Below are 55,967 nucleotides of genomic sequence, written 5' to 3'. Positions count from 1 at the left end.
CCGCCGCGAAATCAACCTCAACGCCAACACCAACGTCATCGACGCGGCCGTGCGCGGCATTCCCGGCCTGAGCGCCGTCACCACCGGCCCCAACGTGTCGAAGCCCTTTATCCGGGGCCTGGGCTATAACCGCGTGCTGACTCTCTACAACGGCCTGCGCCAGGAAGGCCAGCAGTGGGGCGACGAGCACGGCGTGGAAGTGGACGGCTACGACATCGAGCGGGTGGAAGTGGTGAAGGGTCCCGCCAGCCTGCTCTACGGCTCCGACGCCGTGGCCGGGGTGGTGAACCTGCTGCCCGCCCTGCCCAGCGGCCCCGACGGCCAGTTGCGCGGCGAAGCCCTCACCGAGTACCAGTCCAACAACGGCCTCATTGGCAAGTCCCTGGGCCTGAACTACCAGAACAACGGCTTCCAGACCAGCTTCCGGGCCAGCCACCGCCTGGCCCGCGACTACCGCAATAGCGTGGACGGCGCGGTGTACAACACCGGTTTCCGGGAGCTGACGCTGACCGGCATGGCGGGCCTGGCCAAGGCCTGGGGCAGCTCGCACTGGTACCTCACGCTCTACGACAACCGGCAGGAAATCCCGGACGGCAGCCGCGACTCGCTCAGCCGCCGCTTCACCCGGCAGGTGTTCGAAGGCGGGGTTGACGACATCAAGAATCGGCCGTTGGTGACCGATAAGGAGCTGGATTCCTACGCAATTGGGTCGCTGCACCAGCGCATCCGGCACTACCGGGTGTTCACCAAAACGCAGCTGCACCTGGGCGGCGGCGAGCTGCACCTGCTGCTGGGCGCCCAGCAGAATAGCCGCGAGGAGTTCAACCACCCCACCGCCCCCGCCCAGCCCGGCCTGGCCCTGCGCCTGACCACCTACACCTACGACATGCGCTACCACCTGCCCGACTGGCAGGGCCTGCAAATCAGCCTGGGCAGCAACGGCATGGGCCAGCTCAACCGCCACCAAAACGCCACCGACTTCCCCATTCCCAACTACGACCTGCTGGACGCCGGCGGCTTCCTGCTGCTGAAAAAGCCCCTGGGCAAGCTGGAGCTGAGCGGCGGCCTGCGCTACGACACCCGCCTGGTGAACTGGAACGACTTCTACGTGGCCCCCAACCCGGCCACGAGCTTCGACGGCGTGGGCCGCCCCGGCTCCGTCGATGCAAACCTGCAGTTTCCGGCGTTTCGGCGGCGCTACCGGGGCGTGTCGGCCAGCGCGGGCGCGAGCTACGTGGCCACCGAGCAGCTCACGCTGCGCGCCAACCTGGCCCGCGGCTACCGGGCCCCCAACATCCCCGAAATCGGCTCCAACGGCCTCGACCCCGGCGCCCACATCGTGTACCTCGGCAACCGCGGTTTCCGGCCCGAGTTCAGCTGGCAGCAGGACGTGGGCCTGCTCTGGCACCAGCCCACGCTGGATGCGTCGGTGGAAGTGTTCCACAACTACGTGCAGAACTTCATCTACCAGGCCCGCCTGCTCGGCGCCGACGGCCAGCCCGTCGTCATCGTGCCGGGCAACACGACGTACCAATTCCAGCAGGCCGCCGCCCGCCTCTACGGCCTCGAAGCCAGCCTGAACCTGCGCCCCGCCGGCGCGGCCTGGCTGGCCTGGAACAGCAGCGTGGCCTTCGTGAACGGCGAAAACGCCGACGCCACCCTGCGGGAGCGCCAGGGCAGCGCCGCCCGCTACCTACCGCTCATCCCGCCCCTGCGCGCCCGCTCCGAAGTGCGCGCCACCCTGCCCGCCGGCGCCGGCCGCCTCACCGGCACCTACGTCCGGGCCACCGTGGACGGCAGCGCCCGCCAAAGCCGCTTCCTGGCCCTGGACAACAGCGAAACCGCCACCGCCGGCTACGCGCTGCTGGGCCTGGGCGTCGGCACCACCTTCACCAGTCGTGCCGGCCGTCCGCTGGCCCAGTTGTTTGTACAAGTCGATAACGTCTTCGACACCGCCTACCAGGCCCACCTCAACCGGCTGAAATACTTTGAGTACTACGGCGCCGCGCCCAACGGCCGCGCGGGCATCTACAACCCCGGCCGCAACGTGGGGGTGAAAGTGGTAGTGCCGTTTTAGGGCGGTTGCTCGTTCTGTAGTCACATCACTACAGTCTTGTCGTGCTGAGCGCAGCGCAGCATCTTCTCATCGTTGAACGAAATGTTCCGGCGTGAAAAGATGCTGCGCTGCGCTCAGCCTGACAAGACGTTTTTCTGGGGCCCCCACCAAGTTTCATCCGCCGCAATTCACGGCCGAAAGCTTAACCCGTGCGTAGACGGCCTCATGAAACACTTTTTCTGGTTGTTGTGGACGATGCCCGCGCTCGGTTTTGCGCAGGGCCTGGCCAAATCTTCTCCCTATGATTCAGCTCGTTATAGCTGGCGCAAGGCCGTGCCCCGCAACCGCCTGCGGGAGCTGCAGCCCTACCGACCCGGCGTGACCGAAAACCCGTTCACCGTTGACGCCGGCCACCTGCAAGTAGAGATGGACGCCCTGCGCCTGACCAACAGCGGGGCGGGGGCCGACGAGCGGCAGCGCTACTGGCAGCTGGGCTACAGTGTCATCAAGCTGGGCCTGAGCCGCCGCACGGCCGTGCAGATGGAACTACCCCTCTACAACGTGCAGAAGGAGCTGCCGCGCACCGAACCCCAGCCCGAGGAGCGCCGGGCGGGCTTTGGCGACGTGAGCCTGCGGGTGAAGCACAACTTTTTGGGCGACGCCCAGGACGGCTCCTTTGGCATGGCCGCCATCGGGTACGTGCGCCTGCCCACCGGCGGACTGGTTGGCAGCGGGGGCGCTGAGTACGGCCTCATCGTCCCCGTCGACATTGAGCTGAGCGACAACAGCAACCTCGAAGCCCAACTGGCCACCGGCCTCAACTACGACCGGGAGCAGGCCCGCCGCTACCTGCAGCTGGTGCCTTCGGTGGCCCTGGAGTACGACTTCACGGAGAAAACCGGCCTGATAGCGGAAACCGTAGCCCAGTGGGATGCCCAGCAGCGCCGCTGGCAGCCCTCGTTCAACCTTGCCCCGATTCTGAAGTTGACCGAGAACTTGCAGCTCGACGCCGGCATTAGCCTCGCGCTCAACCGTCTGACGGACCAGCAGTATTTCGCCGGCTTCACCCTGCGGCGGTAAAATCAATTAACAATTAACAATGGGCAATTAACAATGAGCATTGGACACGTCTCCTCTCTGTTGATTGTTCGCCGTTAGTCGCTCATTGTTAATTGTTAATTGATTTTACCGCCGCAGGGTGCCGGACCTCAAGTGCGGAGCGCGGCTGAAAAGGGAATCCGGCTCGATACTGGAGTTGTCCCCGCAACTGTGCGCTTCACATCGGGGTGGGCCCCATCGGGTTCGGGTTATGGCAGCCCCGGCTAGCCCGGGAAGGCGGGTGCCAACCAGGGCTCGGCCCGCCCGGCCCGTGGCCGGCTTCGGTTCGGGTGGGCCAATGCCCGCCCCTGGTGACCACGCCTGCTGCAAACAAGCAAAAGGCCCCCAACGGGAGGTGGGGGCCTTTTTGTGTGCGCTTAATCCTCTTGAGTTGGGGCGCCGGAGCACCGGGCTAGTCGGCGATGCCGTCGTGGTTGCGGTCCTTGGCCTCGCTGGAGGCTTTGTATAGCTCCTTGCCGGTGGGGCGGTGGGCGGTGGTGTCGCGGGCGAGGCCGGCGGTGACGGAATCGCCGTTGGCCACGCCGTCGGCGGTGGCGGCGGGGCCTTTTTTGTTGTAGCCGCGCTCCACGTTGACGTCGCCTTCTTTGGTGCCGGAACTGCAGGCGCTACAAGTGGCGGCCAGGGCGCAAGCCACGGCGAAGGGGCGGAGGAAATAGTGAAACAGCATGAAAAAGTAAAGGTGGGGAAGTTTACGGTGAGCAACGCCGCAAGGTAGAAAGATAACCCGCCGCGGCGCAACCCAAACCGCCGGGCGCGGGTACGGTTGTAGCGAGGAGCGCGCCGCGCGCCGCCCTGCGCCGTGCCGTCTGCCGCCCGCCTTCGCTGTAATTTCCGATGACCCCGATGACCGACCCCAACTCGTTGCCCGCGGCCGTGCCTGCCCCCGCTTACACGTACGCCGAGTTTCGGGCCCTGGTGGGCACCTTGGCCGCCGAAGGCCGCACCACCGGCCCCGACCAGTCGCCGGGCCTGGCCCGCTACACCAGCCAGAACCAGGCCCACCTCGACCGGGCCTCCGCCACCCAGCTGCTGCCCGCGCTGGTCAACCACCTGGCGCACCTGGCCCGGCCCGAGCAGTGGCTGGTGCTGGGCGAAGCCTGGTGCGGCGACACGGCGCACACGCTGCCCATTTTGGCGCGCCTGGCCGCCGAAAGCGCCGGCCACGTGGCGCTGCACGTGCTGCTCCGCTCCGACCACCCCGCCCTGATGGCCGCCCACCAGACCAACGGTGCCAACAGTATTCCCAAGCTCATTCGGCGCGACGCGGCCACCGGGGCCGACCTCGGCGACTGGGGCCCGCGCCCGGCCGCCGCCCAAGCGTTGAGCCACGCGCTGCACGCCGATAAATCTCTGCACATCAACCAGGTGATTAAAGGTATGAACGAATGGTACGCGGCGGATAACGGCCGGTCGGTGCAGCAGGAATTGCTGGCGTTGCTGGGCTAGGCTGGCGCTTCAACCGAAATTTCCCTTATTTTCACCTCCCCGATTTGTTGCTCTTATGCCGTTGCCGTTGCGCCGTCGCCTTCAGAAACATGCCGCTGCCTGGCCCTGGCGGCGGGCGGGCGGGCTGGCGGGCATCAGCCTGGCGCTGGCACTAATGCTGGTGGTTTATTTGTTTGGGGTAAGCGACCATTTTTTAGGCCGTCTTTTTCCCGCCTTTCTCGTATTGTTCTGGCTGCTGGCCGTTACGTTCCTGGCCGTGGTGCCGTTTGTGACCTGGGCCACCGGGCACTGGTTCGGGCGGGGCTGGGCCGAAGTCTCGACCCCGGCTCCGCGCCCGCGCCGGGCGGCAGCCAGCGCACCAGCGGCGCGCTCTTATTCTTCACCGGCCTCCTCGCGGCGGCCCGAAACCCGTTAAAGCCCTTGAAAACTAACCTTCTGCACATCAAAAACATGGTGTGCCCCCGGTGCGTCGAAGCCGTGCAAAGCCTGTTGGAACGGGCCGGCTACCACCCCACGGCCGTGACGCTGGGCGTGGCCGAGCTCGACGAAACCACCCCCGTCGACCCCGAAGCCCTGGCGCCGCTGCTGCACGCCGCCGGGTTCGAGCTGCTGCGCGGCCGGGCTGAGCAGCTCACCGAGCAAATCAAAACCGTGCTGGCCGACTACCTCGAACACCTGCGCACGGCCCGCTCGCCGCTCACCACCTCCGCCTTTCTCACCGACCGGTTCGCGGCCACGTACTCGCACCTGAGCAAGGTGTTTTCGCGCACCGCCCACCTCACCATCGAGAAGTACCTCATCCGCCTCAAAATTGAGCGCGTGAAGGAAATGCTCAGCTACGGCGAGCTGACCCTGAACCAGATAGCCGACCAGATGCGCTACAGCTCGGGCCAGCACCTGAGCAACCAGTTCCGGCAGGTGACGGGCTATTCCGTAAGCGAGTTCCGCCGCCTGATGCTGCCCGAGCGGCTCTCGCTCGACGCGCTGGCGTAGCTCTTAAACCGTTGTTTTATCCGAAGAAGGCGGCTACCTGAACCGGTAGCCGCCTTCTTCGCGAACTACTCCCGTGGCCTTAGCTGGCGTAGGCGCGGCAGGCTTCGAGGCAGGCTTTGCAGGCCTCGGCACACCGCTTACAATGGTCGTGGGAGTGCTGGGCGCACTCGTCGTGGCACTGCTGGCAAATTTCGATGCACTCGCGCAGCGCGTGCGCCGTATGGTCGGACCCGCGGGCGATGAAGGCGGCCGTGAGGCGGCAGATGTCAGCGCAGTCGTGGTCGAGGCGGATGCAGGGCACCAGCATTTTGAGGTCGGCCTCGTCGAGGCAGGCGTCGGCGCACAGCTCGCAAGCGGCGATGCAACGGCTGAGGGCGTCGAGGACGGTTCGGTTGTCCTGGCGGGTGCGGGCGGCGGGCATTTGCATGGCGAAAAGCGGGTTGGTGGGAATGAGCACCCGCCGGAGTTAGCGGGTTTTACGCTTACGCGGCCGCGGCACCGGGTGGACGTGTAGCATTCGTGCGCCAGAGCAACGGAATTCGGCTTCATTTGCGCGGGCGGTGCGCCGTGCGTGCGACCCGACAATGCCGAACATGGGCCGCGGGCAAGCAGTCCCGATGAACTTACCAGGCAAAGTATTCTTCGGGCATAACTAAAAATTCAATAGGTTTGCCGCGTCAACTTTTGTCCCATGCCCATGCTACTCGCCATTCTGCTGCCCGGTCTCTCGATGATGGTCAACGGCCACTTTCTCAAGGGTATCCTGTGCTTCATCCTCCAGATAACGCTGATTGGCTGGATTCCGGCGGCCATTTGGGGCGTGGCCTCGCGCAGCCAGGACCTGGCCGAAAAGCGCCACCGGGAAACGCTGGAAGTGCTGCAAGGGGCCCGGCGCTAAAGCAGGGCACTTGCTGCTCAGCGGGACAGGTAGGCTAGCGGGCCGCGGGGTGCCGGGCGTAGTAGCGGGCGGCCCGCCAGGCAATGGGCAGCCCGATGCACAGCATCAAAATGCCCAGGCCGAGGGCCGCGGCGCCCGGCTTAAACGGTAATTTAGGGGCCTGAGAATTTGGCAGCACCAGCCGGTTCATCACCAGCCACACCGCCGCCCCGTAGAGCAAGCCGACCAGCACGGGCGACTGCCGCAGCAGCGCCACGCGGGGGTACGACCAATAAAACGCCCCGGCCCAGCCAGTGGCTATGAGGTAGTGAAACCCCAGCCCGGCCAGCGCCATGCCCGGCCCGCCCGCAAAAGCCGCCGGCCCAAACACCCCGCTGGCCACGAAATTCAGCACGTTGACCGGGGACTTGTGGGTTGCCAGCCCGTACTGCGTGCACGCGGCCGCAATGTCCAGGGTGCCGGCCAGCAGGCCGGTGATGAGGGCGGCCGGCACCCACCCCCCAGGGTGCGTGGCCGGCGCGAGTAGCGGCGACGGCGAAGTTTCCATGCGGCAACCTACTCTTTTTTGACGAAACCAGCGGCGGCGCGCTGAGCCCCGGCGGCCGACCTTTGCCGGTAAGGAAATGAACCCCGGCCCCCCGCTCCGGGTTAGTTGCTGCCGTGCCGTCCGCCTCCCCCCGCATCCTGCTGCTCACCCCGCCGCTCACGCAGCTCAACACCCCGTACCCGGCCACGGCCTACATCAAGGGCTTCCTGGGCGGGCGCGGCTACGCCGTGACGCAGGCCGACATGGGCCTGCAGCTGGTGCTGCGCCTGTTTTCGGTGGCCGGCCTGCAACAGGTATTTGCCGAAATTGCAGCCGGTGACTTTGACCTCAGCGACAACGCCCAGCGGATGGTGCGGCTGCAAAACCGCTACCTGGCCACCATTGCCCCGGTCATCCGCTTCCTGCAAAACAAGGACCTGACCCTGGCCCCGCGCATCTGCCACGGCCGCTTCCTGCCCGAAGCCAGCCGTTTCGATAACGTGGCCGACCTGGAAACTGCCTTTGGCACCATGGGCCTCACCGACCAGGCCCGGCACCTGGCCACGCTCTACCTCGAAGACCTCGCCGACCTCATCAAGGAAACCGTGGGTCCGCACTTCGGCTTCTCCCGGTACGCGGAAAAGCTGGCGCTGTCCGCCACCAGCTTCGAGCCGTTGCACGAGGCCTTACTCGCCGCCCCCAACCTGCTCGACCGCCTGCTGCTGGAGGAACTGGATGCGCTGCTGGCGCGCGTGCAGCCCGACGTGGTGGGCTTCACGGTGCCCTTTCCCGGCAACCTGTACGGGGCCTTGCGGCTGGCCCAGCGCATCAAGCAAACCCGCCCGGCTACCGTCACCATCATGGGCGGCGGCTACCCCAACACCGAGCTGCGCACCATCCGGGAGCCCCGTTTTTTTGACTACATCGACTACCTGACGCTGGACGACGGCGAAGGCCCGTGGCTGCGGCTGCTGGACTACTTGGGCGGTTTGAATGAGGAAAAAGAACGTCATGCAGAGCGCAGCGAAGCATCTCGCGTGCTGTCACCAGCTCAGTCGTTGAATGACGCGGGCGAGATGCTTCGCTACGCTCTGCATGACGGGCTGGCGGAGCAACCCGACCGTACCAAACTCCAGCGCACTTTCCTGCGCAACGAGGCCGGCGAAATTGAGTACGTCAACCACCCGCACCCCGACGTGCCGCACCCCGAAGTGGGCACGCCCGATTACTCCGACCTGCCCCTGACCGAGTACCTCTCGGTGCTGGAAGTGCTCAACCCCATGCACCGCCTCTGGAGCGACGGCCGCTGGAACAAGCTGACCGTGGCCCACGGCTGCTACTGGAAGCGCTGCTCGTTTTGCGACGTGACCTTAGACTACATCAGCCGCTACGAAACGGCGCCCAGCACGCTGCTGGTCGACCGCATCGAGCAAATTATTCAGCAAACCGGCCAGACCGGTTTTCACTTCGTGGACGAGGCCGCCCCGCCGCTGGCCCTGCGCGAGCTGGCCGTGGAGCTGCTCAAGCGCCGCGTGCCCATCACCTGGTGGGGTAATATTCGGTTCGAAAAAACTTTCTCGCCCGACCTCTGCCGCCTGCTGGCTGCCTCGGGCTGCATAGCAGTGTCGGGCGGCCTGGAAGTGGCCTCCGAACGCCTGCTGGCCCTCATGGAAAAGGGCGTGACCATCGCCCAGGTGGCCCGGGTGGCCGACGGCTTCACCCGGGCCGGCATCATGGTGCACGCCTACCTGATGTACGGCTTCCCCACCCAAACCGCGCAGGAAACCGTGGACAGCCTGGAAGTGGTGCGCCAACTGTTTGCCGCCGGGGTGGTGCAGAGCGGCTACTGGCACCGCTTCTCGATGACGGCGCACTCGCCCGTGGGCAAGAACCCGGCGAAGTACCAGGTGGCCGCCATTGGCCCCGAGCCTGGCGGCTTTGCCTGGAACGACCTGTGGCACGACGACCCACTCGGTACCGACCACGAAGCCTTCGGCCCCGGCCTGGCCAAGTCGCTCTACAATTACCTGCACGGCGTGAACCTGGCCGAGCCGCTCGGTTTCTGGTTCGACTTCAACATTCCGAAAACCACCACCCCGCGCCACCTCGTGCAGCAAGCCCTGCAAGCGCCCTCAACCCCGGACTTCGCCCGGCAGAACCAGCGCCTGTTCTGGCTCGGCAACGCCCCCGACATCCGTATCGAGCCGGGCAAAAAAGCCCCGCGCGCCGTGCTCACCTGCTACGAGCAGGCCGAGGACTTTGAGGTAAAAACCACCGAAGCCGCCGGCTGCTGGCTGCACCAGCTCCTCACCCGGCTTAGCCACGACTACGACGCCAAAATGCTGCTCAAAGAAGCCACCGCCACCTTTCCGGCCGAGGAAGGAACCTTTGAAAATTTTCTGCAAAGCCCGGCATGGCAGTTGCTGCGCGAAAAGGGCCTGCTGCTGATTTGAGGATATACGAGGAGACGGCTACGGCAGAAGAGCAGTTTCGCCGCCGTCCGGCACGTGGCGCAAAACCAGGAGCTTCCGCGGAAATTTTCAGGAAGCAGTCGGTGACGGTGCTTACTGAGCGCGCAGCCACTCCACCACTTCCCCGGGCAGTTCGGGCCCAAGACCCGCGCTCAGTCCCCGCGACACCAGCAAGTCGGGCCCGGCCGTGCGGTAGGCGCGCACCGTGGCGCCGCGCCGTCCACCCAGGGCGTTGCGCCAAGCCGCCGCCCGCTGGTTGGCGGCCGGGCCCCCGTACAGGCCCAGCACCGGCAGCTTCCGCTTGGTTAATTCCCGCAGGGCGGCCCGGGTGGCCGGCTCAACGGCGACATTCTGGGTGATTAAAAACGCCGCGCGCGGGCTTTCCTGCGCCAGCACCTGCGCCGTGGCGGCCCCGCGCTGGCCGGCGGCCCACACGCCCACCTTGGCCGTGTCGGCCCCGGCGGTGCCGCGCAGCAAGCGCAGGGCGGCTTGCAGCCGGGGCGTTTCAGCGGGGGTCGTGGCCGAGTCGGCGGCGGGCAACACCAGCACGATGACGCCTTCGCGGGCCAGGGCATCGGCCCAGAGGGCGGCGGCGGGCGCGGTTTCGGCGTCGGGCAACAGGGCTAGGGCCGCGCCGGGCGTGCCGGTGTCGGAAGGTGCAAACAGCCAGGCCGAGCCGTTGGCCTGCGGTACTTCTTCCACGCGGTAGGTGCTGGGGGTGGGGGCGCCGCGCTTGAGCAGCAGGGCCGGGGCCGCGGCGGAGTCCAGGGCCAGGGTACCGCGCCAGAAGTCGCCGTCCAGCGTCAGGGTGAGCACCTGGCCGGGGCGCGCGGGGCGCGTGAGGCGCAGCTGGTTGTTGCTGAACAGAATGGTGTCGGCCACGAAGCTCAGCGTGCCGGCGGTGGGCACCGTGAGCTCGGCTTCGTAGTGGCCGGGGCTGGGGTGGCGGATGTCGAGGGCGGCGCGCGTTCCGGGTTGGCCGGGGGCCCCGATGCTGCCTTCGTAATGCCCCACGGGCGGGGTGGCAGCGGCCCCGTCCCCGTCGGCCTGGGGCTGGCAGGCGGTTGCCGCCAACCCCAGCAGCAAGGCAAGGCGCCCGCATCCCGGGCGGCCGGGGCCAAGCAATAAGCGCAGAAGGGCAGGCATAGGCATCGTCAAAAGTAGCCGGTTTAGCGCCCGGCCAAGCCCTTGCGCAGAATCAGGTCGGTTTGCACGTCCTGCCCCAGCCGGAAGGGGTGCTGCCCGATTTCGCGGAAGCCGAACCGCTGGTAGAAAGCGCGGGCCCGCTCGTTCCTTTCCCACACGCCCAGTACCACGGCGGGGCAGTGCAACTGCTCGGCCAGGGCCAGGATGCCGCGCATCAGGGCCGCGCCCAGGCCGGTGCCTTGCCAATCGTCGCGCACGTACAGCCGCTCAATTTCGAGGCGGCCGGCCGGGTCTTCGCCTTCCGGCAAGCCGAGAGCCGAGTTATCGCGCAGCTTGGCGTAGCCCACCAGCTCGGCTTGCATATGGGCCAGCAGGAAGGTATTTTCGCGGTCCTGCAGCTCGGCCAGTTGCTGGTCGGGGCCAAAGTTTTCGGCCAGGTAAGCGGCCATGTCCGCCGCCGTGTTGGTGGCCGCGAAGGTGTCCTGAAACGTTTGGCGGCCCAGGTCGGCCAGTTGGGCGGCAGTGGCGGGGTTGGCCTTGGCCAGGGAGATGCGCAGCGGGGATGACATGGGGCAAAGGTCGCGCAACGGCCGCCGATTTACAGGATTTCGTCGGCATTGGGGTTGCGCGCCGACCCGTGGCCGCGGCGCAGGCGCAGCCCCCAGCGCATGAGCAGCCCGCTGGCCAGCAGCCCCACCAGGTTGACGGACAGCAGCAGCGCCGACGGGCTCTGGGCGCCGGCCGTGTTCCAACTGTACACGCTCACGGCTACTTTCAAGAGCAGCCCCACCCCCAGAAGCCCGCCGCTAAACAGCAGCAACAGGCCCACCAAGCGGCGCGTAACGGGAGGAAGCGGGGGAGGAGCCATATGCCTGCATTCATACGGCGCCAGCAAATCCGGGGTTCAGGCCCCGCCCGTAGCCGGTTGGGAATCCAGTTCTTTGGCGTAATTTCGTGCCACCAAAAAACCCCCGCGAGAGTAGCTCAGTTGGTAGAGCATCAGCTTCCCAAGCTGAGGGTCGCGAGTTCGAACCTCGTTTCTCGCTCATTCAGGAACAGCCACTTAGATGCAAGTCTGGGTGGCTGTTTTGGCTTGGCCAGAACCCGGAACGCAGCAGTTGGAACCACTCGTTCGGCAAGACTTGCGTCACCCTAAAATTCTAGGCGGACAGCCTATCCCAACGCACCTTAAAGTAGCCGGGCCGGACGGGTTCGTTTAAAAACCTTTTCTTTGTGTTGCCGTTAAAGGCAATTCAAAAGCCGCGTCTTGTTGACGTCGGCCCATTTTTTCTCACCAACCCTTTGGTCCATTGAAAAAGCAGACCCTTATCCTCGCCGCAATGTTTGTCACGGCTGCCTACTCGGCTAGCGCGCAAACCAGCACCACCACGACTAATCAGACCACGGTTACGCCCGCCTCGCCGGCCGTTTTAACCCCCGCTCCCGCTCCCGCCACCACGACTACCGTAGAGTCGACCACCACCACCGCGAGCCCCTCCACCACCGCTGCCCCGGCCCCCGTCGTGCAAGCCGCGCCTGCCGATGCCAAGGTGAAGGACAAGCGCAAAAAGTCGAAAATCAAGCCCAAAGACTAAGCATAACCCACCGCGGGTTTTTACCCAAGGCCCGGCCGCAAGCACTTGCGGCCGGGCTTTTTGTTGGGAAGAAGTTCACCTGAGGGGCCCGGCCGCACGTGCAATCAGTGAGGCCGACCATCAGGTTTAAGCAACAGGGGCGCTTGTCAAGGGCGGCGCCCGAAGCCCGGGCTACCCCTCGTTGCGCACGGCGGCGAGCCCACGCCCCACGCGCCCCACCGTGATGAGCAACTGCGCGAACGGGGCCAGCACGGTGGTGCCCGCGCCGTGGCTGACCAAGTGCAGCTCCACGTCGTCGCCGAGCTGGTGCAGCAGGCTCAGGATGTAGCCGAGCACCAGGCGCCGGCCGTTTCGGTAGCCAGTCGGGCATTTCCCTTCATTTCCTGCCAGAGCGAGCGGCCGCCCACGCTGCGGGCCACGGGCTCAAGAAAATCGTCGAGCCGGGCGAGCACGAAATCGAGTGCGCCGTCCAAAAAGCCCTCCGGCCGGCGGCGCTGCCGGGCGTCGTTTTTGCCCACCAGTCCACCGTGGGCATAAATCAGCAGGCGCTTGCGCTTCCAGTTTTGGGTGCTGTAAAACAAACAGGGCAAAAATCCCTCGCTGCTCCCACGGCGCGTTAGTGCCTTGCCACAAGCATTCAAGCGAGTTGGCTTCCGAGGTGGAGGTTCTGCCCCATTCGTTTAGCAGCCCCCACCTTTTCGCAGCGGCACATGACCAAGTTGAGGGAATGGGCAGGGTTACGTTCTGGCAGCGGTGCCGGCGTAGGAAGTTGGAGGGGTTTTCGGGGGTTCGTTACAGGTAGTCCATCGCTGTTGGTTAAGCGGGAACGAGGCGCCGGCCCGGTTGCGGCTCGTGCATCTTGGCCGGGGCATTGCAAAAAAGCGCCCCAGCCCGCGCCAGACTCTGCCCGTCAGAATTTGCGGCGCCGTGCCGTGAGAGTCCGCAAGGGCCGGCGATGCCGCGTTGGCCCCGCCGAGCACGCGCCGCCAAGCAATCCGGCAATTCAGCGCGGGCAAAGTAGCTTCGTGCGGCTGCGCTCGGGCCGTCCGGCGGCTCACCCTTTTGCTATGAAGAACCCTTTCTCGCCAAATCTTGCCCAAGCGGGCCATTTTTACCGGTCCCAGCGCTTTGCTTGGCTGAGCACGGGTGTCCTGATGCTGCTTAGCTGCTGGCTGCCGGGGTTGGTGGCGCAGCCCGTTGCCCCGGCCGGTAGTCCGGCCGCCGTGCTGCTGCGCCCCGCCGCCGTGTTCGACGGCCAGGACCGGCACGCGGGCTGGGCGGTGCTGGTGGAGAACGGCCGGATAACGGCCGCGGGTCCGGCGGCTCAACTGGCCCTGCCAGCCGGCGCCCGTGCGCTCGACCTGCCGGACCTGACCCTGCTGCCGGGCCTGATTGAGGGCCACTCGCACCTGCTGCTGCACCCTTACGACGAAACGCCCTGGAACGACCAGGTGCTGCTGGAGGCGCAGGCGCTGCGGGTGGCGCGGGCCACGGTGCACGCCCAGCGCACGCTGCTGGCCGGCTTCACCACGGCCCGCGACCTGGGAACCGAAGGCGCCGGTTTTGCCGATGTGGGCCTGAAGCAAGCCATCGACCAGGGCATCATTCCCGGGCCGCGGCTGCTCGTGACCACCCGCGCCCTGGTGGCCACGGGCAGCTACGGCCCCAAGCTGTCGGCGGACACGGAGGTGCCCCAGGGCGCGCAGGAGGCCGACGGCGTGGACGGCATCGTGCGGGCCGTGCGGGAGCAAATCGGGAAAGGGGCTGACCTCATCAAGGTGTATGCCGACTACCGCTGGGGCGCCGACGGCTCGGCGCAGCCCACGTTTTCGCAGGACGAGCTGACCCTGATTGTGCAGACGGCGCGCTCGTCGGGCCGCGGGGTGGTGGCCCACGCCACTACGCCGGAGGGTATGCGCCGGGCGGTGCTGGCCGGGGTCGAAACCATCGAGCACGGCGACGGCGGTACCCTGGAAGTGTTTCAACTGATGAAGAAGCGCGGCGTGGCGCTCTGCCCCACCGTGGCCGCCAACGACGCCGTGGCCCGGTACCGGGGCTGGAAAAAGGGCCAGGACGCCGCGCCGCCGCGCATCGAGGAAAAACACCGCAGCATGGCGGCCGCCCTCAAAGCCGGCGTGGTTCTGGCCCTGGGCGGCGACGCGGGCGTGTTTGCCCACGGCGACAACGCCCGCGAAATGGAGCAGCTGGTGCGCGACTACGGCCTCACGCCGCTGCAAGTGCTGCGGCAGGCCACCAGCGGCAACGCCCAGATTTTCCACTTGGCTGACCGCGGCAGCATTCGCCCCGGCCTGCTGGCCGACCTGGTGGCCGTGGCCGGCGACCCCACCCAGGACGTGGGCGCCCTGCGCCAGGTGCGGCTGGTAATGAAGGGCGGCGTGGTATACAAGTAGTAGTTAGTTGTCAGTTGCTCGTTGTTAGTTGTTCGTTGTCAGTTGTTGGGCGCCAGCGCGGGCATTCCCACCTGACAACGGACAACGAGCAACTGACAACGAGCAACGGATAACTACCTGGCTTTGCGGAACAGGTAGCGCGTCAGGAAAATACCTTGTTGCGACTGCCCGCCCGCGCCCTGAATGGTCTGGGTGAGCGGGACGGTTTGGTACAGTTCCCAGCCGTCGGCCGTGATTTCGCCGAGGTAGCGGATAACCAGTTCCTCGTTGACGCGCACGTTGCTGATGTTGATGCCGAGCAGCGAAAACAGGTTTTCCATGTTTGACTCCTTCGTGCCCTTCCATTCGGGCGTGAACAGCACCCGCGAGCGGCCCAGCCCGCCCGGCACGATGCTTTCGATGGTCGTCATTTGCAGGAACTGGTAGCCGGTTTTGGCTTGGGCCCGGGCCGGCGGCGTCAGCGTGAGGCCGGCCAGCAGCAGGGTTGCGGCCAACGCCCAGCGGGTAATGAAAGAAGGCATAAAGCAGGAAAAAGGTTGATGAAGCGCTGCGAATATAGACCTGAGCAAGCCGCCTGCTTCCAGCAAACCGGTTGCCGCGTGCCTGTGCATTTGTCCGGGCTCACTTGCCCGGCTGGTTGCTACTCCACGCGGCGCACGCTGCCCCCGCCGCCGCTGTTGGCGCTGACCACGCGGGCGCTGCCCTTGTAGCGCACGTCGCTGCCGCCGGAGGCGCTGGACGCCAGCTCGCCGTCGACGGACACGTTCACGTCGGAGCCGCCGCTGGCCTGCACCCGGGCCGCGGTGCTGCGCAGGTCGAAGGCGTTGTAGTCGGAGCCGCCGCTCACGTCCACGGTCTGGCGCTCCACGCGGCCGGCCAGGCTCACGTCGCTGCCGCCCGAGGCTCCGATGGTGAGGGACTTGGCGTTCAAACTCAGCTTGACGTCGGAGCCGCCGCTGGCCTCAATCTTGAAGTCATCGGCCGAGAAATTGGATTGCCCCTTGGCGTCGGAGCCGCCGCTCAGGGCCAGGCCCGCCAGGCGGGGGCAGGTGACGTACACGTTGACCTGGCGCTTGCTGCCCAGCAAGCTGCGCCACGAATAGTCGCGTTCCCACCCAATGCTGAGGGTGCCGCCCCGCACTTCCGTCATTACGTGCGCTTGCGCTTCCGGCGCGGCTTCCACCACCACCGACGTGGTGGACCCTTGCGTGAGGTACACGTCGATGCCGCCGCTGGCGCTGATGGTTTGGAAATCAGCCAGCTGGCGCGGCTGCTTGACCTGGGCTTGCGCCGTGCAGGAAGCGAACAAAGCCGCGCCCGCTAATAAAATCATTGTTTTCATGGCAAAAGCAGAATAAAGGTGAGAACCGCTGGATGCTGAATTCCTGCTCGTGGTTGCTTGGCTTGCGCTAATTCACGAGGGCTTTGCGGAAAAGATACTGCGTTTGCGAAGAAGTAGTGATGGAGGTCGTCTTGTAAACGACCTGGTTAGGGTCGTTGGAATGCGAGTCCTTCCCGATTTTTTGCGATGCTCCCACCGATGTCGATACGGCGCGGATTTCCAGAAATTAGTTTGGTCGGCAGGACCACCGCGGCAGCCCCGAGGTTAGGACGTCAGAACAGCTCCAGTACGCCGCTTTCGGGCGAGCCGTCGAGTTGCCGGATGTCATCCAGGTGCCGCGTCAGCAACCCGGCCATGAACCGGGTCGATGTTGCCGGTGCGCAGCATCACCACCTTGGGCGGAAAGCCCAGGGCGCCGGCAAACCGATAAAAGCCTTCGTCGTTGGTGATGACGATGTGCTCATGGGCCTTGGCCCAGTCCCAAATGTGGCGGTCATCTGCCGGCACGGGCAGGCCCGTACGGCTCACGTACAGCGCTTCGACGGGCAAGGCGGCCAACTGCTTCACGAGCCGGTAGGATAGATTGGCATCCAGCAGCCACTTCATGCTAAGCCGCCAACTGGCGAGTGCGCTGCTCCAGATTGGCCGCAAAAGCCAACGCGGCCCGGATGTGCTCCTCGGTCAGCTCTGGAAAATCTTCCACAATTTCCGCGTTGCTCATGCCCGAAGCCAACCAGCCCAGGATGTCTTGCACGGCAATGCGCGTGCCCACGATGCAGGGCTTGCCAAAGCGTATGCCGGGGCAGGTGCTGATGAGGTGGTGGGCGGGTAGCATGGTCTTAAAAGTACACGGCAAGGGAGCAACCACAACAATCTGAAGGATTGGTATTACTCCCGCTTACCTTTCAGCAGTTGCCGGAGCGCGCCCAGCTCGTCGCGCAGCTTGGCGGCCTGCAGGAAGTCGAGTTCCTTGGCGGCGGCTTCCATCTGCTTTTCGGTGGTTTTGATGAGTTTTTCCAGCTCGGGGCGGGTCATCATCGCCACCACGGGCTCGGCGGCCATGGCCAGCGTGCCGTCGTCGGGGCCGGCGTAGGCCATCGGCTCGATGACGCGGTAGTCGGACAAAGCCGTTTGGCCCATGATTTCGGCGTGGCTCTTGCGCACCGTGCGCGGCGTGATGCCGTGCGCTTCGTTGTAAGCCGCCTGGGTGGCGCGGCGGCGGTTGGTTTCGTCGATGGCGCGCTGCATGGAGCCGGTCATGCGGTCGGCGTACATAATGACCTTGCCCCGGTCGTTGCGCGCGGCGCGGCCCATGGTCTGAATCAGGCTGCGCTGGTCGCGCAGGAAGCCTTCCTTGTCGGCGTCGAGAATGGCCACCAGGCTCACCTCGGGCAAGTCGAGGCCCTCGCGCAGCAGGTTCACGCCGATGAGCACGTCGATTTCGCCCAGCCGCAGCTTGCGCAGAATTTCCACGCGGTCCAGCGTCTTCACGTCGGAGTGCACGTACTCCACCTTGATGCCGAGGCGGTCCATGTACTTGCTCAACTCCTCGGCCATGCGCTTGGTGAGGGTGGTCACCAGCACCCGGTCGCCCATTTTCACGCGGTTGTCCACCTCGTCCAGCAGGTCGTCAATCTGGTTGATGCTGGGCCGCAGGTCGATTTCCGGGTCGAGCAGGCCGGTGGGGCGAATAATCTGCTCCACCACCACGCCGTCGGCCTGGGCCAATTCATAATCCGAGGGCGTGGCCGACACGTACACCGCCTGCCGGTACATGCTCTCGAACTCGTTGAAGGTCAGCGGGCGGTTGTCCAGGGCCGAGGGCAGGCGGAAGCCGTACTCGATGAGCGCCGTTTTGCGGCTGCGGTCGCCGCCCCACATGGCCCGAATCTGGGGCATGGTGGCGTGGCTCTCGTCCACCACCAGCAGGTAGTCGTCGGGGAAGTAGTCGAGCAGGCAGAACGGCCGCGAGCCCGGCGTGCGCCCGTCGAAGTAGCGCGAGTAGTTCTCGATGCCCGAGCAGTAGCCCAGCTCGCGTATCATCTCCAAATCAAACTCCGTGCGCTCCATAATGCGCTTGGCCTCGGAGTCGCGCCCTTCCTTTTCGAAGTAGGCGTGCTGCAGCACCATGTCGTCCTGAATCTGCTTGATGGCCGAGTTCAGGGTTTCCTTGCCGGTCACGAACAGGTTGGCCGGGTACAAGGCCACGCCGTTGGCTTCGTCGCTGAGCTTCTTGCCGCTCACGGGGTCAATCTTGTGCACCGACTCGATTTCATCGCCAAAAAAGTAGATGCGGAAGGCGTGGTCGGCGTAGGCCGGAAACACGTCCACGGTGTCGCCCTTCACCCGGAACGTGCCCCGCGAAAAATCCACCTCGGTGCGCGAGTACAGAATCTGCACGAACTGGTAGAGCAGGTTATTGCGCGTGTAGCGCATGCCCGGCTTCAGGAAAATGACGTTTTTGGCGAATTCCTCGGGGTTGCCGATGCCGTAAATGCACGAGACTGAAGCAATGACGATGATGTCGCGCCGGCCGCTGAGCAGGGTAGAGGTGGTGTGCAGCCGCAACTTCTCAATCTCGGCGTTGATGGCCAGGTCTTTCTCGATGAAGACGTCGGTGCTGGCGATGTAGGCCTCCGGCTGGTAGTAGTCGTAGTAGCTGATGTAGTACTCGACGGCGTTGTGCGGAAAAAACGCCTTGAACTCGCCGTAGAGCTGGGCGGCCAGGGTTTTGTTGTGGCAGAGCACCAGCGCGGGCTTGCCCGTCTGGGCAATGACGTTAGCCATGGTAAACGTCTTGCCCGTGCCGGTGGCCCCGAGCAGCACCTGGGCGTGCTCGCCGTTGTTCACGCCCTCCACGAGCTTGGCAATGGCCGTGGGCTGGTCGCCGGTAGGCTTGAATTCAGAGGTCAGTTGATACTCCATGCAGCGGGAAAGGTAGGCCGTAAAAGTCAGCCTACCTTAACCCACAACCGGGATTTTGGGTTTCGTGGGAAGTGAAATAGGGGATGGGTTCCTTTATCGCCTCATCACCTCATCACCCGAACGCAACTACCGCCCGAACTCCACCGCGGCTTCGACTCCGAAGGTGTACGGGCGGGACTGGGCCAGGTAGCTCTGGGCCGGGTGAGCATTCAGGGGCATGAGGCCCAATTCGGCCACCGGGCCCAGCGTGAGGGTCCAGTGGGCGGCGGCGGGGCGGAGCTGCGCGCCCGCTCCGCCCCGCACGCTGCCCAACACCCGGCGGTAGGGGCCGGCCGCCCCCGCAATGGAGTACGTCCGGGTCGACTCCGGGCTGCCTTCGACCTCGCTGCGCACGCCAAGCAAGGCGCTCACCGCGCCCCCGAGGCGGCCGTAGAGGCTCCAGCCGCGCTTCACGGGGTTGGCATACCGAATTTCCACCGGAATGCTGGCCAAGCGGTAGCGGAAGTTGGTGGTGCGCAAGGGGCCGGAGTTGGATTGGCCCAGGTCCAGCAGCTGCTCACCCAAAAAGGCGGAGGCCGACGCCGATTTGGCGGTGGCTTGGCTGAGCTCGGCGCCGGTGCTCAGCGACCAATGGCCGCCCAAGTGGCGCGTGGCCAGCAAGGCCAGGCGCTGGCTGAAGCCGGGGCGCAGGTTTTCGCGGTACTGAGCGGCGGCGGCTTCGGTCAGGGCCGGCGAGCCGGCGCCCAGCGCGGGATTGTAGTCGTACGCGGGTTCGATGCCGGCCCGCGAAAAATTGATGTTGGGGCTGAAAAGCCCGGTCGTGTAGCTGGCGCCGTAGTGCCAGCGGTGCGCGTCCGAAGCCATTGCGGGGTCGGGCTGGGGCGGCAGCGCCAGGGCGGCCAAGTCGAGTGGCAGGGCGGCGGGGCCGGTCAGGCTCAGCGCCGCCGGGCGGACGGCCAGCAGGCCTGCGGGCTCCGCGGCCGCAACCGTGGCAGCGGGCGCAGCACTGGCCACGGCGGCCGTTGCGCCCAGAACGGCGCCGGTCGTGGCCGCGGAGGTGGGCAGCACAAGCCCAGCGTCGGGGGTGGCAGTCCGGCGGGCGGCCCGGGCGGCGACGGCCTGGCGGGCCGCGTCGTCGCTGGCCGCGCCCGGAGTGGCGCGTGCCGCATAGGTCGGGGCACTGGCACTGGTCGGGGCTGCGGTACCGGCGCCCGGGGAAAGCCGAGCCGGGGTGGTGGTTTCGCGGCCGGCAGCGGTAGCCCGTCCGGCAGTCCAGTCATCCTTCAAACCAGTGCCCACGGTGCTTGACCCAGGCTGGGCGCGACCCGCTGAAGCGGCGGCCACTGCGGACCGAGGGGTCGAATAGGGGCGGCCGGCGGCCGGGTTGGAGTTGTTCGAGGAGCCAGCGTCGCCGTCCGCAGCGGCGCTACGTCCGGGGCCGACCGCGTAGCCGGGTGCATTCGAAGGGGCGGCGGAACGGGCGGGTTGTGCACTTGTTCCACCCGAACGGCCGCTGCCTGGGTTCGCGGGGCGAGTGGTGGCCATGTCGGGGCCGTCGAGGCGGGCGTCGCGCAGGCTCCACCAGCCCGTGCCGGCCAGCGTAGCCAGCAGCAGGCTGGCCGCGGCCACCCAGCGGGTAGCCACGAGGCGGCGCCGGTAAGTTTCATTCTGGCGAACGAGCAGGGAATTGTCAATCTGGTCCCACAGCAGGGGGCGCGGGGGCACGGCGGCCTCCTCGCCCAAGTGGTGGCGAAACAGGTCTTCCAGGCTGCCGGTGGGTTTGGGCGTAGAGTTTTCCTCGATAGGATTAATTGACATGGCGGATTGGAGCATTCAGGCGCTCCAGCTTGGTTTGTAAGATGACGCGGGCCCGGGAATATTGCGACTTGCTGGTGCCCTCGGTAATGCTCAATAATTCTCCGATTTCCTTGTGGGTGTAGCCTTCGATAGCGTAGAGGTTGAAGACCATGCGGTAGCGGGGGGCCAGCTCCTGCACCATGGCCAGCAGCTCCTGGAAGTGGTAGTTGCTCAGGGTAAACTCGGCGCTGGCCAGGGTTTCGGGGTAGTCGCCGTCGCTCACCGCCACCAGCGAGGCGTTGCGGCGGTGCTGGCGCAGGGCCGCGTTAATCATGATGCGGCGAATCCAGAATTCCAGCGGGCACTCGCGGCGGAAGCTGGCCAGGGTGCGGAACACGGTCAGGAAACCTTCCTGCAGCACGTCTTCGGCCTCGAAGGTGGTTTGGGCGTAGCGCAGACACACGGCCATCATTTTGCCGGCGTACTTGTCGTAGAGCAGCTTTTGGGCCAGTTGGCGGCCGCGCAGGCAGCCGTCAATCAGCTCGGCTTCGGTGGGCGGGCCGGCAGTGGCGGCGCGGCTGGCCGTGAGGCGCGGCGCCACGGGCGGCTGGCTGGGCAGCACGTCGTCGGCCCCGAAAGCGAACCAGGTAGCAGTGCTCATGCGGGCAGCCGGTAACCCGTGCCGGCGGGGGAAGAAACGGTAGAGATGGTCATTTTTTGCAGCGTACGGAAGGAAAATCAGGCGATAGAAAGCAGGCCTGTGGCGGGCCTGCTGCATGTGGATGCCGGCCCGCGCAAAAAGGTTGCAACCGGCCCGCGGCAGGACGCGAGTAGGAAGCAAAAAAAGACGGGCCACCAAGGCACATCAAAACAGCAGTGCTTGGCCAGTTCCACAATTTGAGAAAAATAACCAGGAGTTAAGAACAGCGGGGTGAAACAAAGCCCGCGCATTTCATGTACATACATTAAATGCGTGTCAACCGCCCACAAGCACTTGCTTGTCCTGGGGGCGTTGCTTTCGTAATCTGTCAAATCTTCTCACCAACCCCTTTTTCATGAAAACCCTTGTGCTGTTCTATTCCACCTACGGCCACGTTTGGAAACTGGCCGAAGCCGTCGCCGAAGGCGCCCGCCAAGTGGCCGGCAACGAAGTCTTGGTGAAGCGCGTGCCCGAAACCCTGCCCAAAGAGTTGCTGGACCAAATTGGCGCAACCGGCGCCCAGCAGGCCTTCGCGCACGTGCCCGTGGCCACTCCCGACGAGCTGAAAGAGTACGACGCCATTATCCTGGGCACGCCCACGCGCTACGGCAACATGTGCGGCCAGATTCAAGCCTACCTCGACAGCACCGGCGGCCTGTGGGCCACGGGCGCGCTGGTGGGCAAGGTGGGCGGCGGTTTCGTGAGCACCGCCACCCAGCACGGCGGCCAGGAAACCACGCTGCGCGCCGTGCACACCGCGCTGCTGCACCACGGCATGGTCATCGTGGGCCTGCCTTACGCCTGGCAGGGCCAGATGGGCCACGAGGAAGTGACCGGCGGCACGCCCTACGGCGCCAGCACCGTGGCCGGCGGCCAGGGCGAGCGCCAGCCCAGCGAGAACGAGCTGGAAGGCGCCCGCTTCCAAGGCAAGTTCACGGCGGAAGTCGCGCGCAAGCAGGCGGCGAAATAAACAGCCTGCTGGGTTGCTACGGCGGCACCAGTTTATCAGCTTGAAACCCGGCAATTCCTTGCGAATTGCCGGGTTTTTTGTGGGCCGCCATCCCGTTGGGCTCCCGCTGCCACCACTCACCGCCGGGTCCCGCCGTTGGGCGAAACCCGGAAAAGACAGGCCGTGAGCCGCTTACTTTTGCAGCACTCTCTTCAACTCCTAATTCCATGCAAGTCGACTTCGACCCCGGTGCAATGGCCCCGCAAGCCGGCCCGGCCCGCTTGCCGGGCCTGGCCCGCGCCGGCCGCACAGGCCACATCGAACGGGAGGTGTTGCCTCGCATCACGGCCCGAGGGCTGCTGCTATACGGACTGTTCTACTTGTTATTTGGCGTCTTCTACGCGAGCACCATTGCTTATTCGATACAGGATTACCAGACCAGCAATCTGCCCAATGACCTGCGCCGGGTGCTGCTCGTCGATTATCCCCTCAAAGCCCTCTGGACCCTGCCGGTGTGGTGGCTGCTGTTTCGGGGGCCGTTGCGGCGCGTGAGCTGGCCTTGGCGCCTGCTTCACCACGCGTGGTTGTGTCCGCTGTGGGTGGCGGTTTGGCTCGGCAGCTACTACGCGGCGGCGGGCTGGCTGGGCGTGGGCACCATCCGGGGTTCGGGCCGTGTCTGGGACGTATACATCCCGGTGTTGTTCTACGGCTTTCAGTTTGGGCTGCTGCACGCCACGGGCTTCATTCAACAGCTGCAGCAGCGCAGCAACTTGGAGCACCAGCTCCGCGAGCAGGCCCACCACAGCGAGCTGGCGACCCTAAAGGCTCAAATCGACCCGCACTTTCTGTTCAACACGCTCAACTCCATCAGCGCCTCGGTGCCGCCGGAGCTGGAGCGCACCCGCGAGCTGATTGCCCAACTGGCCCACACGTTCCGGTTCGCCCTGGCCGCTTCCCGCCAGGAACGGCTGCCTTTGGGCGAGGAGCTGGCCTTCCTCCAAGACTATCTGGCGCTGGAACAGGCCCGCTTTGGGGAGCGGTTGGCAGTCCGCTTTGAAGTGGACGACCGCCTGCTGGCCCAGCCGGTGCCGCCCATGCTGGTGCAGCCGCTGGTCGAAAACGCCGTGCGCCACGGCCTGGGCCCGAGCGTGGCCGGGGGCCGCCTGACGGTGACGGCCGCGCCCTACGGCCCCGCCGCCCTGCGCATCACCGTGGCCGATACCGGCGTGGGCACTCCCAACCCGGCCGCGTTGCTGAGTGGCGCGGCCGGCCTGGGCCTGCGCAATACCCACGCCCGCCTGCTGGCGCTGGGCAGCCCGGGCCTGGAAATCAGCGCCAACGAGCCGAGCGGCCTGCGGGTGAGCTGCGTGCTGCCCTTGCTGGACTGGCAGGCCCGCGCCCCGGCGACTTTCCCTCCTCGCACCACTGCCGAATCCGTGCGCTCATGACCACGCTCATCATCGACGACGAAGCCCCGGCGCGCCTCATCGTGCGGCAGTACCTGGCCGATTTTCCGCAGGTCACGGTAGTGGCCGAGTGCACCGACGGCCTGGCGGCGCTGGCCGCCATCCGCGACCACCGGCCCGAGCTGGTGTTTCTCGACATCCAGATGCCCGGCCTCACGGGGTTCGAAGTGCTGGCGCAACTCACGGAGGTGCCGCGCGTCATTTTCTCCACCGCTTACCAGCAATATGCTTTGGATGCCTTTGCGGCCGGGGCCGTCGACTACCTGCTCAAGCCCTACGACCGGGCCCGGTTTCGCCAGGCGGTGGGGCGGGTGCTCAGCCAGCCGGCCGCGCCCGATGCCGCGCTTGGCCGCCTGCTTCAGCGCCTCGACGAAGCCAGTGCCCCGGTGCCGACGTTTTACCCGCGCCGGCTGTTTGTGCCCCAGGGCGGCCGGCTGGTGGCCGTGGCGGTGGCCGACATCCAGTTTGTGGAAGCCGCCGGCGACTACGCCACGCTGCACACCGTCCGCGGCCAGTTCTTCAGCAGCCTCGGCCTGGGCCAGCTCGCCCAGCGGCTCGACCCGGAGCGGTTCCTGCGCATTCACCGCTCGGTGCTGGTGGCGCTCGATGCCGTGCACGACCTGGAGCGCGACGGCAGCGGCGGCTACCACGCCACGCTGGCCGGCGGCCGGGTGGTGCGCGTCAGCCGGGGCTACGCCGACACCGTGCGGCCGCTGCTGGGCTGAACTCGGTCATGAAAAATTAATGTCGAGAACAGAAAGCCGATATTGTTTATAAAATAAACTAGTTTACATTTGTTGTAATGCTGGTTGGCGGCGGCGATAAACGGGCCGATGCCGCTGCGAGACCGTGCCACTCGCGCCGCTTCCTTACTACCGACAACCGGCTATAAATCTGCTTTTCTCACCTTTCTGCAAGCTGTCTTCTTCATGAAAAACGCCTTACTCGTTCTCGCATTCTCGGTGGCCATCCTGGGCACTACGCAAGCCGGGGCGCAAACCGCTGCTCCCGCCCCGGCAACTCCGGCCCGGCCGGCCGCTCCCGCACCCGTTGGTGCCCCGGTCCCGGCGGCGCCCAAGCCGCTGGTGCTGCCCGAAGCACCCAAGGGCAGCGGCCGCCTGAGCGGCACCGTACTCGACGCCGCCTCCAAAAAGCCCGTGGAATTTGCCACCGTGGCCCTGCTGCCCGCCACCGGCGACACGCCCGTGGACGGCACCGTGGCCGATGAAAAAGGCCGCTTTAGCCTGCGCGGGCTGGCCCCTGGTGCTTATCGTCTGCAAATCAGCTTTCTCGGCTACGCGGCCCTGACCCGCGACGTGGCCGTGACCGGCGGCAGCACCGACCTGGGCCCGCTGGCCCTCACCGCCACCGCCCAGCAGCTGGGCAACGTGACCGTGACCGGCGAAAAGGAAACCGTGGAGGTGCGGCCCGACCGCATCGTGTACAACGCCGACCGCGACCTGACCAACAAGGGCGGCGTGGCCGCCGACGTACTCCGTAAAGTGCCCCTGCTGAACGTGGACCTCGAGGGCAACGTGCAGCTGCGCGGCAGCTCCAACATCCGGGTGCTCATCAACAACAAGCCCAGCAGCATATTGGCCGGCAACCTGGCCGACGCCCTCAAGCAACTGCCCGCCGACCAGATTGCCTCGGTGGAGGTCATCACCACGCCGGGGGCGAAGTACGACGGCGAGGGCACGGCCGGCATCGTGAACATCATTCTGAAGAAGAACAACCTGCAGGGCGTGAGCGGCAACGTGGGCGCCGCCGCCGGCAACCGCAGCTCGAACGGCAACCTGGGCCTGAACGTGCGGCGCGGCAAGTTTGGGGTGAGCAGCAACGCCAGCGGCTACGTGTACTACAGCCCCAGCGCCAGCAACCTGCGCCGCACCAACTTCGACGGCCCGGGGTCCGACAACGTCGTCTCGACGCTGAACCAGGACGGCAACGGCGACAACCTGGGCGGCGGCGGCTACGGCCGCGTGAGCTTCGACTACGACCCGGCCAAGAACCACAGCTTCGCCGTGGGCCTCAGCGGCAGCCTGAACCGTAACAACAGCAACAGCGAGCAGGTGAACAACCTGCAAACCCTGGCGGGCCCCGCGCCCAGCCAGCTCTTCACCCGCGCCACCGATTACGAGTACCAGTCGCAGAGCTACGACGTGAACGGCACCTACACCCGCACCTTCGAGGGGCAGCCGCGCCGGGAGTGGAGCGTGCTGGGCCAGCACTCGCGCAACCGCAACCTGCAGCCCTACGCCCTCAACCAGTTCGACAACCAGTTCACCGCCGCCGGCCTGCCCAACTACCGGGAAAGCAGCGACAACCTCTCGCGCAACCTCGAAACCACGCTCCAAACCGACTACACGCACCCCATCGGCGAGAAGCGCAGCGTGGAAATCGGGGCCAAAACCATTTTGCGCCGCGTGCTGAGCGACTACCAAATTGACACGCTGCGCGGCGAAAACGGCACCTTCCTCACTGACTTTCAGCGCTCCAACCGGTTCGACTACGACCAGAACGTGGCGGCGGCCTACGCCACCTACGGCTTCCCGCTGGGCGCCAAGGTGAGTTCGCGCCTCGGCACCCGCCTGGAGCGCACCGACATCGTCGGCCGCTTCGAGCAGAACGACATCACGCGCTTCACCAACGGCTACACCAGCCTGCTGCCCAACGCCAGCGTGAGCTACGCCCGCAAGCCCGGCAACACCCTGCGCCTGGCCTACAGCCGCCGCATCCAGCGGCCCCTGATTTTCTACCTCAACCCCTACGAAAACCGCGTCGACAAATTCAACGTGAGCCGGGGTAATCCCCAGCTCGACCCCGAATTCACGGACAGCTACGAGCTGAACTACAGCACGTTCGTCAAGGGCTCGGTGCTGAACTTCTCGCTCTTCACCCGCCAGACCAACAACGCCATTGAGGCCGTGCGCACCCAGCGCCTCGACACCACTGTGACCAGTTACGCCAACATTGCCCGCAACCGCAGCTACGGCGGCAGCGTGTTCGGCTCCTTCAAGCCCACCACCAAGTGGGAGGTCAGCGGCTCCAGCACGTTCACCTACGTGTTCCTGCGCTCGGGCTTCCTGAACACCACCAACCAGGGCCTGATTTTCAACATCAACGCCAACTCCACCTACAAATTCACCAAGGCCCTGAGCGCCCAGTTCTTCGGCGGCATCAACTCCTCGCGCGTGCTGCTGCAGGGCCGCGCCGCTGCCTGGAACTGGTACTCCCTCGGCTTCAAAAAAACCATCCTGAAGGAAAAAGGCGACATCACCCTGAACGCCGACAACTTCCTCCGCGCCCGCCGCGACCTCAGCTCCAACGTCAACACGCCCTTCTTCGCGCTGGAGCAGCACAACTACATTGCCCTGCGCGGCATCCGCCTGGCCTTCGGCTACCGCTTCGGCAAGATTGAAAACGCCCCGCCCAAGCAGCGCCGCAGCATCCGCAACGACGACACCAAAGCCGGCGAAACCCAAGGCCAGCAGTGAGGCGCTGCGCTGCGCTTAACGAAGACTGAGCAATAAGCAATGAGCAAAAGGAACGTCATGCTGAGCGAAGTCGAAGCATCTCGCTTCGTTGCACGATTGAGTCACTGCCGCACGCGAGATGTCTCGGCAAGCTCGACATGACGTTCCTTTTGCTCATTGCTCATTGCTCATTGCTCATTGCTCATTGCTCATTAAGCGCAGCGCCTTGCCCGTTCCAAATAGCCCACGCTGCCTCGGCCTGCAGGCAAAGCATTTCGAACCCGTTTTTCACCTGCGCGCCGGCGGCTTTGCCCTTGGCCATGAACAGCGTTTCGGTGGGGTTGTACACTAAATCGTAAAGGTGGTGCTGCTCGGTGAGGGCCTCGTAGGGCAGGGGCGGGCACTCGTCGATGCGCGGAAAAGTGCCCACCGGCGTGGCGTTGATGATGAGCGCGTGCGCCGCTACCAGTTGGGGCGTGAGGTCGTCATACGTCAGCCCGACACCCAGTGGGTTGCGCGACACGGACCAGTGCGGAATGGCCAGCTCCTGCAGGGCCACGGTCACGGCTTTGGCCGCTCCGCCGGTGCCCAGCACCAACGCCCGCGCGTCCGGCGGATTCGGAAAAAAAGTGCGTAACGACTCGCGGAAGCCCACATAATCGGTGTTGTGGCCCCGCAAAAGGCCGTCGGGCAGGCGCTCAATTACGTTCACGGCGCCCACGCGGCGGGCCGAAGGCGCCAACTCGTCGAGGTAGGCCACCACGGTTTCCTTGTAGGGCACGGTCACATTCAGGCCCACGAGGTCGGGGTGGGCGGCCAGCAGCGCGGGCAATTCGGCCACCGTAGCCAGCTCAAACAGGTCGTACTGGTGCTCGGCCAGCTCCAACGAGTAGAATTTCTGGTTGAAGTAAGTCTGCGAAAACGAGTGGCTGAGGGTGCGGCCAATGAGCCCAAACTGACGCATGGTGGTGAAACAGTTATCAGTCAACAATGAGCATTAATGGTTGTCAACACCTATCGAGCAGACTTGCTCATTGTTAATTGTTAATTGTTAATTGACTTTTACTGCCCAGCTTGCCTTTTAAAAACGACCACAGCGGCGGCAGCACCGACACCAGGATGATGCCGTAGATGACCAGCGTGAAGTTTTTCTGCACCCATTCGATGTTGCCGAAAAAGTAGCCCGCCAGCGTCAGCGAGATAACCCAGAGCGCCGCCCCGGCTACGCTGTAGGTTACGAAGAAACGGTAGGTCATGGTGCCCACGCCGGCCACAAACGGCGCGAACGTGCGTACGATGGGCACGAAGCGCGCCATGATGATGGTCTTGCCGCCGTGCTTGGCGTAAAACGCCTGCGTCTGGTCCAGGTATTTGCGGTTCAGAAACTTGTAGTCCTCCCGGAACACCCGCGGTCCGAGGTAGTCGCCCACGAAGTAGTTCAGGTTGTCGCCGATGAACGCCGCCGCCATCAGCAGCGGAATCAGAATCACCACGTTGAGCAGAGAATGGCCCGTTTCGGGGTTGGGCTGGGCCGCCAGCGTGCCGGCCACGAACAGCAGCGAGTCGCCGGGCAAAAAGGGAAACACGATGACCCCGGTTTCGGTGAAGATGATGAGGAACAGGATGAGGTAGGTGAGGTTGCCGTAGTCGTGAACCAGCAGCTTGAGGTGCACGTCGAGGTGCAGCACGATGTCGAAGAAATGCTTGAGAAGTTCCATGCCGGGCGTAGGTGAGCCACAAAGAAAACCGGCCGCCGTCGAAACCGCCGCCGCTTCGCCGGCATCCGCCGCGCGCCACGCGGCGCCGTTCCCGATGGATTATTTATTTTCTGCCTAAGATGCAAAAAACAAAAAATCGACTTACTGCGGCTAAAAGACTCACTAAAACAACGTTGGAGTCCGAAATTGCTCCAGCCAATGCCCTTCGCTCCAAAATATGGCACGACCTGTGATGGAGGCCGGTGCGCTTAAAAATTGGCGAGCAATGCTGGGCTTTCCATCGCACTAAAGCCGCGTTTTTATTGGCCCAGCCTCGGCTGGTGCTTTGCCGTTGCAAAACTAAAGAGTTTACTTATTCGATGATTGTTTATCAAGGTGGCGATTGGTGGCGGGCTCTGGGGCATTTCCACGCCTCCGCCGTTATCCGGCTGCTCTTGAAGCGGGTCGCCCTGGTCGGGCTCTATGGCTCCGCCATTGCCATCGTCAGCATTGACTTTCATACCCTTAATGTCCGCATCGGCCGCGAGTACCTTTCCATTCTGGGCATTTTGCTCAGCCTGCTGCTGGTGTTTCGCACCAACACCGCCTACGACCGCTACTACGAAGGGCGCGGCGCCTGGGGGGTGCTGGTGTCGCAGTGCCGGGGCCTGGCCATGGAAATGAACGCCCTGCTGCCCCGCGAGGCCAAGTCCAGCCGCCGCTACTTCGCCGCCCTCATTTCCAACTTCCCCATTGCCGTGGAAGGCAGCCTGCGCAACCGCGTGCGGTTCGACAAGATGGAGGCTACGCCCGATATCATCGAGCGCCTGCAAAAGGCCGAGAGCGTGGCCTCCACCATCATCGCCGTGCTCATGGAAAGCGTGGAACAGCTGCGCCAGGTCCAGATTTTTGACCCCATTCACCTCGTCAACCTCAAGCAGCACTACCTGGCCATGATGGCCGTGAACGGCACCTGCGAGCGAATTAAATCCACGCCCATTCCGTACTCGTACAGCTTTTTCATCAAGTGCTACATCACCGTCTTCATCATGGTGATGCCCCTGGTGCTGGTCGACTCCTGCGGCTGGTGGATGGTGCCCATCACCATGATTGGAGCCTACGCCATGCTGGGCCTGGAAATGATTGGCAACGAAATTGAAAACCCATTCGGCCACGACAGCAACGACCTGCCCATCACCCAACTCTCCAACAAAATCCGCGTCAGCGTGCATGACCTGCTGGGCGTAGAGCTTCCGGCCGAAAAAAAGGCCTTGGCTACGGTGCCATACAGCGTGGTTCACTGAAAAGCACTGTGGAATTACTTATCTGGTAAGTAAATACTTAGTGACACTAGACAGGAGCCGAGTCCGGTACTGTTTTTGCACTCAATTCACAATTGCATAAATTTTTTAAGAAGCATTAGCTCTTTTTTTAACCCCTTCGTATATGCGCCTCGTTCGGTTATGCAGATAGAGCGCTTCCAAACTTCTTACAATCAATCCCCCAAATTTTCCATGCAAACATTAACTTTTACTCAAAAACTTAACTTCAGCAGTTGGCTGCGTTTCGTTTTTCCGATGCTGATTATGCTGCTGGGCAGTCAATCGGCACGGGCTCAAAATGTGGTGGCTACTAATAATGCTGTTACCCTCACCCAGCAGCCAACAGGTAATCCTTCGGTAGCGGGCCTGAACTATGCTGGGCGGTATGATGACTCTCCTTTCACTACTTATTCCAAATTGGGCGACACCCGGACCAATCCGGTGACTCCCCCGCCTTTTTTGGGTACCTATGATTTGGATGGAAACAGCCAGTTACGGCTGACCAAAGCAACTGCTGTTGAATTCATCATTTCAAACAACACCATCATCGATGACGTGGCGCTGCAATACCGGGTGTATTTGTCGGGAAGCACGCAATTGCCCAACTATACTTCGGTGCCCTTGGCATCCATTGGCAGTGACACGTACGAGGCTGCCGGACTCGACCTAAACTTGATAGGCGGCTTGGTTAACGGCGGTACCTACACACTAGAAGTACGCTATATTACGGTTGCTACCCGAGCCGGTACCACTAGAACATTTATCGAACCTTCGGGCACTCCGGCATATACGGCCGTTTTCAGCCTATCACCCCCCACCAACACCCCTCCCGGTGGCGTTACCAATTGGATAAGTAATGGCAATGCTGCCAGAGGAGAAGATGCTAACTGGTTTAATGGCGCCAATTGGAGCAATGGTGTGCCCAATCGTTTTTCTGACGTGTTCATCCCCGATAAGTCGCCCGGGACTCCCCCCACTATTACTCCGGTGTTGGATAGCAGATTAGTGACTTACGAAGCGCGTAATCTTACCATTGCGGCTCCAACCAACTCTGAGCGGGGCCTCATCCGCTTGCTGAGTGCGACGTTAAAAATTTACGGCGACTTAGCCAACGGCAGTTCCGGTTTGTTAGCCGTAACAGAAAGCGCTACCAATGGCAACTCGACGGTGATTTTTGCAGGGGGTAATCAGAGAATCGACCAAGGCCGCATTGCCAATGTAATCATCGAGGGCACTGGCATAAAATCACTTACAGGCAGCCTTGAAATTGCCAGCTCTCTCGTTTTTTCACCTGGGGTAAGTGCATCATTGCGGACATCTTCTGTAAATGGTAATGGGGATTTGGAAATACAAACCACTAAGCCTTTGGAAGTTAATGTCAACCTCGGTACTACTGGGAGCGTAAGTGGTGAAACCAATACGGCTCTCGTTCTTGGCGTCCTTCGGGCCACCCGCGAAACAGTGCAGGGCGTGACCGAAACCTTTGGCAACATTGGTGTAGATATTACGATATTTGGCCGTTCCGACGCTGGCACTGGCTTAATTACCCGCATTACCAATGACCGTTTTTTCGGGCCTATCAACACTGCAGCAGTAAGCATTAAACGCTATTACAACGTTAGCATAAACAATCAGGCGAACCTTAATGCTACAGTAGTATTTCATTACCTCGATTCTACTGATAACAACAATGGTGCGATTGACGAACTGAACGGCAACGTGGAGAGTAGGTTGATTATGTTCCGTACTAACAACAACGGGGTGCCGTTCCAACCTCTGTACGGAGTGGTGAACACGGCTAACAACACCGTGACGCAAACCGGCATCCCGACCATCAACACTATCACATTGGCCGACCGCGACCGGCCGCTGCCCGTCACCCTGACTTCGTTTGATGCCAAGCGTGTAGGCGCTGACGCGCTGGTAACCTGGCAAACCGCTTCGGAATTAAACAACAAAGGCTTCAACGTGCAGGTATCGACCGACGGCAAGGAGTACCGCACGCTTGGCTTCGTAGCCAGCGCCTCGCCCAACAGCGTGCGCGCCACCAATTACAGCTACACGGATACCGAAAAGAACAAAGCCGGCGTGCGCTACTACCGCCTGATGCAGGTGGACGTGGACGGGAAGACGACTTTTTTCAGCCCCCGCGCAGTGTCCTTCGAGGGAAAAGTAGCCAGTGAAGGCGTCACCGCCGTTGCTTATCCGAATCCTTTCACCAACTCCAACGAGGTGCGCTTAAGCCTGCGCTCGGAAGTCGAAGGCCAAGGCGTGGTGCGCATCACCGACATGACGGGCCGTACAATTGGCCAACGTCAGATTGCGCTCGGCACCGGTAACAACGACGTCGAGCTTCCCCGCCTGGGCGACCTGCAAGCCGGCATTTATATGGTGCGCGTGACCTTGCCCACCGGCGAAACGCAGAACCTAAAAGTGGTGAAGCAATAAGCTTCCCGCCGTAGCTAAGAAACGCCGGCTTCCGCAAGGAAGCCGGCGTTTTTCGTGATATATGGTCCAGGCGTGCCATGCGCTGGGCGGCTGAGTCGCTAGCCGCGCGGCATGGAGGTGCCCGGCTTGCTGGTCTTGGCGGGCGGGCGGAACATGGGGTCCACGGCGTCCATGTCGAGGAAGTGGGAGAACGTGTCGCCGCGCAGGCCCAGGCGAATGGTTTCGAGGCTGACTACTTCGTTGGGAGCGATGTTGCCCAGGTTCACGTTGGTGCCCAGCAGCTTGATGAACCACACTTGCTGGGCCTTTTGCGGGGCTTCCCACAGAATTTTCTCGGAGGGAATCTTGGTCAGAATTTCTTCCACCAGGCCCGAGCGCACCTCGCCGGTGCTGCGGAACAGGCCCACGTTGCCGCCCTCGCGGGCCTCGCCGATGACCTTGATGGCGCCGGCAGCCAGCTCGGTTTCCATCTGCGAAATCCACTTGTAGGGCGGAATGATTTTTTCGGCGTCTTTCGACCCCACTTCGCTCAGCACCCGCACCGCCTTGCTCAGCTCGCGGATGTACTCGCACTTGCGGTCGTGGTCGAGGTCGATGCTGCCATCGGACACCTCGGCGTATTCCATGCCGTGGGTATCGAGCAGGCGGCGGTAGTCGTCGAACTGGTTGCGGATGATAAAGGCTTCGAATAGCGTGCCGCCGAAGTACACCGGAATGTCGGCCGCGCGGTAGATTTCGAGCTTGCGCCTGAGGTTGGGCACTACGTAGGAGGTGGCCCAGCCCAGCTTCACCACGTCGGTGTAAGCCGCGCCCACTTCCAGAAAATCCTCCACTTCGCGCAGGCTCATGCCCTTGTCCATGACCATGGTGTAGCCTTGTTCGCGGGGCTTGGGCGTGCGCTCGGGGAGTTGAGAAAGGTCGTAATTCATTGGTTGATGTGCTGATTCATTAATGTGCTGATGTGCTCATATGCTTTGATGGGGCTTGGCAGCCCACAAAAAAACCGCCTGCGCGAACGCAGGCGGTTGCAAAAGTAATCTAGCCAGTTCCGGTTAGTGCCTATGCGTACGGTTTATCGTGGTCGTAGCGCATAAGCGCATCAAAAAAACCAGCGCAGCCTGTCAGCCCATCAACGAATCAGTCCATCAATCTTATTTCCGGAACTGCTCGATGAGCTTCTTCAGGCCCGGCTGCTCGCGCAGCGCCGGGAAGTAGTCAAATAGCAGAATGTGCTGCTCGTAGTTGAGCGTGAGGGCCGTTTCCAAGGTGGTGTAAGCTTCGCGCATGCGGCCGTCGGCCAGCAGGTAAGCGCACAGCATGTAGTGGAAATGAGCCTCGTGCGGGTGCAGCTCCACCGCGTGGCGCACCAGGTCCACGGCTTCGGCAAAGTGGCCCTGCTCGTAGAGAATAGCGCTCCAGCTCACCCAGCCCTGCACGTCGTCGGGCGCCACCTCGGTGGCTTTCTCGTACGATTCCAGGGCGCTGACCACGTTGCCCACTTGGTTTTCGGCCGCGCCCAGCGCCGACCAGTACTCGCCGCTCTCGGCGTAGAGCTCGGTGGCTTTGCGGAAGTAGTGAATGGCCTCGAACCAGCGCCCCTGCTCCTGCAGCAGCACGCCCTGGCCAAACCAGGCCTCGTCCATCTCAGGGTTCAGCTCCAGGGCCTGGCGGTAGTAGCGGCGGGCGGGCTCCCACTCGCGCAGCTTCTCGTAGCACTCGCCGATGTTGCACAGGGCTTCGTCGGTGGGTTCGCCGGTGGGGTAGGCCAACTCAAACTCCGGAATGGCCTTCAGGTACTCCTGCTGACACACAAAAGTGTCAGCCAGCCAGTGGTGGGCGTCGTGAAAATCGGGGCTGATGACCACGGCGTAGTCAAAGGCTTCCGCGGCCTTGGTGAAGTCCTCGCGGCGGTACCAGTACTGCCCCAGGTTGTACCAAGCCGTGGCCGAGTACGGGTCATCGTCGGTGAAGCGCTTGAAAAATTCCTCGTGCTCCTCCAGCCGGGCCGTGATGTCGAGGCAGTGCAGCAGCTCCTGCACCCCGGTTTCGTTGTCGGGGTTGAGGCGCAGGCTTTGCTTGTAGTGCTTGGCCGCGCTCTTGAATTTCTGCCAGCTCTGAAAGGCCAGGCCGAGGTTAAAATGAATGTCTTCGCGCTCGGGCTCCTGTTCCAGGCCGGTCCGAAAGAAGTCCACCGCCTGGGCAAACTCGCCCCGTTGCGTGCTGATGATGCCCCGCGTCACGGCCACGTCGGCGTTGGTGGGGTCCAGCGCCGCTACTTCGTCAATCTGGCGCTCGGCTTCGGAATAGTCGCCGCGCATGGCCGTCACCTGGGCGCGGTCAATCAGCAGCTCGGTTGAGAAAGGGTACTGGCCCAAGGCCGCTTCGCAGGCTTGCAGGGCGTTGTCAAATTCAGCGTTGGTAACGTAGTGGTCGATGATGTTCTCAAAGTCTTCCAAATCGAAGAAGACGGGTTCCTGCTGGGCCACCATGCGCTCAAAGCGGCGCACGACGTCCAGCACGGCCCGGTGGTTTTCAAAATGTTCGTTCATGCGCATAAAGTCGCAGTTAAGTGGATTAATCTGGTTTTGTGGGGGGCCGTAGTCGGCGGCGGGCGGCTGGGGCCCCGCCGCTCGTTAGCGCCGTTCCACTCCACTTTATCAGTGCGCTATCAATAATAACAAATATTGGTCAAAACCGTGCAATCCGGCTGTTGCTAAGATACGGTAACCGCTGTGAAGGCGGACGGATTTGCCGATAATTCGGCCGCGCACCACGCCAGAGTGTCGGCTAACGGCCGGAATTCTAGGCCGGTAGCACTTTGTACTTTAGCGTGTGCGTACACCACCGGCCGGCGGCCGGCGCGGGCCGTATCGCGGGTAATGAGCGGCCGGGCGCCGGTGAGCACGGCCCGGGCGTGCTCCAGGCGCCACACGATTTCGGCCGCCCAGCCGGGCACGGCCACCGTGGGCGGCCGGCGGTGCATGGCCGCGGCGGCTTGCCGGAAAAAATCAGCCAGCGGCAGGGCTTCCGCGCTCAAAATGAACCGCTCCCCGCTCAGCGCCGGCTGGTCCAGCGCCAGGGCCAGCAGTTGCGCCACCACGTCGCGCACGTCCACGAAGTTGACTAGTCCGCGGGTGAAGAAGCGGTGCTGCTGGTAGGCGTAGCGTAACAAACGGGTGCTGCTGCGGCGCCAGTCCCCTGGCCCCAGCACCACCGACGGATTGACGACGACGGCCGACAACCCTTCGGCTACCCCGCGCCATACTTCCAGCTCACCCAAGTACTTGGAGGTGGCGTAGGCCGGATGCGCCGCTCCCAGGTCCCACGTGGCTTTTTCGGTCACCGTCAGGGCCCCGTCGGGCCGGGCCACGCTGCCCGCCGCCGGCCCGCCCAGCGCGGCCACTGACGACACGTGCGCCAGCCGGACGCCCGGTCGCTCCAGGCAGGCATCGACCACGGCGGCGGTGCCCTGCACGTTCACAATTTGCAGCAAATCCTCGTCTTGCGGGGCGTACGACACCAACCCGGCGCAGTGAAAGACGTGCGTGACGTCGGGCGTGAGGGCGGTGCGCAGCAGCTCGGTGTCGAGCAGGTCGCCGGCCAGCCACTCCACGCCCGGCGCCGCGCCGGTGGGCACCGCGCCCCGGTGCAGCGCCCGCACGGCCAGCCCGCGCCCGCGCAATGCCTGCAACAAAAAGGAGCCAATCAGGCCGGTACCGCCGGTAACGAAAATCATGTTGTTCGTTGTCAGTTGCTTGTTGTCAGTTGGCAGTCCACGGAATCAGCTCAGCATAGCCTGACAACGAACAACCGGCAACTAACTCCATCAGAGGGTATTGTTCAGCAGCGGGAGGTGCAGCAGTTTCTCCATGTAGGGCTGCGGCAAGGCCCGGCTCAGCAGGGTTTCGGTGTGGCGCAGGTGGTGGGTGTCGGTGCCCACAAAATCCACCAAGCCGGCGTCAATCAACTGCTCGGCCACCCTTTTGGCCGCCGGCGAATAATACCCCGCCAGCGAGTTCAGATTGACTTGCAGCAAGACCCCGTAGTCGCGGCGCATCTTCTCAATGTCCGCCAAGCGGCCGTAGAGGTAGGTGTAGCGCTCCGGGTGGGCCAGCACGGGGCGGTAGCCTTGTGATTTCAACCCAAAAATAATTTCAAACAGGTTGAGCGGCTCGTTCATGTACGACGTCTCGAACAACAGGTACCGCTTGTCGCCCCCAAAAGTGAGCATCTCGGTGCCATCGGCCAGCTTGCGCCCCAGGAACTCGTCGAGGTAGTATTCCGCGGCGCATTCGAGGACCACATCGCCCAGGCCGGCGGCCGCGGCGGCCTCGCGCAGCTGGAGCAGCGCCGCCCGGATGCCCGCGGGGGTGTTTTTATAAAAGTCGCCCATGATGTGGGGCGTCATAATCAGCTTTCGGAAGCCCAGGTCCCGCAACGCCCGCAGCAAGTTCAGGGAGTGTTCCACGGTTTCGGCCCCGTCGTCGAGGCCGGGCAGCAGGTGCGAATGCATGTCGGCCCCGAGGGCGGCCAACAAGGGCGCCGCCGGGCCAGGCGCTGCCCCGCCAAAAAAACGTTGCCAGAGCGAAGACATTTACGGGTGACGCGTTAGGTGAAAAACTTCTTCAGCTTTTCGCCAAAGGTCAGCGGCTTGGCCAACGGCTCCTCGTAGTAGCCCTGCCCGTAAGCCCCGTAGCCGTAGCCGTACCCGTGGCCGTACCCGTAGCCGTACCCGCCGCTGGCGTGGGCATCGTTGAGGATGGTGCACATCCGGGTGAAGTTGTTGGTGCGCATCAGCCGGTTGATGTTTTTCACGAAAGATTTGCGCGAGTAATCGGCCCGCACAATGTAGAGCGGAATGTCGGCTTTGCGCATGATGAGAATGCCATCGGTGACGAGCCCCACCGGCGGCGTGTCAATCAAAATGACGTCGTAAATCAGAAACAGCTCCTGAATCATGGAGTCGAACCGGTCGCTCAGTATCAGCTCCGACGGGTTGGGCGGCGCCGGGCCGGCCGAGATAAACTGCAGCGAGTCGATGGTGGTCGGCTGAATGCATTCCGGCACGCTGTGGCGCTCAATGAGGATGGTGCTCACGCCCCGCGTGTTTTCGGCGCCAAAGGCCAGGTTCACTTTGGGCTTGCGCATGTCGAGGTCGAGGATGACGACGCGTTGCCCCGAGAGGGCAATGATGCCGCCGAGGTTCACCGTCACAAACGTCTTCCCTTCCCCCGAAATGGTGGAAGTAACCGAAATCAGGCGCTTCTTTTTGGCCGAGCTGATGAAGTCCAGGTTGGTTCGGATGGAGCGGATGGATTCGGAAATGGCCGATTTGGGGTTCTTGTCCACCACCAGCCGCGATATTTCCATTTTCTCCTTGTCGTAGGTAGGGATAATGCCCAGCACCGCCGCTTTGGTGTTGCGCTCCAACTCACGCACGTTCGTTACCGTGTTGTGCATGAAATAGCGCACCGCAATCAGCCCCAGGCCCAGCACCAAGCCACCGGCCAAGCCCGCCGCGTACACGATGAGCCGCACGGGGAAAATGGGCGCGGCCGGCGGCGACGCCGGCGACAAAATCTGAAAGTCGGCGGTATTGCCGGCTTTTTGGATGTTAAAATCGATTTTTTTCCCGAACAGAAACAGGTAGTTTTCGGTGTATAGGTTCAGCGGGCGTAGCAAGCGGGCCTGCCGGGTGGCCTGCGCGGGCAGGCTCAGCAGCGACTCGTTGAATTTGCCGCGCTGCTGGTCGAGCAGGACCAGCTTGCGGCGCATTAGCTTCTGGTCTTGCAGCAGCAGGCGCTTGATGTTGTCGCGGGTAAACGCCAGATTGGCCCTTTTCTGCTGAACCGACTCCGTCCTGTCAGTGTAGGAACGCAAGGTGCGGCGCAAGTCCCACTGCTGGCTGTTCAGTTCGTTCAGGGCCGAGGCCAGTTGCGGGTCCTCGATGGCGGCCAGGCCCGGAATGCTCTGCTCCACGGTTTCTTCCTCGGAGCTGGTGAGGCGTTCCTGGTCGGCCAGCCGGCTTATTTCCGCCAGCAGGGTTATTTTCTCCTCCATCTCGGTCCGGTCGGCCTCCAGCTTGTCCAGCTTGCCGGCAATAAGGGCCACGTCGGACTTCACGTCGTAGGTCTTGGTTTCTTCCGTAAAGCCCTGCAGCTTGTCCTCGGCTTGTTCCAGGCTGCGCTGCGTTTCGTTGAGGGCCTTGTCCAGGAAGCGTAGCTTGGCGGCCGTCGATTCCAGGGTGCGGGCCAGTTTCTCCTGCAAATACACAGTGTCAATCTTGTTGACGATGCCCTGCGCCTTGGTCGGGTTAAAGTCCGTGAAAGAAATCTGAATCGTGTTGGCTTCCGGGTTGACGATTTCGACGGCGAGATTCTTATCAAGGTAGGCGTTCACGGTGCCCTCGCTCAGGATGGTGAAGTGGTAGTCTTGGTCGCTCGCTTCGGCAGTGAGTTGTGGCGTGCCGGTGATTTTTAGCTTAATTCCGGGCAACTTAACGCTGTCGCCCAAGTTGTACTCGCCCCCGAGGGGCCGGCCCTGGCCCGCATAGTCCAGCTTGAAGCGTTGCGGGCCAAGGAAGCGCAGGTTGAATTTCTTGTTATAGAAGGCCGGGTCGGTGATGGCGTACCGGACCTGGAAGGGCGAGGAGCCATACAGCTCCGTCTCGAGCACCGTGCCCTGCACGTAATAATTCACGTCCAGGGCCAGTGAATCCTTCAAGCGGCGGTAGATGATGCCCGACTTAATCAACTCCACCTCGCCGGCCAGCTTGCCGCCGCGAGTTTTATCGGCTGCCGGGGGCAACTGGCCGGCCAGCCCGAGGGCGTTGGCTTCGGCACGCTCATCAATCTTCAGCAGCGAGGCCGACTTATACACCGGCTTGGTGTAGCGCAGGTAGAGCCAGGAAGCCGTCAGGCCCAATGCCACGAGCAACACCATCCACAGCAGGCTGCGGCGGGCCACCAGCACGAGGGTGGCAACGTCCAGCCCCGTCGCTTCGTCGTCCTCGCCGCCGTCTTGGGTGCCGGCCGCGGGGAGGGCCGGCGGCGCCGCAACCCCGCCGGTAGCGTTGCGGATGAGCTCTTCCAGTTCGGTGTTTTCGTTTATTGCCATTGCGATGATGGTGCCAACTCAAGGTCCAAGTAGTACATACGCGCCGATGCGGAAATCAGTGCCCTACCGCGCAACTTGGCTGATAATGAAGAACGTTGTGGTCAGCAACAGCGAAGCTAGGCTTAGGACGGGGCCAACGTCGGCCAAGGCGTCGAGCAGCGGGCGGCGGATGGGCTCCACGTAAATCACGTCGTTGGGCTCTATCTGGAGGTTGGCCCGGCGCATGCCGTCCAAGGTAGACAAATCAATCTGCTGCACGCGCGGATTTTTTAGGTCGCCCCGGATGATGCGGATGTTGTTGGCCCGGCCGCCGTTGCGGTAAAGCCCGTTGCCGCCGCCCTGGCCGTCGATGCCGCCGGCCAACGCCAGCACTTCCAGCAGGTTCATGTTGTCGTTGGTGAGCGAAATCACCTGCCCGCCCACCGCGCCCAGCACGAAAACGCGGTTGTTGGTCACCCGGGTCGTCACGAACGGCTCTTTGTAGTACTCGTTGAACAGGATGGCGAGGGTGCTGTCGGCTTGCAGCAGCGACAGGCCGCTAAGCCGCACCCGGCCCACAAGCGGCAGCACGGTAGTGCCGTCGGCCTGCACCGTGAAGGCCGAGCCCACGGTGGCGGCCCCGGCCCCCTGGCCGGTGTTGCGCGGCGGGGTCCGGCCGCCGCCCGTGGGGCCGTTGCGGCCGGGAAGGGTGCCGCTGGGCTGGCCAAACTGCAATTCCCCGTTGGGGTCCAGGATGCGCTCGCCCCGGTTGGTGTTCACCCGCACGTCGAGCTGGTCGTTGGGCTGGATGAGGTAGTTGCGCTCCGTCCGGTTCACGGCAATGCGGAGCTTGGTGCTGTCGAGCTGGCGGCCCTGCCCATCGGTAAGCCGAAACAACGTGCGCTGGTCGTAGTAGCGGGTGGTGGCGCACGATGAGAAAAGCAGCACCGCGGGCAGCGCGAGCAGCCACAGCCGCCCGGGGCGACAAAGAAGAAAATTCGGCATGAAGGCCAACGGGTGCTAATTCAAACGAAAAAGTAGAAAAAATTGGCGGTCAAAACCAAGTTCTCCTTAAAAAGTCTCAAAAGTAACGCTTTTGCGGGGCTCCTTCGAGAACAGACCTTTATGTTTTTGCCGTGCATTCGTGTTTTCAACTCCCCAAATCGTACTTTTACGAACCCTAAACCGGCTCTTCCCGGTTAAGCAGGTAGTCGACCTTGTTTCCACCAAATCCCACCCTCAGTTCCCTTTTCCATGGAAGCCGTAGCCACCGAAAACCAAACCATGATTGCCCAGATGGTGCGCGACTTTGGCGCCCAGCACATCAAGCCCAACATGATGAAGTGGGATGAGAGCCAGGAATTTCCCATCGACGTGTTTCATCAGTTGGGCGAGCTGGGCCTCATGGGTGTATTAGTGCCCCAGGAGTACGGCGGGTCCGGTTTTGGCTACATGGAATACGTCACCGCCATTGCCGAGCTGGCCAAGATTGACGGCAGCATCGGTCTGAGCATGGCCGCGCACAACTCGCTCTGCACCGGCCACATCCTGCAGCACGCCTCCGAGGAGCAGAAGCACAAATACCTCCCCAAGCTGGCCAGCGGCGAGTGGATTGGGGCCTGGGGCCTCACCGAGCCCAACACTGGCTCCGACGCGGGCAACATGCGCACCACCGCCGTGCTCGATGAGAGCGGCGAGAACTACGTCATCAACGGCGCCAAGAACTTCATCACCCACGGCAAGTCCGGCCACGTGGCCGTGGTGATTGTGCGCACCGGCGAGGTGGGCGACTCCCACGGCATGACGGCCTTCATCATCGAGCGCGGCACGCCCGGCTTCGCGGCCGGCCGCAAGGAAGACAAGCTCGGCATGCGCGCTTCGGAGACGACGGAGCTGATTTTTACCGACTGCGTGGTGCCCAAGGAAAACGTCATCGGCAAGGTGGGCGACGGCTTTGTGCAGAGCCTGAAAGTGCTTGATGGTGGCCGCATCAGCATCGCGGCCCTGAGCCTGGGCATTGCCCAGGGCGCCATGGAGGCCGCCACGCAGTACAGCAAGGAGCGCCAGCAGTTCAATCAGCCCATCAGCAACTTCCAGGGCATTGCCTTCAAGCTGGCCGACATGGCCACCGAAATCGAAGCCGCCAGCCTGCTCACCTACCGCGCCGCCGATATGAAGGACCGCGGCCTCAACGTGAACCTGGAATCGGCCATGGCCAAGCTCTACGCCTCGGAGGTGAGCGTGCGCGTGGCCACCGAGGGCGTGCAGATATTCGGCGGCTACGGCTACACCAAAGACTACCCGGCCGAGAAATACTACCGCGACGCCAAGCTCTGCACCATCGGCGAGGGCACCAGCGAGATTCAGAAGCTGGTCATTGCCCGGGCGCTGCTGAAATAAATCACGGATTTGTCGGATTAAAGACGGATTCGTCGGATTTCGTGGACGGCTCTGGTCGGGCTCGACCGAACCCTGGTCGCGAATCGACTACGAAATCCGACGAATCCGTTTTTAATCCGACAAATCCGTGATTATCTTTGCGGCCCGATTTACTCGGCGCCTCCCCTGAAAAATCTCCTCATTCCCTGATATGATTATCATTCAAATCAAAGACAACGAATCGGTTGACCGCGCCCTGAAGCGCTTCAAAAAGAAGTTTGAGCGCACCGGCGTCCTGAAAGAGTTGCGCCGCCGCACCTTTTTCCAGAAGCCCAGCATCACGGAGCGGAAGATGAAGCAGAAGGCCGTTTACAAGCTTGCCACCTACGGCCAGCCGAACGAATAGCCGAAGTTTCGCGCCGCGTTTGTCTTGCGAAAACCGGCCGGTTTGCCAATCAGGGCAAGCCGGCCGGTTTTTTCGCGTCCGTGTTGCAACGAAATATTTGGCGGAACGCAAAAAACCAGTACATTCAATGCCCGGCCCAAACGCCGGGCATTTCTGCTGTTGGTATGGATGCTTTTCTTGATTTTTTGCGCTTTGAGCGGCGCTACAGCCCCCACACGGTCACCTCGTACCAAACGGACCTGGGCCAGTTCGCAGCCTACCTGAAATCGGCGTACGAGCTGGCCGACCCGGCCCAGGCCACGCACCCGCTCATCCGGGGCTGGGTGGTGGCGCTGATGCAGCAGAACCTGGACCCGCGCACCGTGAACCGCAAAGTGGCCTGCCTGCGCTCGTACTTTAAGTTTCTGCTCCGGGCCGGCGCCATCGCAGCCAACCCCATGCTGCGCATCAAGGCGCCGAAGATGGCCAAGAAGCTGCCCGAGTTCGTGCCCGAAGAGGCATTAAACGGTCTGTTGAACTCGTTCGAGTTCGGCGAAGACTTCGCCGGCCAGCGCGACCAGCTGGTGCTGGAAATGCTTTACGGCACCGGCATCCGCCTCTCGGAGCTCATCGGCATCCACGCCGACGACGTGAGCCTGGGCGCCAGTACCGTGCGCGTGACCGGCAAGGGCAACAAGCAGCGCCTCGTGCCGCTGAACCCCACGCTCAAGCTGGTGATTGAGCGCTACCAGGCCCGCCGGGCGCACGAGTTTGGCCCGGTGGCCGGCCCGCTGCTGCTCACCGACAAGGGCGAGGCGATGTACGACAAGTTCGTGTACCGCACGGTGAAGCACTACCTGAGCCAGATTACCACTTCGGGCGCCCAGCAGCACCCGCACGCGCTGCGGCACGCGTTTGCCACCCATTTACTGGGGAAAGGGGCCGACCTCAATTCCATCAAAGAACTGCTGGGCCATGCCAGCTTGGCCGCCACCCAGGTGTACACGCACCTGTCCGTTGACCGGTTGAAATCCGTATTTGAACAGGCCCATCCGCGGGCCTAAGTTTTGTTTACCCTTTACCCTCTTAATCAACTGCTTTATGAAAGTTCAGATGCATTCGGTGCACTTCGACGCCGACCAGAAATTGCTTGATTTTGTTCAGCAACGTCTCAACAAACTGGAAACTTTTTATGACAAGGTCACCGAAGGCGAAGTGATTATGCGCCTCAACAACAAGGACGGCGTCGACAACAAAACCGTGGAAATAAAGCTGCTCGTTCCCGGCAACATTCTCTTCAGCCAGGAAGACGCCGCCTCGTTTGAGGCCGCTGCCGATGCCGCCTCGGAAAGCCTGCGTCGCCAAATCACCAAGCACAAGGAGAAGGCACTGGCCCATTAGCTTATGTTGTTAGCTGATGGCTGTTAGCCCATGAATCCTTTATTAAAAAAGCCTCGCTCGGTATTTCCGAGCGGGGCTTTTGCTTTCAAAAAAACTAACAGCTGATGGCTATCAGCCAACACCTAGTTGATTCCGAACTCGGCTTTGATTTGGGGCACGTAATCAAGCTTCTCCCAAGTGAAGGTTTCGAAGGTTTTCACGGTGCCGTCCTTCATGGTGCTTTGCACGGTGCCAGGCTGGCGGCCCATGTGGCCGTACGCCGCCGTCTGGGCGAAAATGGGATTCTGCAGACCGAAGCGCTGCACAATGGCGTAGGGGCGCAGGTCGAAGAGCTTGTTCACTTTCTCGGCAATTTCGCCGTCGGTCAAGACGCTGCCATTGGCGCCCTCGGCCTTGGTAGTGCCGTAGGTGGTCACGAACACGCCCACGGGCTGGGCCACGCCGATGGCGTAGGCCACCTGCACCAGCACTTGGTCGGCCACGCCGGCAGCCACCAGGTTCTTGGCGATGTGGCGGGCGGCGTAGGCCGCCGAGCGGTCCACTTTCGAAGAGTCCTTGCCGGAGAAGGCGCCGCCGCCGTGGGCGCCTTTGCCACCGTAGGTGTCCACGATGATTTTGCGGCCGGTGAGGCCGGAGTCGCCGTGCGGGCCGCCGATGACGAACTTGCCCGTGGGGTTGATGTGATAAGTAATCTGGTCGGTGAACAGCGCCTGCGCGTCGGCGCTGAGCCCGGCTTTCACCCGGGGGATGAGGGTGGCCAGCACGTCGGCCTTAATCTGGTCCAGCATGGCGCTTTCTGAGGCATCGAACTCGTCGTGCTGGGTGCTGATGACGATGGTGTCGATGGCCTCGGGGCGGTGGTCGTCGGAGTAGCGGATGGTGACCTGGCTCTTGGCGTCGGGGCGCAGGTAGGTCATGGCGTGGCCCTCGCGGCGGATGGCGGCCAGCTCCTGGAGCAAGCGGTGCGAGAGGTCCAGGGCCAGGGGCATGTAGTTGGCCGTCTCGTGGCTGGCGTAGCCGAACATCATGCCCTGGTCGCCGGCGCCCTGGTCTTCGTCCTTGGCGCGCTCCACGCCCTGGTTGATGTCGGGCGACTGCTCGTGCAGGCGGTTCATCACCTCGCAGGTGTCGGCGTTGAACAGGTATTCGGGCTTGTTGTAGCCAATGCGGCGGATGGTCTCGCGGATGATGGGCTCGGCGTCGACGTGGGCCGTGGACTTGATTTCGCCGGCCACGAGGGCGAAATCGGTGGTCACGAGCGTTTCGCAGGCCACTTTGGCGGTAGGGTCCTGGCGCAAGTACTCGTCGAGAATGGCGTCAGAAATCTGGTCGGCAACTTTATCGGGATGGCCTTCCGAAACCGATTCGGAAGTGAACAGATAGGGCATTGAAGGCGCAAAAAGGGCAAATAGATAAAAACAGATTCGTCGGGCAAGCCGCAACGAGCAGGCGGACGCGAGGCAAAACTACGGAAATTCGAACGAGTAGCCGCCACGAAAAACGAACGAAGGCGGCGCGCTTCTTCCGAGCCGAAACGGCTTGCCATTCAAAAACCAGCGGCCCGGCTTGCTCTTGCGGCGTCGGATAATGGGCTGATTGCGCCAGGAGGAGCTTCGCTCAGCGCCGCGCGGCTACAGCTGGGCCAGCCGGCCACCGTCCACGGCCAGCGTGGTGCCGTGGATGAAACTAGCTTCGCTGGAAGCTAGGAAGGCAATGGCCGCAGCCACCTCCTCGGGCTGGCCGACCGTGGCTTTGTCAATGACTTCGACCCCGTTTTTTACGTTAGGATTGCTCCAGAGCATGGGCGTGTCCACGGCGCCGGGCGCGATGGCGTTGATGCGGGTTTGGCGGATGTCGAGCTCACGGCTCATGCCCCGCACGAAGGCCTCCATGCCGCCCTTGCTGGTGGCGTAGGGCACTACGCCGGCCGTGGTTTGGTGGGCGTGCACCGAGCTGATGGCCACAATGGCGCTGCCCGGCGGCATGTGCGGCAGGCACAGCTGCGTGAGCTGGGCCAGCGAGCGCAGGTTCACCAGCATCAACAAGTCCCACTGCGTGAGGGGCAGCTCGGCCAAGGGCTCGAAGGTCATCATGGCCGCGTCGCACACCAGCACGTCCACGCGCTGAAACTTGGCCAGCACCTTTTTCACCATGGCCGCCACCGCCCGGGGCTTGGCCAGGTCGCAGGCTATGAAAATGGCTTTGCCGCCGGCTTGGGTGATGAGCCTGACGGTTTCGGCGCCATCAGCCGCGTCGCGGCCCAGCGCCACCACCAGGCCGCCCTCGGCCCCCAGCCGCTGGCAGGTGGCCCGGCCAATACCCGACGTTCCGCCCGTCACCAGGCACACCTTGTCTGTAAAGCGCATCGAAAAACAGTTTAATGGGTAGCAGAAGCACCGCGCTTCGCCGCAGACAAGCGCGAGGAACGGCGTTTGGTTATGCCGGAGCCACCCGCCGGCACTTTGCTCCGCGTAGGTTGAAGAGCCGGGCCGTCCAATATCAGGCTGCTGTTTCTACGTGACTACCGGGGCTGTTGCCTTCTCGCATACCAGCACCACGGGGCGGCCGCGCAGGTCGGTGGTGGCAAACAGGTACACCTCGCCGCCCTCGCGGATGCCCGTGCGGCGCCGGAAATCCGCCACTGATTCGGGGAAATTGCGGGTCGTGACGTGGGCGCGGGCCTCGGGGCCCAGGTAGGCTTTCAAGGCCGTGCCGTCGGCTCTTTCCACGGCCAGCACCCGAAAAATCCGGCCCGGGAAGTCCGGGCGCAGCACGTCGGACGTGTACAGGTGGCTGTGCTGGTGCAGCTTGAGCAGCCCGAAGGCCGTGCCGATGCTGCGGAACGCGCCGGCCTTGAGCACGGCCGCGTTGGGCTCGTACAGGAACTGCTGGGCCTCGGCGTAGCGGGGCGTGGCGCGGGCCTCGCGGGCCCGGTTGAGGCGGAATTCCTGCTGGCTGCCGTCGCGGCGCAGGTTCAGGGCGTAGCGCTCGGGGTCCACGGCCGGCTCCGGGCCCAATTCGTAAAGCACCTCCTTGCACTCGTTGTCGACGGCCAGCACCCAGAGGCGGCGCACGTGGCCCAGGCCCAGCACGGCGTGCTCAATGTCGAGCATGGGCGACGTTTTGAGCAGCACCTTGTCGGCCTTGTGCAGCAGCAGGGGCAGCAGCTTCACCACGTCGGGCTCGCAGTCGCGGAGCAGAAATATCTTGCGGGCGGCCGCGTCGCGCCGGGCCGGGTCGAGGTACAGCCAATCGAAGTGGTGGGGCGTGCTTTTGAGAAACGCCAGCGCGTCGGTCGCGTGCACGGCCACGTTGCCGATGCCCAGTTGATTGAAGTTATAGCGCACCACGGCCGCCAGCGCGGGGTCGCGCTCCACGTATTCCACCTGCCCCACGCGGGCGGCGAAGGCGGCCGTGTCGGCCCCGAATCCGCCGGTGAGGTCGGCCAGGCGCGCGCCGCCCACCAGGCCGGCTTTGAAGGCTGCGGTGCGGGCCGATGAGGCTTGCTCGACGGAGAGGGCCGGGGGAAAGATGAGGTCGGGGTTGTCGGCCCAATCGGGCAGCTTGGCGCGGGCTTTCTGGCGGGCCTGAATCTGGCGCACCAGCGCGGGCACGGGCAGGCTGGGGTGGCGGCGGGCTTGGAGGGCCAGGTGAGCGGGGTCATCGTGCAGATGCGCGGCCACGTAGCGCCTGGCCGCCTCGGGCAAGGGGTAATCCATGGTTGAGCCTATACGGAAAAACAGAAACTTTAGCGCACCGCCCAGCGCAAAGTCAACAGCGGCTGCCCCGTGGCGGAGGCGCCCACGCCAATGGCCGCAGGCCGCAGGCGTAGCCGGGGGCCGCCGTGGGCCAGGCCCTCGTTGTACGACTTGACCGCGCGCAGCAAGTGGGCGTTCGTACGGCGGTTGATGAAGACCGTGGCCAGTACGCTGCTGGCAAAGATTCCCAGGGCCACCTTTTGATTGTTATTAAAATATTGCCTTTTGTCGCCGGCCAATATTTGCTGCCCGTAAAACCCAAAAGAACCCAAGGCCACCAGTCGGTCAATCAAGAACAGTATTTTCTGGCGGCGGTAGTCATCGAGGTGCGCCACGGCCTCGGCGTTGCGGGCCAGGTAGGGGCGCAGGCGCTGGCCGAAAAAGCCCGCCGTCTGATACTCGTTGCCGCTCGCGCCGGGCGCCAGGAAATCAAAGTTGTGCTGCGGACCGCTCAGGCCCCGGTCCGCGTCGTCGGGCGCCAGCCGGATGGTGCCGGGTGCCTGCTGGGCCACGGCCGGGACCAAAAGGCCAAGGAACAAGGCCACGGCCGCCGCCACCCGGAACCGCCGCTGCCGTGACACCAGCCGATTAAGTTCGTGCATGCGACAAAGATAAAGGAGACGAGGAGGCGAAAATGCTTGGCCCAGCGCAAGTTTTTTTGGCTCCTGGCCCAACAAAGCGCCTCCCTCATACGTTCAGGCCGAGCCGACCGGATTTTACCGGACGGCGCGCCTCATTCTTAAAAAGCTGCCATTTATCATGAAAACTCCCCTGGTTTTGCGTCGTTCCCTCTTTGCCCTTCTGCCGGCCACGCTGCTTTTCGCCTCTTGCGGCAAAGACGATAAGCCGGCCCCCGCCGCCACGGCGCGCGTCAACGCCTACCACATGGCCGCCAGTGCCAACGTGGGCGTGAAGGTTCTGTTTGATGATGCCGAAAAAGCTACTTTAACGTACGGTCAGAACTCGGGCTACCAAACCATCAACGCCGGCAGCCCGACCATTAAGGTCAATGTTGCGTCCTCAAACGCCAGCGCTTTCCCTCCTCAAACGGTGGCCACGGAAAAAGATTTGAGCTATTCGTACTTCGCTTACGCCCCAACCAATAGCACGGTAGCGGGCTTGTTGGTCACGGACCAACTATCGGCGCCCGCCACGGGCCAGGCCAAAGTACGGCTCGTTCATTTGGGGCAAGGCTCGGCGTCGCCGCTCAAGCTCTCGGCGCCGTCGATAGCTGGCCCCGTGGACGTGCCCAACGTTAGCGTTGAGTTTGCTAATGCGTCCTCCTTCGTGGAAATTCCTGCCGGCAGCTACAACCTGACCGTGACCACCGGGCCACAGTCGACCGTGGTGGCTAACGTTGGCGACGGCAGCGGCATGGGCACGGGCATGAAAACATATGAAGCCGGCAAAATATACACGGTGATACTGCGGGGCGTCAGCAACGCGTTGCTCTCCGCTGACTTGCAGCCCAAAGCTGCACTGGTCCAGAATAACTAGTTTTTACGTTTTGCCAGACAAGCCGCAAAAGAGCCCGGGCCGTCATGGTCCGGGCTTTTTTGTGTTCCGCCTCAAACAAACCAATTACCTTTGCAGTTGAACCCCGACATTATTTAACTAACCTGCATCATGGTGGAGACCACGACCAAAACGTACGTACCGTACAAAGTAAAGGACATGAGCCTGGCAGCCTGGGGCCGCAAGGAAATCCGCCTCGCCGAAGCTGAAATGCCCGGCCTCATGAGCTTGCGCGAGGAGTTCGGCGCCGCCCAGCCCTTCAAAGGGGCCCGCATTGCCGGCTGCCTGCACATGACCATCCAAACGGCGGTGCTCATCGAGACCCTCACCGCGCTGGGCGCCGAGGTGACGTGGTCGTCGTGCAACATCTTCTCGACCCAGGACCACGCCGCCGCCGCCATTGCCGCCGCCGGCGGAGCAGTGTACGCCTGGAAGGACATGACCGAAGAGCAGTTCAACTGGTGCATTGAGCAGACCCTCTTCTTCGGCGAGGACCGCAAGCCCCTGAACATGATTCTGGACGACGGCGGCGACCTCACCAACATGGTGCTGAACAACTACCCCGAGCTGGCCGCCGGCATCAAGGGTGTTTCGGAGGAAACCACCACCGGTGTGCTGCGCCTGTACGAGCGGGTGAAGAACGGCACGCTGTCCTTCCCGGCCATCAACGTGAACGACTCGGTGACGAAGTCGAAGTTCGACAACAAGTACGGCTGCAAAGAGTCGGCCGTGGACGCCATCCGCCGGGCTACCGACGTGATGATGGCCGGCAAAGTGGCCGTGGTGGCCGGCTACGGCGACGTAGGAAAAGGCACCGCCGCCTCGCTGGCCGGTGCTGGTGCCCGCGTAATTGTGACCGAAATTGACCCCATCTGCGCCCTGCAGGCCGCCATGGATGGCTTCGCGGTGAAGAAGCTGGCCAACGCCGTGAAGGAAGCCGACATCGTGGTGACGGCCACCGGCAACTGCGACATCCTCACCGAAGAGCACTTCCGCAGCCTCAAGGACAAAGCCATTGTCTGCAACATCGGCCACTTCGACGACGAGATTGACATGGCGTGGCTCAACGGCAACTACGGCCACACCAAGGACACGGTGAAGCCGCAGGTCGACATCTACAACATTGACGGCAAGGAGGTCATCATCCTCGCCGAAGGTCGCCTTGTAAACCTGGGCTGCGCCACCGGCCACCCCTCGTTCGTGATGTCGGCCTCGTTCACCAACCAGGTGCTGGCCCAGCTGGAGCTGTGGGAGCGCAACGACCAGTACACCAACCAGGTCTACACCCTGCCCAAGCACCTGGACGAGAAAGTCGCCCGCCTGCACCTCGCCAAAATCGGCGTGGAGCTGGACGAGCTGACCACTCACCAGGCTGACTACATCAAAGTGACGGTGGAAGGCCCGTTCAAGTCGGACCTGTACCGCTACTAGGCGCCACTCGCGCTTAAAGCACAAAAAACCGCCTGGCATTGCGCCAGGCGGTTTTTGTGCTTTTGCGAAGTAAGCATTGCCCAGCCGCAAAGCGGCGTCACGTTGATAGCAGTTACGCATTGGAATAATTGAGCCGCAAAGCGGCGGCACTCAGCCCAGGTCATTCTGCGGCACTATCGAATAAATACCGAGGGTCGTATCCAATACCAAACCGGTTGAGTAATTCCTGATATTCCGCTTGAAAAGAGCGGTTGGCGTGGTGCGCTTGTTGGTTGTGAATGTACCGAATTACTTGGTCGAGGTGGGAAGCCGAGTACGAAAAAGCGCCATAGCCACGCTGCCAAGCAAATTTCCCTGCCACCCAACGCTGCTCGTTGATGAAGCGCGACGCATTGGCTTTGATGTCGCGCACCACATCGGCCAGCGCTGTTTCGGGGCGAAGACCTAAGAGGACGTGCATGTGGTCGGGCATGCCGTTGACGGCAAGAGCTTTCTGGCCCTTGTTGGCGATGATGCCACTGATATATTGATTGAGCTGCTCTTGGTGCTTTGTGGGAATGAGGCAAGCCCGACCAGCTACGGCAAATACCACTTGAATATGTAATTGCGTGTAGGTGCCGGCCATGCGGAGAGAGTTCTAAAGGTTGAGGAACCGCGTGCCGCCGCTTTGCGGCTCGTCTCGTGCGGGTCGTTTCGTGCTACCAACATGGCGCCGCTTCGCGGCTTTTAGTGTAGTCTGACTTACCGCTGCTCCCCGTGCGGCGTCACGCCCATATTCGCGTAGCAGAAGCTCCACACGTCGGCCCACTCGTCGATTTGCAGTTGGGTGCTTTTGCCGGCGCCGTGGCCCGCGTTCACGTCAATTCTTATTAGCGTAGGGTGGGGGCCAGCATTGGCGGCTTGCAGGGTGGCGGCGTACTTGAAAGAGTGGGCGGGCACTACCCGGTCGTCGTGGTCGGCGGTGGTGATGAGCGTGGCGGGGTAGGCGGTGCCGGGCCGCAGGTTGTGCAGGGGCGAGAAGCGGCGCAGGTTTTCGAACTGGGCCGGGTCGTCGGAGGTGCCGTACTCGGGGGCCCAGTTCCAGCCGATGGTGAACTTTTGGTAGCGCAGCATGTCCATGACGCCCACGGCGGGCAGGGCCACGCGGGCCAGGTCGGGGCGCTGGTTGACGACGGCGCCCACCAGCAGGCCGCCGTTGGAGCCGCCGGCCAGGGCCAGGTGGGCGGCGTCGGTGTAGCGGTGGGCCTGGAGGTATTCGGCGGCAGCAATGAAGTCGTCGAACACGTTTTGCTTGTGCGGGGTCATGCCGGCCTGGTGCCAGGCCTCGCCGTACTCGCCGCCGCCGCGCAGGTTGGGCACCGCCAGGATGCCGCCATTCTCCAGCCACAGCAGGCGCGCCACCGAAAAGCCCGGCGTGAGCGAGACATTAAAGCCGCCGTAGGCATACAGGTAAGTAGGATTCCGGCCGTTCCGCACCACGCCCTTCCGGTGGACGAGGAACATGGGAATCTGGGTGCCGTCCTTGCTCGGGTAGAACACCTGCGTGGTCTCGTAGTCCGCCGGGTTCACGTCGACGGCGGGAGCCCGAAACACCGTGCTGACGTTGGCCGCCAAGTCGTACCGGTAAATCGTGGTCGGGTACGTGAACGACGTGAAGGCGTAGTACACCACCTGGGCATCGCGCCGACCGCCAAAGCCGCTGGCCGTGCCGATGGCCGGCAGAAGCACGTCGTACTGGAACTCACCCCGCTCGGAGTACACTTTTACCTGCGAGCTGGCGTCGTGCAGGTAATTGGCCACGAGGCGGCCGCCGACCTGACTCACGCCCTCCAGCTTGTTTTCGGTTTCGGGCAGCACCTCGTGCCAGTGCGCTTCTTGCGGCTGCCGCGGGTCGATGCGGACCACGCGGTAGCGCGGGGCCCGGTAGTTGGTGTATACCGGCACCTCGCCGCCCACATTGCCGATGACCGTATTGTTGAATTCGTAGGATTCCACGAGCGTAATCCAGCTATTGGCCTGGGCCGGGTCGGTGAGGTCGCGCACCAGCAGGCGGTTGCCGTCGGCCCGCCCATCGGTAAGGTACAGGCACAGGAACCGCTCATCCTCGGTGGCGCTGGCAATGCGGAAGCCCAGGGCCCGGGCGGGGTCCTCGTACACCAGTTGGTCGGCCGCCTGCGGCGTGTTTAGCTCGTGGAAATAGACCTTGTGGTACTCGTTCTTGCCCGACAGGTCGTTCTCGCCGGCCCCGGGCGCGTCGTAGCGGCTGTAGTAGAAGCCGGTTGCGGTCCACGACGTGCCGGAGACTTTCACCCATTCCAACTCTTCGGGCAAGAGCTGATTGGTGGTCAGGTCCAGGACGCGCACCCGGTGCCAATCGGAGCCACCGCCGCTGGTAGCGTAGGCCAGGTGGCGATGGTCGTTGCTGAAAGCCATGTCGGCCAGGGCCGTGGTGCCATCGGCCGAGAACTGGTTGGGGTCGAGCAGCACCCGGGGCGCGTCGGCGCCGCGCTGGCGGTAGACCACCGCCTGGTTTTGCAGGCCGTCGTTTTTGCTGAACACCAGCTCCGGCCCCACCTGCTCGGGCACGCCGTAGCGCTCGTAGTTCCAAAGGGCCGCCAGCCGCTGCCTGATGGCATCCCGAAACGGAATCCGGCCCAGGTAGGCGAAGGTGACTTCGTTCTGGGCCGCCACCCAGGCCGCGGTTTCGGGCGAGTCGAGGGCTTCGAGCCAGCGGTAGGGGTCGGGAACAGTGACGCCAAAATAGGTGTCGGTGACGTCGGCTTTAGGGCTGTTGGGGTACTGCACGGCGGGAAGAATCGGGGAGGGCCAAACCGGCCCGGCGGCTGGGCTCGGCGGTTTCGGGAGTGGTGGCTTCGGTGAGGGGCTGGCGGCGGGGCAGCGTGTTGCGCTCCGGCGCCGAGGTGGCGCGGCAGGCCGTCGCGGCAGCCCAAAGGCCCAATAAACGAACGGCGGCTTTCATAACAAGCGGGAAAGGAAATGGGCCCCGGCCGGCCGGCCGCAGCGCCGCAAAAACGGGCGACTCCCGGAAGTTAACTCAATTGCGCATCATTCGCGACGCCCCCCGCGCGGCCCTCGGCTGCCGGCGGGTCCGTTACCGGGGTGGTTGCCGGCCCCGTGGCTTCAGCGGCCCCGGCGGGCGGGCTTACCGCTTCGGCCACCAGTTCGGGCAGGTTGGCCCGCAGCCAGCGCAGCTCCTCGTCTACCCGCTGGCTCACCAGGCGCTCCACTTCCAGGCGTTGGGCGTGGCTGAGCTGGTCGGGGACGGTGGCAACTGGCGCGGCGACGGGCTCCGGGGCGGCGGCCAGCACCAGGGCTTCGGCCCGTTTCACGCGGGCCACCGAGTCGGCCACGGCGGCGCTGGTTTCGGCGGCGGCGGCCTGGGCCGTGGTGGCAGCCTGCTTGGCGGTGAGGGTTTCGCGGCGCTGCTGGCGGCGCCACTGGCCCAGCGTCACGCGCAGCATAACGTAAAGCACCAGGCTCAGAATGCTCAGGATGAGTGCCAGTGGCGCCGCAAAGCGGTAAAGTAGGTTATTAGAATCAGTAGTGGGCCGTGCCAGTGAAGTGGTGCCGGCCGCGTCGCGCTCGGCGGCGGCCTGGGCTTCGGCGGCTTCCACTACGCCCGCCGCCGCGCCGCCGGTCGTGGCGGTGTCGGCCGTTTCGGGGGCCATGGCGGCGGTCACCTCGCCGAGCGGGGTGCCGCTGGTCACGTAGTTGGTCAGGGCCGTTTCGAGGGCGGCCACGCGGGCCATGCGGGCGGGGTCGCGGCGGCGGGCCGGCGAGCCCTTCAGCTTGCCCACAATGGCCTGGGCCAGGGCCGCGAGCCGGGCGGGGTTGTCCTTCTTCCCCTGGTAGATGCGGCCTGCGCCCTCGATGGGCTGGTAAAGCACGCTGTACACGCGCAGACTGTCGGGCCGGATGCTGGCGGCCAGGGCGTCGAGATTGCCGCCTTCGCAGCGCACGGTGCCCTTGAGGGTGGGCCGGCCGGCGTCGTCGTACACGAAGCGCACGGCGGCGCACCAGATTTGCACCTTGGCCTCGTCGAGCGAGGGCTGGCCGAGCGGCGTTTGGGCGTGCAGCGAGCCAGCGGAACCGAATAGCAGGGCGGCCAGCAGCGAGGCCCAGGCAAAGCGGAAAGTCATAAGCAGTGCGATTAAAGCCGGAAAGTACGGCTTAAGCGCTATTCAGTGTGGGTTTGGGACCAGGGATTAGGCTCGTGTAAAGAAAAGGCCGGTTTGCTTTACACGTAGTCGAACACGTGTAAAGCAAACTGGCCTTTTCTTTACACGTCTTGCCGCTTATTCTTCTTCACCCAACCCATCGTCGCATGTCAACCTTCTGGCAACCCACCCAGCTACCGCCCGTCGAAGAGTTGGAAACGCGGGCCGTGCTCAAAAAACTGCCCGCCGCCCACCGCGCCCTGGCGGAGCTGAAGGGCATTCTGGGGACTATCCCTGACGCTGACATCTTGCTCAACACCCTGCCGTTGCAGGAAGCGAAGGATAGCTCGGCCATCGAAAACATCATCACGACGCACGACGAGCTATTCCAGGCAACCGTCCAGGTCGATGGCCCCACCACCCAGGCTGCTAAGTAGGTCCAGCACTACGCGGCCGCGTTGCAGCTGGGCTTCGGCTTGGTTCGCGAGCACGGCTTTTTAAGCAGCAACCACCTCGTCCAGATTCAGGCCGAGCTGGAGCACAACAACGCCGGCTACCGCCGGCTGCCCGGCACCGCCCTCAAAAATGCCCAAACCGGCGCAGTGGTGTACACGCCCCCGCAGGACCACGCCACCATTCTGGACCTGATGGCCAACCTCGAACAGTACCTCAACGACGACACTCTGAGCGAGGCCGACCCTTTGGTGAAGATGGCCGTACTGCACTTCCAATTTGAAAGCATCCACCCGTTCTATGACGGCAACCGAAGGTCGGCGTCAGCCAACGGCCGCACGGGCCGCATCCTCAACATCCTCTATTTGGTGCTGAAAGACTTGCTCGACCTGCCGGTGCTCTACCTCAGCCGCTTCATTACCCAGCACAAGGCCGACTACTACCGCCACTGGCGGTGGTCTAAGTTAGGATGAAATCCGTATTGCCAGTTATGGTTTACACGCAACACTTCTGCGCCAAATGCGGCAGCGACCAAATTCGGCGCAACGGCCACAGCCAGGGCCACGCGCGGTATCAATGCAAAACCTGC

The 55,967-nt window shown here is 63.4% G+C and carries 54 protein-coding genes and 1 tRNA gene (1 of these 55 running past the window's edge); 24 read left to right on the top strand and 31 right to left on the bottom strand.

What is annotated here, in order from left to right; genetic code table 11:
* Both RMO51_RS10385 and RMO51_RS10380 read left to right on the top strand, forming a co-directional pair.
* A protein-coding gene (locus RMO51_RS10385; RefSeq protein WP_310394407.1) for a TonB-dependent receptor crosses the window boundary here: on the top strand, positions 1-2,077 show its 3' portion. It extends 383 nt beyond the left edge of the window; 2,077 of the gene's 2,460 nt are visible here — the last part of the coding sequence; the start codon falls outside the window, past its left edge; its stop codon occupies positions 2,075-2,077.
* Between the two features lie 204 nt (positions 2,078-2,281).
* Positions 2,282-3,136, top strand: coding sequence for a transporter (locus RMO51_RS10380; RefSeq protein WP_310394406.1), 855 nt, complete (start codon positions 2,282-2,284; stop codon positions 3,134-3,136).
* Between the two features lie 430 nt (positions 3,137-3,566).
* Here RMO51_RS10380 and RMO51_RS10375 read toward each other — a convergent pair whose 3' ends face one another.
* Positions 3,567-3,842 (bottom strand): hypothetical protein, encoded by a 276-nt coding sequence (locus RMO51_RS10375; RefSeq protein ID WP_310394405.1) that lies wholly within the window; start codon positions 3,840-3,842, stop codon positions 3,567-3,569.
* A gap of 167 nt (positions 3,843-4,009) precedes the next feature.
* On the opposite strand from RMO51_RS10375, the gene RMO51_RS10370 reads away from it, so the two are divergent.
* From RMO51_RS10370 to RMO51_RS10360, 3 genes are all read left to right on the top strand, one after another.
* The gene (locus RMO51_RS10370) at positions 4,010-4,621 is read left to right on the top strand and encodes a thioredoxin family protein (RefSeq protein WP_310394404.1); all 612 of its coding nucleotides are present in this window, start codon (positions 4,010-4,012) and stop codon (positions 4,619-4,621) included.
* A 67-nt stretch (positions 4,622-4,688) separates the two neighbouring features.
* A complete protein-coding gene (locus tag RMO51_RS10365; RefSeq protein ID WP_310394403.1) occupies positions 4,689-5,036 on the top strand; it encodes a hypothetical protein in 348 nt (115 codons plus the stop codon).
* Between the two features lie 5 nt (positions 5,037-5,041).
* Positions 5,042-5,614: an AraC family transcriptional regulator gene (locus RMO51_RS10360; RefSeq protein WP_310394402.1), complete on the top strand. Its 573-nt coding sequence runs from the start codon at positions 5,042-5,044 to the stop codon at positions 5,612-5,614.
* Positions 5,615-5,693: 79 nt separating this feature from the next.
* Here RMO51_RS10360 and RMO51_RS10355 read toward each other — a convergent pair whose 3' ends face one another.
* Positions 5,694-6,041 (bottom strand): four-helix bundle copper-binding protein, encoded by a 348-nt coding sequence (locus RMO51_RS10355; protein ID WP_310394401.1) that lies wholly within the window; start codon positions 6,039-6,041, stop codon positions 5,694-5,696.
* A 264-nt stretch (positions 6,042-6,305) separates the two neighbouring features.
* Between RMO51_RS10355 and RMO51_RS10350 the strand changes: the two genes are divergently transcribed.
* Entirely contained in the window at positions 6,306-6,512 is a 207-nt protein-coding gene (locus RMO51_RS10350; RefSeq protein WP_310394399.1) for a hypothetical protein, read from the top strand.
* Between the two features lie 34 nt (positions 6,513-6,546).
* Here the strand turns inward: RMO51_RS10350 and RMO51_RS10345 are convergent, their stop codons facing one another.
* Positions 6,547-7,059 carry a DUF1440 domain-containing protein gene (locus RMO51_RS10345; protein WP_310394397.1) on the bottom strand — a complete coding sequence of 171 codons (513 nt, stop codon included), beginning with the start codon at positions 7,057-7,059 and terminating at the stop codon, positions 6,547-6,549.
* A gap of 113 nt (positions 7,060-7,172) precedes the next feature.
* Here RMO51_RS10345 and RMO51_RS10340 point away from each other — a divergent pair, with 113 nt between their 5' ends.
* Entirely contained in the window at positions 7,173-9,491 is a 2,319-nt protein-coding gene (locus RMO51_RS10340) for a radical SAM protein (RefSeq protein ID WP_310394396.1), read from the top strand.
* Positions 9,492-9,602: 111 nt separating this feature from the next.
* On the opposite strand, the gene RMO51_RS10335 is transcribed toward RMO51_RS10340, so the two are convergent.
* From RMO51_RS10335 to RMO51_RS10325, 3 genes are read right to left on the bottom strand one after another with little or no spacing between them, the layout of a single operon-like run.
* The gene (locus RMO51_RS10335; protein WP_310394395.1) at positions 9,603-10,655 is read right to left on the bottom strand and encodes a hypothetical protein; all 1,053 of its coding nucleotides are present in this window, start codon (positions 10,653-10,655) and stop codon (positions 9,603-9,605) included.
* A gap of 23 nt (positions 10,656-10,678) precedes the next feature.
* The gene (locus RMO51_RS10330) at positions 10,679-11,224 is read right to left on the bottom strand and encodes a GNAT family N-acetyltransferase (protein WP_310394393.1); all 546 of its coding nucleotides are present in this window, start codon (positions 11,222-11,224) and stop codon (positions 10,679-10,681) included.
* 29 nt (positions 11,225-11,253) lie between these two features.
* Positions 11,254-11,523 carry a hypothetical protein gene (locus tag RMO51_RS10325; protein WP_310394391.1) on the bottom strand — a complete coding sequence of 90 codons (270 nt, stop codon included), beginning with the start codon at positions 11,521-11,523 and terminating at the stop codon, positions 11,254-11,256.
* A 105-nt stretch (positions 11,524-11,628) separates the two neighbouring features.
* Here RMO51_RS10325 and RMO51_RS10320 point away from each other — a divergent pair.
* Both RMO51_RS10320 and RMO51_RS10315 read left to right on the top strand, forming a co-directional pair.
* Positions 11,629-11,701, top strand: a tRNA-Gly gene (locus tag RMO51_RS10320).
* 264 nt (positions 11,702-11,965) lie between these two features.
* Positions 11,966-12,250 (top strand): hypothetical protein, encoded by a 285-nt coding sequence (locus RMO51_RS10315; RefSeq protein WP_310394389.1) that lies wholly within the window; start codon positions 11,966-11,968, stop codon positions 12,248-12,250.
* 171 nt (positions 12,251-12,421) lie between these two features.
* Here RMO51_RS10315 and RMO51_RS10310 read toward each other — a convergent pair whose 3' ends face one another.
* Both RMO51_RS10310 and RMO51_RS10305 read right to left on the bottom strand, forming a co-directional pair.
* Positions 12,422-12,586 (bottom strand): hypothetical protein, encoded by a 165-nt coding sequence (locus RMO51_RS10310; protein ID WP_310394387.1) that lies wholly within the window; start codon positions 12,584-12,586, stop codon positions 12,422-12,424.
* On the bottom strand, positions 12,568-12,831 hold the full coding sequence (locus RMO51_RS10305; RefSeq protein ID WP_310394386.1) for a hypothetical protein: 264 nt from the start codon (positions 12,829-12,831) through the stop codon (positions 12,568-12,570). Before RMO51_RS10305 ends, RMO51_RS10310 begins: the two co-directional genes overlap by 19 nt.
* A gap of 573 nt (positions 12,832-13,404) precedes the next feature.
* Here RMO51_RS10305 and RMO51_RS10300 point away from each other — a divergent pair.
* On the top strand, positions 13,405-14,661 hold the full coding sequence (locus RMO51_RS10300; protein WP_409025041.1) for an amidohydrolase family protein: 1,257 nt from the start codon (positions 13,405-13,407) through the stop codon (positions 14,659-14,661).
* A 113-nt stretch (positions 14,662-14,774) separates the two neighbouring features.
* On the opposite strand, the gene RMO51_RS10295 is transcribed toward RMO51_RS10300, so the two are convergent.
* From RMO51_RS10295 to RMO51_RS10265, 7 genes are all read right to left on the bottom strand, one after another.
* Positions 14,775-15,182, bottom strand: a complete 408-nt coding sequence (locus RMO51_RS10295) for a hypothetical protein (protein WP_310394383.1) — start codon at positions 15,180-15,182, stop codon at positions 14,775-14,777.
* A gap of 119 nt (positions 15,183-15,301) precedes the next feature.
* Positions 15,302-16,003, bottom strand: a complete 702-nt coding sequence (locus RMO51_RS10290; protein ID WP_310394382.1) for a head GIN domain-containing protein — start codon at positions 16,001-16,003, stop codon at positions 15,302-15,304.
* A gap of 324 nt (positions 16,004-16,327) precedes the next feature.
* Complete coding sequence (locus tag RMO51_RS10285) at positions 16,328-16,609, bottom strand: DUF5615 family PIN-like protein (RefSeq protein WP_310394381.1); 282 nt, start codon at positions 16,607-16,609, stop codon at positions 16,328-16,330.
* Between the two features lies 1 nt (position 16,610).
* Positions 16,611-16,838 carry a DUF433 domain-containing protein gene (locus tag RMO51_RS10280; protein WP_310394379.1) on the bottom strand — a complete coding sequence of 76 codons (228 nt, stop codon included), beginning with the start codon at positions 16,836-16,838 and terminating at the stop codon, positions 16,611-16,613.
* Positions 16,839-16,891: 53 nt separating this feature from the next.
* Positions 16,892-18,928, bottom strand: a complete 2,037-nt coding sequence (gene uvrB, locus RMO51_RS10275; protein WP_310394378.1) for an excinuclease ABC subunit UvrB — start codon at positions 18,926-18,928, stop codon at positions 16,892-16,894.
* A gap of 126 nt (positions 18,929-19,054) precedes the next feature.
* Entirely contained in the window at positions 19,055-20,746 is a 1,692-nt protein-coding gene (locus tag RMO51_RS10270; protein WP_310394377.1) for a hypothetical protein, read from the bottom strand.
* Entirely contained in the window at positions 20,736-21,386 is a 651-nt protein-coding gene (locus RMO51_RS10265) for a sigma-70 family RNA polymerase sigma factor (RefSeq protein WP_310394376.1), read from the bottom strand. Before RMO51_RS10265 ends, RMO51_RS10270 begins: the two co-directional genes overlap by 11 nt.
* 394 nt (positions 21,387-21,780) lie before the next feature.
* Here RMO51_RS10265 and wrbA point away from each other — a divergent pair, with 394 nt between their 5' ends.
* The 4 genes from wrbA to RMO51_RS10245 all read left to right on the top strand — a co-directional run bounded on the left by wrbA (position 21,781) and on the right by RMO51_RS10245 (position 27,337).
* The gene (wrbA, locus tag RMO51_RS10260) at positions 21,781-22,395 is read left to right on the top strand and encodes an NAD(P)H:quinone oxidoreductase (RefSeq protein WP_310394374.1); all 615 of its coding nucleotides are present in this window, start codon (positions 21,781-21,783) and stop codon (positions 22,393-22,395) included.
* Positions 22,396-22,601: 206 nt separating this feature from the next.
* Positions 22,602-23,822: a histidine kinase gene (locus RMO51_RS10255; protein WP_310394372.1), complete on the top strand. Its 1,221-nt coding sequence runs from the start codon at positions 22,602-22,604 to the stop codon at positions 23,820-23,822.
* A complete protein-coding gene (locus tag RMO51_RS10250; protein WP_310394370.1) occupies positions 23,819-24,565 on the top strand; it encodes a response regulator in 747 nt (248 codons plus the stop codon). Before RMO51_RS10255 ends, RMO51_RS10250 begins: the two co-directional genes overlap by 4 nt.
* 204 nt (positions 24,566-24,769) lie before the next feature.
* Complete coding sequence (locus RMO51_RS10245; RefSeq protein WP_310394369.1) at positions 24,770-27,337, top strand: TonB-dependent receptor domain-containing protein; 2,568 nt, start codon at positions 24,770-24,772, stop codon at positions 27,335-27,337.
* A 181-nt stretch (positions 27,338-27,518) separates the two neighbouring features.
* Here RMO51_RS10245 and aroE read toward each other — a convergent pair whose 3' ends face one another.
* Entirely contained in the window at positions 27,519-28,280 is a 762-nt protein-coding gene (gene aroE, locus RMO51_RS10240) for a shikimate dehydrogenase (RefSeq protein WP_310394367.1), read from the bottom strand.
* Between the two features lie 73 nt (positions 28,281-28,353).
* The gene (locus tag RMO51_RS10235; protein ID WP_310394365.1) at positions 28,354-29,034 is read right to left on the bottom strand and encodes a DedA family protein; all 681 of its coding nucleotides are present in this window, start codon (positions 29,032-29,034) and stop codon (positions 28,354-28,356) included.
* Between the two features lie 359 nt (positions 29,035-29,393).
* Between RMO51_RS10235 and RMO51_RS10230 the strand changes: the two genes are divergently transcribed.
* Entirely contained in the window at positions 29,394-30,317 is a 924-nt protein-coding gene (locus RMO51_RS10230; protein ID WP_310394363.1) for a bestrophin family ion channel, read from the top strand.
* 210 nt (positions 30,318-30,527) lie between these two features.
* Entirely contained in the window at positions 30,528-32,783 is a 2,256-nt protein-coding gene (locus RMO51_RS10225; protein WP_310394361.1) for a T9SS type A sorting domain-containing protein, read from the top strand.
* Between the two features lie 98 nt (positions 32,784-32,881).
* Here the strand turns inward: RMO51_RS10225 and RMO51_RS10220 are convergent, their stop codons facing one another.
* The 6 genes from RMO51_RS10220 to RMO51_RS10195 form a co-directional block, all read right to left on the bottom strand.
* Positions 32,882-33,712 (bottom strand): phosphosulfolactate synthase, encoded by an 831-nt coding sequence (locus tag RMO51_RS10220; protein WP_310394359.1) that lies wholly within the window; start codon positions 33,710-33,712, stop codon positions 32,882-32,884.
* Positions 33,713-33,934: 222 nt separating this feature from the next.
* Complete coding sequence (locus RMO51_RS10215) at positions 33,935-35,332, bottom strand: tetratricopeptide repeat protein (protein WP_310394358.1); 1,398 nt, start codon at positions 35,330-35,332, stop codon at positions 33,935-33,937.
* Between the two features lie 164 nt (positions 35,333-35,496).
* A complete protein-coding gene (locus RMO51_RS10210) occupies positions 35,497-36,519 on the bottom strand; it encodes an NAD-dependent epimerase/dehydratase family protein (protein WP_310394356.1) in 1,023 nt (340 codons plus the stop codon).
* 90 nt (positions 36,520-36,609) lie between these two features.
* A complete protein-coding gene (locus RMO51_RS10205) occupies positions 36,610-37,377 on the bottom strand; it encodes a CpsB/CapC family capsule biosynthesis tyrosine phosphatase (RefSeq protein ID WP_310394354.1) in 768 nt (255 codons plus the stop codon).
* Between the two features lie 14 nt (positions 37,378-37,391).
* Positions 37,392-39,899, bottom strand: a complete 2,508-nt coding sequence (locus RMO51_RS10200; protein ID WP_310394353.1) for a polysaccharide biosynthesis tyrosine autokinase — start codon at positions 39,897-39,899, stop codon at positions 37,392-37,394.
* Between the two features lie 63 nt (positions 39,900-39,962).
* The gene (locus tag RMO51_RS10195; RefSeq protein WP_310394350.1) at positions 39,963-40,883 is read right to left on the bottom strand and encodes a polysaccharide biosynthesis/export family protein; all 921 of its coding nucleotides are present in this window, start codon (positions 40,881-40,883) and stop codon (positions 39,963-39,965) included.
* 249 nt (positions 40,884-41,132) lie between these two features.
* On the opposite strand from RMO51_RS10195, the gene RMO51_RS10190 reads away from it, so the two are divergent.
* The 4 genes from RMO51_RS10190 (at position 41,133) to hpf (ending at position 44,043) form a co-directional block, all read left to right on the top strand.
* A complete protein-coding gene (locus tag RMO51_RS10190) occupies positions 41,133-42,278 on the top strand; it encodes an acyl-CoA dehydrogenase family protein (RefSeq protein WP_310394348.1) in 1,146 nt (381 codons plus the stop codon).
* 190 nt (positions 42,279-42,468) lie between these two features.
* Entirely contained in the window at positions 42,469-42,663 is a 195-nt protein-coding gene (gene rpsU, locus RMO51_RS10185; protein WP_035564799.1) for a 30S ribosomal protein S21, read from the top strand.
* 164 nt (positions 42,664-42,827) lie between these two features.
* Positions 42,828-43,706, top strand: a complete 879-nt coding sequence (locus RMO51_RS10180; RefSeq protein WP_310394343.1) for a tyrosine-type recombinase/integrase — start codon at positions 42,828-42,830, stop codon at positions 43,704-43,706.
* 37 nt (positions 43,707-43,743) lie between these two features.
* On the top strand, positions 43,744-44,043 hold the full coding sequence (gene hpf / locus RMO51_RS10175) for a ribosome hibernation-promoting factor, HPF/YfiA family (RefSeq protein ID WP_310394341.1): 300 nt from the start codon (positions 43,744-43,746) through the stop codon (positions 44,041-44,043).
* 122 nt (positions 44,044-44,165) lie between these two features.
* Here hpf and metK read toward each other — a convergent pair whose 3' ends face one another.
* The 4 genes from metK to RMO51_RS10155 all read right to left on the bottom strand — a co-directional run bounded on the left by metK (position 44,166) and on the right by RMO51_RS10155 (position 48,403).
* The gene (gene metK, locus RMO51_RS10170) at positions 44,166-45,431 is read right to left on the bottom strand and encodes a methionine adenosyltransferase (protein WP_310394339.1); all 1,266 of its coding nucleotides are present in this window, start codon (positions 45,429-45,431) and stop codon (positions 44,166-44,168) included.
* Between the two features lie 243 nt (positions 45,432-45,674).
* On the bottom strand, positions 45,675-46,409 hold the full coding sequence (locus RMO51_RS10165; RefSeq protein WP_310394337.1) for an SDR family oxidoreductase: 735 nt from the start codon (positions 46,407-46,409) through the stop codon (positions 45,675-45,677).
* Between the two features lie 147 nt (positions 46,410-46,556).
* Positions 46,557-47,762 carry a class I SAM-dependent methyltransferase gene (locus tag RMO51_RS10160; RefSeq protein ID WP_310394336.1) on the bottom strand — a complete coding sequence of 402 codons (1,206 nt, stop codon included), beginning with the start codon at positions 47,760-47,762 and terminating at the stop codon, positions 46,557-46,559.
* Positions 47,763-47,791: 29 nt separating this feature from the next.
* Positions 47,792-48,403, bottom strand: coding sequence for a hypothetical protein (locus RMO51_RS10155; protein WP_310394334.1), 612 nt, complete (start codon positions 48,401-48,403; stop codon positions 47,792-47,794).
* Between the two features lie 157 nt (positions 48,404-48,560).
* Here RMO51_RS10155 and RMO51_RS10150 point away from each other — a divergent pair, with 157 nt between their 5' ends.
* Positions 48,561-49,298, top strand: coding sequence for a DUF4397 domain-containing protein (locus RMO51_RS10150; protein WP_310394332.1), 738 nt, complete (start codon positions 48,561-48,563; stop codon positions 49,296-49,298).
* Between the two features lie 129 nt (positions 49,299-49,427).
* Complete coding sequence (ahcY, locus tag RMO51_RS10145) at positions 49,428-50,747, top strand: adenosylhomocysteinase (RefSeq protein ID WP_310394330.1); 1,320 nt, start codon at positions 49,428-49,430, stop codon at positions 50,745-50,747.
* Between the two features lie 160 nt (positions 50,748-50,907).
* On the opposite strand, the gene tnpA is transcribed toward ahcY, so the two are convergent.
* From tnpA to RMO51_RS10125, 4 genes are all read right to left on the bottom strand, one after another.
* Positions 50,908-51,372, bottom strand: a complete 465-nt coding sequence (gene tnpA, locus RMO51_RS10140) for an IS200/IS605 family transposase (RefSeq protein ID WP_310394329.1) — start codon at positions 51,370-51,372, stop codon at positions 50,908-50,910.
* Positions 51,373-51,488: 116 nt separating this feature from the next.
* Positions 51,489-53,552 (bottom strand): prolyl oligopeptidase family serine peptidase, encoded by a 2,064-nt coding sequence (locus tag RMO51_RS10135; protein ID WP_310394328.1) that lies wholly within the window; start codon positions 53,550-53,552, stop codon positions 51,489-51,491.
* The gene (locus RMO51_RS10130; protein ID WP_310394326.1) at positions 53,530-53,727 is read right to left on the bottom strand and encodes a hypothetical protein; all 198 of its coding nucleotides are present in this window, start codon (positions 53,725-53,727) and stop codon (positions 53,530-53,532) included. The genes RMO51_RS10135 and RMO51_RS10130 overlap by 23 nt, the downstream gene beginning before the upstream one ends.
* Before the next feature lie 70 nt (positions 53,728-53,797).
* Positions 53,798-54,907: a hypothetical protein gene (locus RMO51_RS10125; RefSeq protein ID WP_310394324.1), complete on the bottom strand. Its 1,110-nt coding sequence runs from the start codon at positions 54,905-54,907 to the stop codon at positions 53,798-53,800.
* Positions 54,908-55,092: 185 nt separating this feature from the next.
* Here RMO51_RS10125 and RMO51_RS10120 point away from each other — a divergent pair, with 185 nt between their 5' ends.
* Complete coding sequence (locus tag RMO51_RS10120) at positions 55,093-55,362, top strand: Fic/DOC family N-terminal domain-containing protein (protein WP_310394323.1); 270 nt, start codon at positions 55,093-55,095, stop codon at positions 55,360-55,362.
* Positions 55,363-55,383: 21 nt separating this feature from the next.
* Entirely contained in the window at positions 55,384-55,851 is a 468-nt protein-coding gene (locus tag RMO51_RS10115) for a Fic family protein (protein WP_310394322.1), read from the top strand.
* The last annotated feature ends 116 nt before the right edge of the window (positions 55,852-55,967 follow it).

Origin of the sequence: Hymenobacter sp. (genome assembly GCF_031398885.1) — a bacterium.
Lineage (GTDB): Bacteria > Bacteroidota > Bacteroidia > Cytophagales > Hymenobacteraceae > Hymenobacter.
This window is presented reverse-complemented; position numbering and strand designations above follow the sequence as displayed.

Bases quoted from the DNA above. Each gene is read 5' to 3' on its own strand.
- RMO51_RS10380 (WP_310394406.1), top strand. From the start codon at position 2,282: ATGAAACACTTTTTCTGGTTGTTGTGGACGATGCCCGCGCTCGGTTTT.
- RMO51_RS10375 (WP_310394405.1), bottom strand. From the start codon at position 3,842: ATGCTGTTTCACTATTTCCTCCGCCCCTTCGCCGTGGCTTGCGCCCTG.
- RMO51_RS10370 (WP_310394404.1), top strand. From the start codon at position 4,010: ATGACCCCGATGACCGACCCCAACTCGTTGCCCGCGGCCGTGCCTGCC.
- RMO51_RS10355 (WP_310394401.1), bottom strand. From the start codon at position 6,041: ATGCAAATGCCCGCCGCCCGCACCCGCCAGGACAACCGAACCGTCCTC.
- RMO51_RS10350 (WP_310394399.1), top strand. From the start codon at position 6,306: ATGCCCATGCTACTCGCCATTCTGCTGCCCGGTCTCTCGATGATGGTC.
- RMO51_RS10345 (WP_310394397.1), bottom strand. From the start codon at position 7,059: ATGGAAACTTCGCCGTCGCCGCTACTCGCGCCGGCCACGCACCCTGGG.
- RMO51_RS10335 (WP_310394395.1), bottom strand. From the start codon at position 10,655: ATGCCTGCCCTTCTGCGCTTATTGCTTGGCCCCGGCCGCCCGGGATGC.
- RMO51_RS10330 (WP_310394393.1), bottom strand. From the start codon at position 11,224: ATGTCATCCCCGCTGCGCATCTCCCTGGCCAAGGCCAACCCCGCCACT.
- RMO51_RS10325 (WP_310394391.1), bottom strand. From the start codon at position 11,523: ATGGCTCCTCCCCCGCTTCCTCCCGTTACGCGCCGCTTGGTGGGCCTG.
- RMO51_RS10300 (WP_409025041.1), top strand. From the start codon at position 13,405: ATGCTGCTTAGCTGCTGGCTGCCGGGGTTGGTGGCGCAGCCCGTTGCC.
- RMO51_RS10295 (WP_310394383.1), bottom strand. From the start codon at position 15,182: ATGCCTTCTTTCATTACCCGCTGGGCGTTGGCCGCAACCCTGCTGCTG.
- RMO51_RS10290 (WP_310394382.1), bottom strand. From the start codon at position 16,003: ATGAAAACAATGATTTTATTAGCGGGCGCGGCTTTGTTCGCTTCCTGC.
- RMO51_RS10285 (WP_310394381.1), bottom strand. From the start codon at position 16,609: ATGAAGTGGCTGCTGGATGCCAATCTATCCTACCGGCTCGTGAAGCAG.
- RMO51_RS10280 (WP_310394379.1), bottom strand. From the start codon at position 16,838: ATGCTACCCGCCCACCACCTCATCAGCACCTGCCCCGGCATACGCTTT.
- uvrB (WP_310394378.1), bottom strand. From the start codon at position 18,928: ATGGAGTATCAACTGACCTCTGAATTCAAGCCTACCGGCGACCAGCCC.
- RMO51_RS10270 (WP_310394377.1), bottom strand. From the start codon at position 20,746: ATGTCAATTAATCCTATCGAGGAAAACTCTACGCCCAAACCCACCGGC.
- RMO51_RS10265 (WP_310394376.1), bottom strand. From the start codon at position 21,386: ATGAGCACTGCTACCTGGTTCGCTTTCGGGGCCGACGACGTGCTGCCC.
- wrbA (WP_310394374.1), top strand. From the start codon at position 21,781: ATGAAAACCCTTGTGCTGTTCTATTCCACCTACGGCCACGTTTGGAAA.
- RMO51_RS10255 (WP_310394372.1), top strand. From the start codon at position 22,602: ATGCAAGTCGACTTCGACCCCGGTGCAATGGCCCCGCAAGCCGGCCCG.
- RMO51_RS10250 (WP_310394370.1), top strand. From the start codon at position 23,819: ATGACCACGCTCATCATCGACGACGAAGCCCCGGCGCGCCTCATCGTG.
- RMO51_RS10245 (WP_310394369.1), top strand. From the start codon at position 24,770: ATGAAAAACGCCTTACTCGTTCTCGCATTCTCGGTGGCCATCCTGGGC.
- aroE (WP_310394367.1), bottom strand. From the start codon at position 28,280: ATGCGTCAGTTTGGGCTCATTGGCCGCACCCTCAGCCACTCGTTTTCG.
- RMO51_RS10235 (WP_310394365.1), bottom strand. From the start codon at position 29,034: ATGGAACTTCTCAAGCATTTCTTCGACATCGTGCTGCACCTCGACGTG.
- RMO51_RS10230 (WP_310394363.1), top strand. From the start codon at position 29,394: ATGATTGTTTATCAAGGTGGCGATTGGTGGCGGGCTCTGGGGCATTTC.
- RMO51_RS10225 (WP_310394361.1), top strand. From the start codon at position 30,528: ATGCAAACATTAACTTTTACTCAAAAACTTAACTTCAGCAGTTGGCTG.
- RMO51_RS10220 (WP_310394359.1), bottom strand. From the start codon at position 33,712: ATGAATTACGACCTTTCTCAACTCCCCGAGCGCACGCCCAAGCCCCGC.
- RMO51_RS10215 (WP_310394358.1), bottom strand. From the start codon at position 35,332: ATGAACGAACATTTTGAAAACCACCGGGCCGTGCTGGACGTCGTGCGC.
- RMO51_RS10210 (WP_310394356.1), bottom strand. From the start codon at position 36,519: ATGATTTTCGTTACCGGCGGTACCGGCCTGATTGGCTCCTTTTTGTTG.
- RMO51_RS10205 (WP_310394354.1), bottom strand. From the start codon at position 37,377: ATGTCTTCGCTCTGGCAACGTTTTTTTGGCGGGGCAGCGCCTGGCCCG.
- RMO51_RS10200 (WP_310394353.1), bottom strand. From the start codon at position 39,899: ATGGCAATAAACGAAAACACCGAACTGGAAGAGCTCATCCGCAACGCT.
- RMO51_RS10195 (WP_310394350.1), bottom strand. From the start codon at position 40,883: ATGCCGAATTTTCTTCTTTGTCGCCCCGGGCGGCTGTGGCTGCTCGCG.
- RMO51_RS10190 (WP_310394348.1), top strand. From the start codon at position 41,133: ATGGAAGCCGTAGCCACCGAAAACCAAACCATGATTGCCCAGATGGTG.
- rpsU (WP_035564799.1), top strand. From the start codon at position 42,469: ATGATTATCATTCAAATCAAAGACAACGAATCGGTTGACCGCGCCCTG.
- RMO51_RS10180 (WP_310394343.1), top strand. From the start codon at position 42,828: ATGGATGCTTTTCTTGATTTTTTGCGCTTTGAGCGGCGCTACAGCCCC.
- hpf (WP_310394341.1), top strand. From the start codon at position 43,744: ATGAAAGTTCAGATGCATTCGGTGCACTTCGACGCCGACCAGAAATTG.
- metK (WP_310394339.1), bottom strand. From the start codon at position 45,431: ATGCCCTATCTGTTCACTTCCGAATCGGTTTCGGAAGGCCATCCCGAT.
- RMO51_RS10165 (WP_310394337.1), bottom strand. From the start codon at position 46,409: ATGCGCTTTACAGACAAGGTGTGCCTGGTGACGGGCGGAACGTCGGGT.
- RMO51_RS10160 (WP_310394336.1), bottom strand. From the start codon at position 47,762: ATGGATTACCCCTTGCCCGAGGCGGCCAGGCGCTACGTGGCCGCGCAT.
- RMO51_RS10155 (WP_310394334.1), bottom strand. From the start codon at position 48,403: ATGCACGAACTTAATCGGCTGGTGTCACGGCAGCGGCGGTTCCGGGTG.
- RMO51_RS10150 (WP_310394332.1), top strand. From the start codon at position 48,561: ATGAAAACTCCCCTGGTTTTGCGTCGTTCCCTCTTTGCCCTTCTGCCG.
- ahcY (WP_310394330.1), top strand. From the start codon at position 49,428: ATGGTGGAGACCACGACCAAAACGTACGTACCGTACAAAGTAAAGGAC.
- tnpA (WP_310394329.1), bottom strand. From the start codon at position 51,372: ATGGCCGGCACCTACACGCAATTACATATTCAAGTGGTATTTGCCGTA.
- RMO51_RS10130 (WP_310394326.1), bottom strand. From the start codon at position 53,727: ATGAAAGCCGCCGTTCGTTTATTGGGCCTTTGGGCTGCCGCGACGGCC.
- RMO51_RS10125 (WP_310394324.1), bottom strand. From the start codon at position 54,907: ATGACTTTCCGCTTTGCCTGGGCCTCGCTGCTGGCCGCCCTGCTATTC.
- RMO51_RS10120 (WP_310394323.1), top strand. From the start codon at position 55,093: ATGTCAACCTTCTGGCAACCCACCCAGCTACCGCCCGTCGAAGAGTTG.